This is a genomic window from Bradyrhizobium sp. IC4060, assembly GCF_020193715.1.
Classification (GTDB): domain Bacteria; phylum Pseudomonadota; class Alphaproteobacteria; order Rhizobiales; family Xanthobacteraceae; genus Bradyrhizobium; species Bradyrhizobium yuanmingense.
This window is the reverse complement of the sequence record NZ_JADYVJ010000013.1, coordinates 1-54,261: the sequence shown is the minus strand read 5'-3', so window position 1 is coordinate 54,261 and position 54,261 is coordinate 1. Positions and strand designations below refer to the sequence as shown.

The following is a 54,261-nucleotide window of genomic DNA, read 5'->3' as shown; positions in this document are numbered from 1 at the left end:
CAGCGCATCGTCCTCGCCGGCGCGCCGCTCGACGCGGAGCGAGATCTCGCGCGCTGCACTGTGGCGCAGCGCGTTCGTCAGGCATTCCTGTGCGACTCGATAGGCGGTGGTGGCGGCCGGGCCGCTGATGTCGGTGAGGTCGCCCCTGAGATCGAGCTGGATCGCCGGCCGCGCGGCGCTGTGCGAGCGCCAGCTGTCGACGAGATTGACCAGGCTCGCCTCGAGCCCGAGCTCCTCCGGCAGCGGATTGCGCAGCCGGTTCAGCGCGTCGCGCAGCGAGGCCATCAGATGGTGCGTCGCCTGCGAGATCATGCGCGCGTCCTGCGCGATCCCATCATCCTTGTGCCGCTTCGTACTCGCCGTCTCGATCGTGTTGGCGAAGGCGAGAATGGCGGACAGATTCTGCCCGAACTCGTCGTGCAGCTCGCGGGCGAGCGCGCGGCGCTCGTCGTCGCGGATCTCGATCAGGCGGCGCGTCAGCGCGGCGCGCTGCTCGGTCGCTTCCTCCAGCCGGCCGCCGAGCTCGCCGACGGCGCTGCCGATCATCGCCAGCTCCATCGAGCGGAAGCGCGGCAGCCTGGTGCGATATTGGCCGCGCGCCATGCGCTGAAGCGCGGTGACGATCGCGCGCGCCGGCGCCAGCGCGTGCGCGATGGCGAGCGAAGCAAGCAGGGCGATCGCCGCCGCCATCAGCAGCGCGACGTCGATGACGTTGAGGACGTAGTCCCAGGCGAGCGCGATCGCGGCGGCCGCATGGGGCGTCGCAACGACGGCGCCGGCGGCTGCGGCGCGGGGACTGACGGGCCGCACCACCTCGGCGTGGCTGCCGAGGAAGCTCGGCACGATGGCGGCGAACCAGCGCGGCGGCGTCTTGCCCAGCCCCTCGCTCTGGCCGCAGAGCGGCTTCTCGAAGGCCGCCGCGGGCTGGAACTCGACGCAGACGCCGGGCGAGATCAGCTTCATCGTCTCCAGCGTGCGCCACTCCGGAACCGGCAGGAGATGCTCGCGCGCCCTGCTGCTGCGCAACAACAGCTCGCGCCAATACAGCGCCTGAAGCGCCTGCGCGACCCGCTGCGCCGACGCCGCCGTCGCCCGATCGACGCTGCGATAGGCATCGAACGTGGCCCATACGGTCGCGGCTCCCAGGCACAGCGCTACGATTAGAAGCAGGCGAGCTACAAGCTGAAGCACGAGGCGCATGCGATCACCCCCGACGTTTGCTAAGGTCAGCCTAACAACGCCGCCGTGCCTTGCCAATCGCAGAACGCTAGGGATTGCAGCTCGGGCAAATTTCCCAAGCCGGATTGGGCATGGGTCTTTGGACCTGAAACGGCGGCTTTGATCTAATCGGTGAGGACACGTTGCAGGCCGGCGCCTGCAAGCCAGGAGCGGTGCAGCATGAGTTCGATGACGATTGGACCAATCGCAAGCCAGGCTGCCGATCCATCCGAGCGCAGCGCGCTGCTGTTCTGGATGATCTTCACCGGGCTGTCGATCTTCGCTGTCGTGCTGCTGTGGCGCTTCGGCCTGATTCACCTGATGCTGACCTCGGATCGCACCTACATTTCAGCGGTGATCGCGGCGCTCTACGTCCTCACCTGCGGCCACTGCTTCCTGCGGACCCGGGCCATCGCGCGGGAAGGGGCGGCGACGCGGCGCTGCCGCGCGGTGCTGTCGGCAGCGGGCGGCAGCAAGGCGCTCGATGCGAGCGCCGTGGCGCTGCCGCGCGGTCTGGTGCGCGACCACATCGAAAGCCTGGTGACCAAGGCCGCGGCGCAGGATTACCGGCCGGTCGACCAGACGCTGCTGCTACGTAATCTCGCCGATCGCTTGCGCGGCTCCAACGGGTTCGGCGCCTTCGTCTCCGATACGCTGATGAAGCTCGGTCTGCTCGGCACCATCATCGGCTTCATCATCATGCTGGCGCCGATCGCGGGGCTGGACGCCGCCGACAAGGTCGCGATGCGCTCCTCGATGGGCTTGATGAGCGACGGCATGGCGATCGCGATGTACACGACGCTGGCCGGCCTTGTCGGCTCGATCCTGATCCGCATCCAGTACTACATGCTCGACGCCGCGACCCAGCGGGTGTTCTCGGACGCGGTGGTGCTGACCGAGACCTATGTGACGCCGGTGCTGGAGCGCAAGGGTTCGGGAACGCCGTCATGATGGATGATTTCGGTCTCTATCCGCGCGAGGAGCCGTTCGACCCGCTGGGCGTGATGCTGTTCAAGGCGCTCCAGGTGATCGCCTTCCTGTTCTTCCTGGCGCTGCTGGCGGTCTCCCCCGACGCCAAGGACGGCAAGATCGATTCCAAGGCGGAGTTCATGATCACGCTGGACTGGCCGGACAACCACCCCGACGATCTCGACCTGTTCGTGCAGGATCCCGCCGGCAACATCGCCTGGTATCGCCACCGCGAGGCCGGCTTCCTCACGCTCGACCGCGACGACCGCGGCGGGGCCAACAATTTCATCATCGTCAACGGCAAGAAGATCGCCTCGCCGATCCGCGAGGAGATCGTCACCGTGCGTGGCATCCTCGCCGGCGAGTACGTCGTGAACGTCTCGCATTTCGTCGCCACCACCGGCGAGCCTGTGACGGCCGGTGTGAAGGTGCAGAAGCTCAATCCCACCGCGCAGGTGATCTTCGACAACAAGTTCACGCTCGACCACACCGGCGACGAGAAGACCGCGGTCCGATTCCGGATCGATGCGGAAGGCAAGGTCGTCGATGTCGATCAGCGGCCGAAATCGCTGTTGGAGACGTTCCGCAGCAGCTGGCGCAACGGCGGCGATCTCGATGCCAGGACCGGTGTGAGCAGGAACGCTACGAGGGTACGCCGTGAGTAACCTGCAAACGGTCATCCTGACGCTATCGGTCACGTATGCCGTCATCGGCGCGCTGCTGCTGGTCGTTCTGGTCTATGCGCGGCTGCACTGGTCGCTGAAGGCGGTCGCCGTGGTCGTGACCAGCACCTTCTACATCGTCAGCTTCACCGAAATGCGCGGCCTGCTCGGTTGGGCCAGCACGGAGCGGCTGCCGACCACCTTCAAGCTGCTGAAGGCCCGCATCGTCGAGCCGCATTCGCTTGAGGGCGATCCCGGCTCGATCTATCTCTGGGTCGAGGCGCTGGACGAGGACAATCGCCCGAGCGGCATCCCGCGCGCTTTTCGTGTGCCGTACAATGACCGGCTGGCCGACAAGACCCACGCCGCCGAGAACGAGATCGCGGCCGGACATCCGCAAGGAGGGCGCGCGGCGGATTTCGGCGGCGGCGACGGCAGCCTGATCGACTTGGTTCGAGAATATGTGACGCCGAAGACCATCCTGGAGACCAGCGGCGGCGATTCCTCGACCGGCGAGTTCACTGCGCCGCCGGCCGGTGCCCAGGACGCGGTGTTCACGCCGATTCCGCCGCCCCGGATGCCGCCCAAGGACGAGCAATAGGCCCATCACCATCACCGCAGAGCAGCGCTGGCAAACGGCCCAGTGCTGGCGCATCCTGTTGACCTCCCTCAATTTGGCCTCATCGGCCCCGAATAAGAATTTGAGGGGTGGAGGGTGCGTGCTTCTCGCTGTCTTCTCGGATATCCATGGCAACAGGCAGGCGTTCGAGGCCTGCCTGAAGATCGCGCGTGCGAAGGGCGCGGAGGGCTTCGTCCTGCTCGGCGACCTCGTCGGCTATGGCGCCGATCCGGAATGGGTGGTGGACACCGCGATGGAGCTGGTCGCGCAGGGCGCCGTCGCGGTGCGCGGCAATCATGACCAGGCGATCAATTCCACCGCCGAGACGATGAACGCCGAGGCGCAGATCGCAATCGAATGGACCCGCGGCCGCCTCGACACGGCGCAGCGGCGGTTTCTGGCCGAACTGCCGATGCAGGTGGAGGACGATGGCCGCCTGTTCGTGCATGCGGAAGCCTCGCATCCCCAGCGCTGGCACTATGTCCGCTCGACCGTGGACGCCGCCAAGAGCCTGATTGCGACACGGGCTCACGTCACCTTTTGCGGCCACATCCACAGGCCGGCGCTCTATTCGATGTCGGTGACGGCGAAGATGACGAGCTTCGTGCCGAAGTCCGACGTCCCCGTGCAGCTCCTGCGCGGACGGCAATGGCTCGCCGTGCTAGGTTCAGTCGGCCAGCCCCGCGACGGCGATCCGTCGGCGGCCTTCGCACTGTTCGACACCGAGTCGTGCCAGATCACCTATTGCCGCGCGCCCTATGACGTCGAGACCGCAGCGAGCAGGATCCGCGACAACGGCCTGCCGGCTTGGCTTGCCGACCGCTTGTTGCAGGGGCGCTGACGGATGCCCAAACCCCTGGTCAAGTCAGGCGCGGAGATCGACGGTTTTACGATCGGCGAATGCGTTCATGCCGGCGGCATGGCGACGCTGTGGACCGTCACCCATCCCGGCATCGACGTGCCCTTGCTGATGAAGATCCCGCGGGTGTCGGAGGGCGAAGACGCCGCCGCGATCGTTTCCTTCGAGATGGAGATGATGATCCTGCCGCGGCTCGCGGGGCCGCACGTGCCGGCCTGCTTCGGCACCGGCGATTTCGCCCGCCAAGCCTATGTCGTGATCGAACGCATTCCAGGTGCCACGCTGTACAAGCGGCTCCCCGACCTGCCGCTGCCCTATGACGAGGCGCGGCAGCTCGTCGCCAGGATCGCCACGGCGCTTGCGGATCTGCACCGGCAGAACGTGATCCACCACGACATCAAGCCGAGCAGCATCATGGTCCGCGAGAGCGGCGAGGCGGTGCTGATCGACTACGGCCTGTCGCATCACAACCACCTGCCGGACCTGTTGCAGGAGGAATTCCGCCTGCCTTACGGCACCGCGCCCTATATGGCACCCGAGCGGCTGCTCGGGGTGCGCGACGATCCGCGCAGCGATGTGTTTTCGCTCGGCGTGCTGCTCTATTTCTTCACCACCGGCGAGCGGCCGTTCGGCGAGGGCGAGACGCTGCGGGCGATGCGGCGCCGGCTGTGGCGCGATCCGCATCCGCCGCGGAAGCTTCGTGCGGATTATCCGCCCTGGCTTCAGGAGGTGGTGTTGCGCTGTCTGGAGATCGAGCCGGTGTGGCGCTATCCGACTGCGGCCCAGCTTGCCTTCGATCTCGCTTATCCGGACCAGGTCAAGCTCACCGCGCGCTCGGAGCGGGTGAAGCGCGATTCCCTCGGCATCGTCTGGCGCCGGCGCTTCAACCAGGGCGCAATGGTGCCGCGCGCGAAATCGGATGTCGCAGCCCAGATCGCATCGAGCCCGATCCTCGCCGTTGCGCTCGACACGGCGGAGGGCGCTCCGGAGCTGAACGAGGCGCTGCGCGTGACCACCCAGCGCATCCTCGCCACCTTGCCCTCGGCGCGGCTTGCCTGCGTCAACGTGCTCAAGCTGAACCGGATTGCGATCGATCGGACGTTGGACGAGCAGGGCTCCAACAAGCATATCGATCGTCTGGTCGCGCTCAGGCATTGGGCAACGCCGCTCAAGCTGGACGAGAGCCGGCTGTCGGCTCATGTGCTGGAGGCGGTCGATCCCGCCGCCGCGATCCTGGAGTTTGCCAAGGCCAACCAGGTCGACCACGTCATCATCGGCGCGCGACAGAGCTCGTTCCGGCGCATGCTGCTCGGCAGCGTGTCGGCCAAGGTGGCCTCGGAGGCGAGCTGCACCGTCACCGTGGTGCGGCCGCCGCGATTGGCGGGGGACGGCGGCGGGCCGGATGCCGGCGAAGGTTAGGCCGGCCGGGGCGATTTGCGGGCCGGATCAGGCCGCGTGGACGGCAAATGCGCGCTTGCGGCGGATCGGCCAGGAGAATTGCGGTCCCGGCTCGCCGTGATCGGCGCTGCCGCCGAAATACTGGATGATCTCGCGGCAGGGCTCGCAATTGAACAGGTTACGCGACGCGGACGCCTTTGTCATTTCCTTCAGGCAGTTCGGGCAATGCGGTTTCATGGGCGGTCCGGAAAAGAGGTCTTAGTGTCGGCGCGGCGAGCCGGGCGAACGGAGGTCGAGGTCCGAATTGTCGAGCCCGGCATCGTCGTCCAGCGTGCCATCGCCGCGCTCGAGGCGGCCGAAGAAATAATCGAGGCTCGGATGCGGGCGCCGTGGAATCCGGCACCGGCGCTTCGGCTGACGCCTCACGAGTGCGATCTGCATGGACGTCAGCCCCTGGTGCGGTCGCGACGGATGTTGCGGGCCGGACGTGCCGGGGCCTCGACCGGTCCGGCCGAGGGACCGAACACCACAAACGCACTGAAACCAATCCACAACGCCACGCCAGTCCAAACCAGGGTCGTCGTCATGATGTGCTCCCGCGAAACAGGCAGGAATCACTTGCAGTGATTTGCGCGAATCAGGGAAGTCCGGATGAGTACGGACCAAGGCTACAATTTTAAGCTTGCGCCTTGCAGAACCCGTGGAAGCCGCAGTTCTTCCCGCGTGCGACCGACGTACTTTGCCGGTGCGCGCATGATCGAGGATATCCCGGATGCGCCTTGCGTCTCGAACACAGCGAAACCCATAGCGCCCGGTGTAGTCGGTATCGGGCGAACGGGTCGAGCGCCCTGACGCAAAGTTCAGGTGGCCGACGCCGCCGCCGATGTCGAGGATTTCGAACACTTCATCCATGGCGTCGAACGAAGTAGCGGTCACGCTGCGTCTGCTCCAGGCCGTGCGCACGATCAGCGCGCGGCGGTCGGTGATCACATAAAGCGTCTGCAGGTCTTGCAGCAGCATCACGAACGGAGCTGCAATCATCCCAACTCCAATCATTGCCAGAGGTTGGGTCGCTTGGTCGATCGAATCGTTGCTGACGGCGATGACGGTCAGCAACAACCAGGGAAATCCGATCCACCAGAGAAATCGCCACATTGTCGCGTTGGCGATGGCGTCGGGCTGCCCCTGCCAGACCACTTGCTCTCCATCATGAAGGGACTCGGCGAGAAGACGAAGCAGGCCGGCAGTAAACGGAGTGGCGCGGAGTTTATCCATTCCACTTGGTCGTAGCGGCCGCGGCTCCGGTTCGGATAGCGATGGTCTCAGATCGCCTCGCCGCGTGCCCCAAGTGCCGCGTTGCGGATCGCGGCGATGTTGGTCTTGTAGGCCTCCTGCGTGCCGCCTTTGAACACCGAGGTGCCCGCGACGAAAGCGTTGGCGCCGGCCGCGGCGAGCGCACCCGCGACATCGGGGCCGACGCCGCCGTCGACCTCGATGTCGATCGGGCGGCCCGCAACCATCGCGCGGATGTCCCGGATCTTGTTGATCGCGGAGGGGATGAAGGCCTGGCCGCCGAAGCCGGGATTGACCGACATCACCAGCACGAGGTCGACGAGGTCGAGAACGTATTCGAGCGCGCTGATCGGCGTCGCCGGATTGAGCGAGACGCCGGCCTTCTTGCCGAGCGCGCGGATCGCCTGGAGCGAGCGGTGCAAATGGGGACCTGCCTCCGCGTGCACGGTGACGTGGTCGCAGCCGGCCTTCGCGAAGGCCTCGAGATAGGGATCGCAGGGCGAGATCATCAGATGCGCGTCGAAGATCTTCTTGGTGTGCGGGCGCATCGCCCTGATGACGTCAGGGCCGTAGGAGATGTTCGGAACGAAGTGCCCGTCCATCACGTCGAGATGGATCCAGTCGGCGCCCGCGGCGTCGACGCTGCGCACCTCCTCGCCGAGCTTGGAGAAGTCCGAGGCCAGGATCGAGGGCGCGATGGCCAGGGGGCGGGGGGCGAAAGCTTGGGTCATGGCGCGTTTTCCCGGGGGCGTACGGACGACGAATGGCCTCGCCTAACATGGGCCCTTGTGCCGGGCAATGCAGGAGGGCGGGCTTCCTGTGGGCGGAAATTTCTGCCGCCGGCGGCATGAATTGCCGATGTTCCCGCGGCCTGCACGACCCGACGGATGCGGAATTCGTTGAGATTTTCGCGATGGCACGGCGCTTGCTGACTTGAGCCGCAGAACATTGGTCGCGGCATGCCGCATCCTGTTGGAGTTGTGCAATGTTGTTCGCCCTTGGTGCGGTATCGAGCGCGCTCGACGCGATCCAGTCGCTGACAAACGCGAAATCGTCGTCGGCGGCGCACAAGACCGGCTCCTCGCAGAGCGCGCCGACCAATCCGTTCGCAATCGACAGCGGCAGCAGCAGCACGACCGGCGCGACCTCGTCGGTCAATGCAGGTAAATATCCGCAGATCTCGGCGGAGACGATGAATGCGCTGTTCGCGGCGCAGGGCCAGTCGGCCAACGGCACATCCTCGTCGTCGAAGGGCCGGGAGGCTGCGCTGAAGGATCTGTTCTCGCAGATCGACGCTGACGCCGACGGCAAGATCACCAAGTCCGAGTTCGAGGACGCGCTCGGCGCGGGCGGCACCAACCTGGCCCAGGCCGACGACGTGTTCTCGAAGATGGACGCGAATGCGGATGGCAGCGTCAATCTCGGCGAGATGACGAAGGCGCTGAGGGGCGGTCACGGCCGTGATCACGCGGAAGGCGCGGGCGATGGCTCGGATTCCTCGTCGCAATCCAGCCGCGGCTCGACGTCGACCACGACGACCAATGCCGACGGCTCGACCACCACCATCGTCACCTATGCCGACGGCTTCAAGATGTCGACCACGGTGCCGGGCGCCGCCGGCTCGTCGAATGCGAAAAGTGGCGGCAATTCGCCTTATGATTGGTTCGGGCAGATGATGCAGCGCCAGGCGCAGGCCACTGCGGGATCAGCAGCTTCATCGATGTCGATCAGCGTGTGAGCGCGTCCCGAAGTTACCCGGCAAGTTCGTGCGTGATGTCACGACAGGCATAGCGGTCGCGGATCTCGCGATTGAAGAACGTTCCTTTTGCGCGCGCATCCCTGAACGCAGCAGCGATCTCGGGCGGAACATCCTCATAGACATAGAGGCGCCCGCTGACGAACGTCACCTTCAGTTCGCGTCTCTCTGGCGCATAGCGAAAAAAGCGGATCACGGAAGAGGGCATGGCCGCACACCTTGTCCGCCGGGTAACGCTTGGGTGACGGTTTCGTTTCTAGCCGAACCGGTCCTTCCAAGCCGCCTGCGCGCCCGGAAACGGTAGGGCCGTCGCGCTGTAGACGCCGCGGGCGATCGCGCGGGCGACCACGTTGGCGGCGATCGTGCCGAGCTCGGTGAGGCCAACCAGCGGCTCGATCGGCGTTTCGCAGGTGGCGGCGGCGAACAGCACGTCGCCGTCGGTCGGCGCATGCACCGGATAGATCGCGCGGGCGAAGCCGGTATGCGCGATCATCGCCAGCCGCTTGGCCTGGGGCTTGGTCAGCGCCGCGTTGGTCACGACGGCGCCGATGGTGGTGTTCTCGCGCGCGCTCGCGGCAGGACCGCCCTTGATGCGCATGCGGAGCATGTCCTCGGTGAACTTGTCCGGCAGGCCGCGTCCACCGAATTCGCCGTCCACTTCGAACGGCGCCGCCCAGAACCACGGGCCATTGCCGACGGTGACGCTGCCCACGGCGTTGACGGCGACGATCGCCGCGACCTTGATTCCGCTCGGCGTCACGGCCGATGCCGAGCCAAGCCCGCCCTTGAACGTCGCGGTGGTGGCGCCGAAGCCGGCGCCGGCGCTGCCAAGCGCGAAATCCGCGGTGGTGGCGGCAGTCGCCGCGGCATAGCCGAGGTCGCGATACGGCGAGAAGCGTCCCCAGGCCTTGTCGCCGCCATTGAGCAGGTCGAACAGGATCGCCCCCGGCACGATCGGGATCAGCGCTTCGCGAACCCGGTGGCCGCGGCCCTGCTCGGCGAGCCAGGCCTGCACGCCGCCGCCGGTGTCGAGGCCGAAGGCCGAGCCGCCCGACAGCGCGATAGCGTCGACGCGCTCGACCGTGTTGGCGAGATCGAGCAGTGCATCCTCGCGCGTGCCGGGGCCGCCGCCGCGCACGTCGATCGCGGCGATCGCAGGAGAATCGAAGATGATCGCGGTCGCGCCGGAACCGACTTTCGGATCTTCGGCGTGGCCGACCCGGACGCCGGCGATATCGGTGAGAAGGTTCTTCAAGGCGGCCTCGTGTTTGAGAATTCACGATCTGCGATAGCGCAGCAATGCCGCAGGCTCAACCGGCGAGCGCGGTCCTCAGCATCTTGGCGAGCTCGGACTTGCGGTAGGGCTTGGCCAGCAGCAGCACGCCGGAATCGAGCCGGCCGTGATGGACGATGGCGTTCTCGGTGTAGCCCGAGGTGAACAGCGTCTTCAGGTCGGGGCGGCGCTTGTGGGCTTCGTCGGCCAGCTGGCGGCCATTCATGTTGCCGGGCATGATGATGTCGGTGAACAGCAGGTCGATGGTCTCGTCGCTGTCGATGATATTGAGCGCCTCGGCGCCGTTGGCGGCCTCGAGCGCGGTATAGCCGAGGCTCTTGACCTGCGTCACGACATACTGCCGCACCAAGGCATCGTCCTCGACGATCAGGATCTTCTCGTTACCGCCGGTGATTGGCGCATTCTGGAGCGATTCGAACTCGGTCTCCTGCACACCGGTCGAGCGCGGCAGGTAGATCTTCACGCTCGTGCCGTGGCCTTCCTCACTGTAGATCTTGATGTGCCCGCCCGATTGCTTGACGAAGCCAAACACCATGCTGAGGCCGAGGCCAGTGCCCTTGCCAACCTCCTTGGTCGTGAAGAAGGGATCGAACACCCGGTCGATCAGCTCGGCAGGAATTCCGGTGCCGGTGTCGCTGACCGCGATCATGACGTAATTGCCGGCAACGACGTCGGGGTTCATGCTGGCATAGCCGTCGTCGAGGAAGATGTTGCGCGTCTCCAGCACCAGGGTACCGCCCTCGGGCATGGCGTCGCGCGCGTTCAGTGCGAGATTGAGGATCGCGGTGGAGAGCTGGCCCGGGTCGACCAGTGTCGGCCAGGCATCCTCGGTGAGCTGCGGCATGATGGTGATCTGCTCGCCGAGCGTCGGATGCAAGAGCTTGGCGGCTTCGAGCGCCAGTGCGTTGACGTCGATCTCGCGCGGCTGCAGCGGCTGCTTGCGGGCGAAGGCGAGCAGGTGCTTGGTCAGCTGCGCGCCGCGCTCGGCGGCGTCGTCGATCAGCTTGGTGATCGCGGCAAGATCGGGCCGGTCGGCGACCGCGTCGCTGAGAATGCCGATCGTGCCCGTGATCACGGTCAGCACGTTGTTGAAGTCGTGGGCGACGCCGCCGGTCAATTGGCCGATCGAGTCCATTTTCTGGACCTGCCGGAGCTGGGCTTCGGCGGCCTGCTTGTCGGTGAGGTCGCGGCCGATGAAGAAGTGGCGTTTCACCGGCTCGGACCAGGTGCCCATCCAGTTCAGCGTGACCTCGTGACCGTCGTAATGGTAGTAGCGCGCCTCGAAGCTGCGCTTGACCGCGCCGCGACGGGCCGCGCGCATCTCGCTCCGCGTCTTCTCGAGATCGTCGGGATGGATGAACTCGATCGCGCTGTGCCCGACCATGTCCTCGGGGCTGTAGCCGAGAATGTTCTGCACGCTCGGGCTGACCTGGACGAAATTGCCGTAGCCGTCGGTGACCAGGATCAGGTCCTGCGATGTCTCGAAAATCCGCTGGCGTTCCTCGGTCTCGCGGCGCAGCTTCTCTCTAGCCTGCTTTTCTTCCGTGATGTCGTGGGCGATCTTGGAAGCGCCGATGATCTCTCCATCGTCGGTCCGCAGCGGCGAGACGTTCAGGACGACGTCGAGCGGGCGGCCGTCTTTGCGGATTCGGACCGTCTCGTGCTGGGCGATCGATTCATTGCTGGCGATCTGGTTGAGGGTGCTTCTGATCTCGCCCTTGCGATCCGGCGGCACGATGATGTCGATCGGCTTGCCGACGGCCTCGGCGGCGGAGTAGCCGAATAGGTTTTCGGCGGCCTTGTTCCAGCTGGTGATGATGCCGTCGAGCGACTTGGTGATGATCGCGTCATTGGAGGATTCGACCACGGCGCCGTACAGCGCGAGGCGCTTGCCGAAATAGTCGCGTTGCGAGGCCGATTGCTGGCGCAGCTTTCCGACGAGGCCCACTGTATGCGCCTGGAGGCGGACATTCTCGATCAGAAGCACCGCGAGCACGAAGGTCGCCGCGGCGAGGCCGTAGAGCCGGCCGGCATAGAATCCGAGATCGAAGCGCGCGACGTTGACGATCGCCGACAGGGCGATGTCGAACAGCCAGGCGCACATGACCACCATGAGCCAGATGTCGATTACCGTATGCGGCCTGCGGAACCAGAGCGAGACCAGCGCGGCAAAGCTCAGCGACCACACGAAGGACACGACGCCGATCATGGTCGCCGTGTAGCGGCCCTCGCTCAACAGGACCGGCAACAGATCGTGCTGCGCGGTGACGATCCAGGCGAAGACCGCCATCGCGGCGACGACGCCGAGCCCGCAGGCATAAATCGCGGTGCTTACCGCGCCGCGGATCCGGGGCCCACCGTCTTTCTCCTTCAGCCAGGCATATGCCATCACGCAGAGCGGAAAGCCGGCGTGCCAGATCATGTAGAGCCACACCGTGGTCTGTCGGCCCGCGCCCAGGAGTCCGGTCGGGGTGAACAGCCCTGGGAAGGTGAGGGCATGAACCAGCGCCGCCGCGGCGGTGAAGAGATAGCCGCTGGCGAGCCACAGCAGCGCGCGGGTGCGCAGGATCGCAAATTGCGACAGCAGCAGCACTGCCGTGACGATGTCGCTCACGGCCAGCGCGGATTGATAGCTGGCGACGAAGGCTGGCACCGGCAGGAGCGGGGTACCGGCGAAGGGCACGGCTGCGGCGAACAGGAGCGAGGACACACCGACAATCGTCAATGCTGCAGTGCGGTCGGCCGACGTGGCCGGCAGGGTCGACAGAAATGTGCTTCGGTCGATCGGCGCAGGCACGTCCATTTCGCGCGAGTCGATGGGCTTGAGCATCTCCGCTAGTCTCATTCGCCGACAGTCCGTTCATCGTAGCGGGTTCTGGGCGCAGGTGGTCACGGAACCGGTTTACGACTCAACCGAGGGTTACAGCTTACCTAATTTCGGTGAGAGCACGGAACAGGGATTGGTAAGGGGCACTTTACTGGGCGGTGTCATAATGCCCTGCCGCTGCGGCCGGTTCCAGGCTTGAAACAGGCGATTTTGATTTCGAGATCGGGAGTTTGCCCCCATGCCCCGCGTTCTCATCATCGACGACCAGAAGGACGTCCGCGCGATGGTGGCGATCGTGCTTCGGGTCAACCATTTCGAGGTCGTGGAGGCCGAAAGCGGCGCGTCGGGGCTGAAGGCCTTTACGGAAGGGCGCTTTGACGCGGCGATTGTGGACATCTTCCTCGGTGATACCGGCGGCGTCGACGTCATCACCGCCTTGCGCGAACGCGCGCCGGCGCTGCCGGTGATTGCGGTATCCGGGATGACGGCACTCGATTTCATGGACCAATCGCCCCACCTCGCCAACGTGGTCGGCCTGCAAAAGCCGTTTCGGCCGAACGATCTGCTGCAGGCCCTACGGAAGGCCCAGGCCGCGGCCGGCGACGAGATTTCGGCCGCGGTCTGACCGGCAAAAGAACGCCCCGGCAAGCCGGGGCGTGGTCGCGATGGCGGGAGCCTTCGGGGGATCGCTGATCGGGATCCCCGAAGAGCATTCTCGATCAAGAGCCCTTGGCGCCGAGTTCGGCGTAATTGCCCTTGGCGTCCCACTTGTAGACGACATAGTCGATCTGCTTGAGGTCGCCCTTGGCGTCAATTTCGATCGGGCCGAGCACCGTGTCCCACTTGCCGGCCTTGATGGTCTCCATGACCTTCTTGGCGTCGGTGGTGCCGGCCTTCTTGACCGCCTGCGTCCAGACCTGCAGCGCAGCGTAGGTATAGAGCGTATAGCCTTCCGGATCGATGCCCTTGGCCTTGAACGCCTCGACGATCTTCTTCGCGGTCGGCTTGTTGCGCGGGTCGGGACCGAAGGTGAACAGCGTGCCTTCGCCGGCGGGACCGGTGATGGAGGCGTACTCCTTGTCGGCGAGCGCGTCGCCCGACATCAGGACCGTCTTCATGCCCTGATCGCGCATCTGGCGGAGGATGAGGCCGGCTTCCTGATGGTAACCGCCGACATAGACGAGCTCGACATTGTCCTTCTTCAGGCGCGAGACGATCGCGTTGAAGTCCTTGTCGCCCTTGTTGTAGGATTCGTACATCTTCTCGGTGATGCCGGCCTTGTTGAGCGCCTTCTTGGTCTCGTCGGCAAGACCCTTGCCGTAAGTGGTCTTGTCGTTGAGGATCGCGATGTTCTTGCCCTTGTAGTTCTTGGCGATGTACTGCGCGGCGATCAGGCCCTGCTGGTCGTCGCGGCCGCAGACTCGCGCCACGTTCCACAGCTTGCGCTCGGTGAAGAGCGGGTTGGTCGAAGCCGGGGTGATTTGCAGGACGTTGCCGTCCGCATAGGCTTCAGAGGCCGGGATCGAAGACGACGAGCAGAAATGGCCGGCGACGAACGGGATCTTGGCGCCGGCGATCTTTTCCGCGATCGAGCGGGCCTGTTTCGGATCGCAGGCGTCGTCCTCGGCGTTGAGCGCGAGCTTCTTGCCGTTGACGCCACCGGCGGCGTTGATGTCGGCGACGGCCATCTCGGCGCCGTTCTTCATCTGGCGGCCGAAGGCGGACTCGCCGCCGGTCATCGGGCCTGCGACTGCGACGGTGACATCCTGCGCGAATGCCGCGCTCGATAGCGCGAGCGATGCGCCGAATGCCAGACCGATGAGCTTCAGTGATTTCATGAGATACCTCGCGGGTGGTCGCCTGTGGAAGTTGCCGGGCATGCCCGGTTCAAACCGGCGCCATTCTTGAATGAATTCGAGGAGAAGTCACCGGCAAAATACGGGCATACGCCAAGATATCTAGCCGCATTCTCGCGCAGGGCGGGGCCGGTCAGTGCCGGCCGCCTTCCAGATAAGCGGCGCGGATTTCGGGGCGCTGCAGCAATTCGGCGCCGCTGCCGGCCAGCGTGATCAGGCCGTTGACCATGACATAGCCGCGATGGGCCAGCTTGAGGGCGTGGTTGGCGTTCTGCTCGACGATCAGCACGGTCAGGCCGTCCTGCCGGTTCAGCGTGCGGATGGCGTCGAAAATCTGCCGCGCGATCAGCGGGGCGAGCCCCAGCGAGGGTTCATCGAGCAGGAGCAGGCGAGGGCGGCTCATCAAGGCGCGGCCGATGGCCAGCATCTGCTGCTCGCCGCCGGACAGGGTTCCGCCGCGCTGGGCGAAACGTTCCTTCAGGCGGGGAAACAGGGCGAACACGCGCTCGAGTGTGCTCTCCCGTTCCGCCGGCGTGCTCTCGGTGACGTCGGCCCCCATCTGGAGGTTCTCGGCGACGCTCATGCGCGGGAAGATGCGGCGGCCTTCGGGCGACTGCGCGATGCGCAAATGGGCGATCTCGTGGGTCGGGACGGCCGTGATGTCCTTGCCCTCGTACAGGATCTGCCCGGCGCGGGCGCGCGGCTTGCCGAAGATCGTCATCATCAGCGTCGACTTGCCGGCGCCGTTGGCGCCGATCAGCGCCACGATCTCGCCGGAATTGATGTCGACGTCGACGCCCTTCAAGGCCTCGATCTTGCCGTAGGCCGCGCGCAGGCCCCGGATCGCGAGCAGGGGGGATGCCGCCGTCACGATCCGCTCTCCATGACGGCCATGGCCTCTTCCTCGTCGGCGCCGAGATAGGCGGCGATCACCTTGGGATCGTCGCGCACCTCGCGCGGCGTGCCTTGTGCGATCTTCACCCCGTGATCCATCACCACGATGTGGTCGGAGATCTCCATCACCACCGACATGTCATGCTCGATCAGGAGGATCGACGTTCCCAGGTCGTTGCGGATCGAAAGCAGGAGCTCGTTCAACGCGGCGCTCTCTCGCGCATTGAGGCCGGCAGCCGGTTCGTCAAGGCACAGCAGTGCGGGCTCGGTGCACATCGCGCGCGCGATCTCGAGGCGGCGCTGATCGCCATAGGCGAGATTGCCGGCCGCGTCGTCGGCGCGGTCCAGCAGGTTGACCCGCTTCAGCCAGTCGGAGGCGAGATCAATCGCGCGCTTTTCTGCGTCGCGATAGGCGGGCGCGCCGACAAGGCCGAGCAAGGTGAAGCCCGAGGCGCGCATCAGCATGTTGTGCTGCGCCACCATCAGGTTTTCGAGCACGGTCATCCCGGGAAACAGGCGGATGTTCTGGAACGTGCGCGCGACCTTGGCCTGTTTGGCGATACAGAAGTCGTTGAGCCGCTGGAGCGCGATTTCCTTGCCGTCATCGTGGGTGAGGCGGATGGCGCCGCCGGTCGGCTTGTAGAAGCCGGTGATGCAGTTGAACACCGTGGTCTTGCCGGCGCCGTTCGGCCCGATCAGCGCGGTGATCTTCTTCCGCTCGGCGGCGAACGAGAGATCCTGCACGGCGACGATGCCGCCGAAGCGCATCGTCAGCCGGTCGACGCTGAGGATCTTGTCGCCGCTCATCCGTGTCCTTCCTTGACGAGGTCGGAGGAGATGGCCTGCGCCTTCTTCAGATAAACGGTCGGCGCGCGATGGCCGACCAGGCCGCGTGGCCGCCAGATCATGATCAGCACCATGGCCCAGCCGAACACCAGCATACGATAGGTCTCGAGGCCGCGGAACAGCTCGAAGCCGCCGATCATCGCCAGCGCGGCGAGCGCGACGCCCAGCTGCGAGCCCATGCCGCCGAGCACGACGATGGCGAGCACCAGCGCCGATTCCTGGAAGGTAAAGGATTCCGGGCTGATGAAGCCTTGGCGGGTGGCGAAGAACGCACCGGCGAAGCCGCCGAACATGGCGCCGGTCGCAAATGCCGTGAGCTTGGTCGTCGTGGTGTTGATGCCGAGCGCGCGGCAGGCGACCTCGTCCTCGCGCAAGGCTTCCCAGGCACGCCCGATCGGCAGCCGGCGCAGGCGGATCGTCGCCCAATTGGTGAGCAGCGCCAGCGCCAGGATCAGATAGAACAGGAAGACGATACGGTGGGTCGCCGAGTACTCGATGCCGAGCTTGTTGGCCAGCCCATCGTCAGTGTTGCTCAGCGGAATGCCGAACAGGGTCGGACGCGGAATACCGGACACGCCGTTCGGTCCCCCGGTCAGATCCTGCCAGTTGATCAGGACGAGGCGGATGATCTCGCCGAAGGCGAGCGTCACGATGGCGAGGTAGTCGCCGCGCAGGCGCAGCACGGGGAACCCGAGCAGCACGCCCCAGAATGCGGCGAGGATGCCGGCGAGCGGCAGGCAAATCCAGAACGACCAGCCGAAATTGGTGGCGAGCAGCGCGTAGGAATAGGCGCCGACGGCATAGAACGCGACGTAGCCGAGATCGAGCAGGCCGGCGAGCCCGACCACGACGTTGAGGCCCCAGCCGAGCATCACATAAGTGAGCACGAGAATGGCGAGGTCGAGGATGTAGCGCTGGTTATAGAAGATCACGGGCACCAGCAGCGTGAAGATCAGCAGCGCGGGCGCAAGGTAGCGGCCGACCAGCGACACGCCCTTCTGCAACGCTGGCGGCACCAGCTGCTCGGTGCCGGCCGGGCCGATCCATTGCCTGAGCAGCTCGATCACGATCGAGCCGCCGAACACCGCGGCGACGAGGGAGGCGAGCTCGCCGAATCGCGTCCAATAGGTGAGCTGGCCGTCGGAGCCCGCCTCGGTGCGGACGCCCACCATCAGCGAGAACAGCACCAGCGCGATCACTGCGTTGATGAAGGCGGTCTTGAGGAGAGCGGGGATGCCCGTTGCAGGTTTGGTCGTGTGGGTGGAGGGAGCTGTCACGCGCGTCAGACTTTTTCGACTTCGGGACGGCCGAGCAGGCCGGTCGGCATGAAGATCAGCACGACGATCAGGATCGAGAAAGCCGCAACGTCCTTGTACTCGACCGAGAAATAGGCCGACCAGAACGTCTCGATCAGGCCGATCGCAAGGCCGCCGAGCATGGCGCCGGGCAGCGAGCCGATGCCGCCGAGCACCGCGGCGGTGAAGGCCTTGATCCCGGCGACGAAGCCCATGAAGAAGTCGACCAGGCCATAATAGAGCAGGTACATCAGACCCGCAACGGCGGCAAGCGCCGCGCCGATCACGAAGGTCATGGAGATGGTGCGGTCGACGTTGACGCCGAGCAGCGCTGCCATGGTCTGATCCTGCTCGCAGGCGCGCATGTCGCGCCCGAGCCGGGTGTTCGACACCAGCCAGGTGAAGATCGCCAGCAGCACGATGGTGGTGATGACGACGATGATCTGGATGTTGGAAAGCTGGATGACGAAGCCGTCCGCGCTTTCATGCAGCGTATAGCCGCCGGTGATGACCGGCGGGATCGGCTTGACCCGGGCGCCTTGCGCCACTTGCGAATAATTCGTCAGCACGAAAGACATGCCGATGGCCGACAGCATCGGGGCGAGGCGGAAGGAATGGCGCAGCGGCCGGTAGGCGATGCGCTCGATGGTCCAGCCATAGAGCGCCGTGATCGCCATCGAGACCAGCAGCACCACGAGCAGGATCAGGGGAATGGCCGTGAGGCCGAGCGAGATCAGGATCAGGAAGGTGATGAGGGCGATGAAGCCGCCGATCATGAAGACGTCGCCATGGGCGAAGTTGATCATGCCGACGATGCCGTAGACCATCGTGTAGCCGATCGCGATCAGGCCGTAGATCGAGCCGAGCACGAGGCCGTTGATGAGCTGCTGGGCGAAATAATCCATAAGCTGCCGTACCCAAACTTGACGCGGCTCAAAGGGAGCTCTTGCAGAGAGTTCTTGGGCCCCGGCAGCCCTTGAGCGTTTGGGTTTTGTAACAGGAGGGAACTGGCGGCTGCAACTGGCCCGGTCTCCACCTTAAGGCTTGTACAGAGATCATTTCGGCGCCGGGTTCCCTGAGGTCCTGCGAGGAACCCGGTTCCCGAGGCAACCAAAGTGGATGCCGGCCGTTGTCTCCCCTCTGACGTCCAACAAGGGAGTTTCCCCGAATGACGAAGCAGCAGAACCAGAATCCGGGTCAGCAGAATCAGAATCCCGGCCAGCGCAATCCGCAGCAGGGTGGTGGCCAGAAACCCGGACAGCAGCAGCAGGACCCGCGCCAGGGCGATCGCCCGGGCCAGCAGCAGGGCGGCCAGCGCGACCAGGAATAGCGAGTTTGGGAGCCCAGGAGTGAGGAGAGGCCCCGCCGGAAGGCGGGGCCTTTTTTCTTGGGGCAATCGTTTGCCCGTCATTCCGGGATGGTGCGTCAGCAGCAGGCCCGGAATCTCGAGATTCTCAGATGCGCAATTGCGCACCATAGTTCGGCTCCTGCGAGCCGCCCCGGAATGACGAAAGCGGGCGGGCAGTTAAGGTAAACAAAGGGTTTAAATTGCCGCCACAGTCTGATGCGAGTTAGCTCCGGCATGGCCGCCGCCTTCCATCGAAGGCTCGGCAACCAGGCGGGAAGCGGCATGTTCAGGAATTGGCGGATCGGCTCGGTCAACGGCGCGCTGCTGGCGGCCTATTTCATTCCTGTCTGGAGCCTCATAGCCTTCAGCATCATCGTCGCGCCCGTGCGCGGCCTCTACGAGCGGCCGAGCGTCGCGGTGGCGCTGTATCTGAGCGACCATCTGCAGATGGCGGGCATGGACACGGTGCGTGCCGCCTGGCTGCTGGCGCTCGGAAGGCTGACCGTGGTGGCGTTCTTTGCGATCTACCTCGTGCTGCTCTGCATTCCCCGCACCCGCAAGGGCGGCGGCAGCGACGAGGCGCTCGGTATTGCGCTCGCGATCGGCAGCCTGATCTCCTTTGCCAGCATGGTGATGGCCTCGAAGGTCGGCGAGATGGCCGCGCTTCGGCTCCACGCCACCGAGCTCCTGATGCTGCTCGGTGCCGCCGTCGTGCTCGTGATCGAGAAGCCGGAGGCAGCGTCGAAGGCGGCCAAGGTCGCCGCGCCGCCGAATCTTCAGCCTCTAGGTCTTGAGCAGGCCGAGCTCCTGCACAATCGCTGAGGCTTCCTTGACGGCGTGGTTCGCCGCCGGCACGCCGCAATAGATCGCCTGCTGCAGCAGGATCTCCTTGATGTCGTCGGGCGTGAAGCCGCCCTCGGCCAGCGCCGCACGCACGTGCAGGCGGAATTCGTCCCATTGCCCGAGCGCGACCATGGTGCCGATCACCAGCACGCGCCGCGTGCGCTCGTCGAAATGCGGCCGCGTCCAGATCTCGCCCCAGGCGTAGCGGGTGATCAGGTCCTGGAAGTCGGTGTTGAAGGCATTGCGGTTCGCGATCGACTTGTCGACCCAGGCATTGCCCAGCACCTTGCGGCGCACATTCATGCCGGCATCGCGGCGCTTCTGGTCGTCCATTCTGTTCCTCCTCTTTCGTCATTGCGAGCGCAGCGAAGCAATCCAGAAATGTGTCCGCGGAGACGGACTGGATTGCTTCGTCGCTACGCTCCTCGCAATGACGGTTGTTGCTAGCGCTGCGTCAGGAACCCCACCACCGCATCCGTGAACGCATGCGGCTGCTCGACGTTCGAAATGTGCGCGGCGTCGATGATCGTCATGCTGGCGCCGGGAATGCTGGAGCGGATCAATTCGGCCGCCGAGATCGGCGTCGCCACGTCGTGGCGGCCGGCGATCACCAGCGTCGGGCTCTTGATTTTCGGCAGCAGCGCGCGCTGGTCGAGCGTCGACAGCGCCTCGCAGCAGGCGAGATAGCCCTCGACAGGCGAGGCGAGCAGCATCGACTTCATCTTCGCGGTGATCGCAGGCTCGCGCTCGCGGAAATCCTGGGTGAGCCAGCCCGCGATCACGGTATTGGCGACGGCGGCGATGCCGCCCTCCTTTACCGCCTTGATGCGGTTGTGCCAGTTAGTTGGATCGGGGTAGTAGCAGGACGTGTTGGCGAGGATCAGCTTGCCGAACCGTTCGGGCGCATTGGCGCCGAGCCATTGCCCGACCATGCCGCCCATCGACAGGCCGCACCAATGCACCTTCTCGATGTTGAGATCGTCGAGGATCGCGAGCACGTCGCGGCCGAACCGCTCCATCGTGTAGGGGCCAGGCGGGACGTTCGACTTGCCGTGGCCGCGGCGATCGTAGCGGATGACACGGAACACCTGCGTCAGCGCCTTCATCTGCGGCTCCCACATCTGCAGCGTGCAGCCGAGCGAGTTCGACAGCATCAAGGTCGGCCCGCCGTCGCGGCCCTCGACGGAGACGTTGAGCAGGCATCCGTCGGCATCGATCATGGGCATGCGGCGTCTCCGTTCTTAATCTTGATCGAGGTTGTCGAGCAGCCGGTCGATCAGCGCCTGTGACGTCCCTTGATAGGCCATCGGCTCGAACAATGCCGCAATTTTTTCCGGCGAAAGGTGCGCGATGACTTGCGAATCGGCCGACAGCACCTCGCGCAGATGCTTCTTCTCGGCGACGGCACGCTTGCTCGCGGCCTCGACGAGATGATGCGCGTTGCTCTTGCCGATGGCTTCGGCGAGCGCGAAGGTGACGGCCTCGGCCATGATCAAGCCATGCGTCGCATCGAGATTGCTGCGCATGCGCGCCGCATCGACCTCGAGACCCTCGGCGATGTCGACGACGGCCGCCAACGCGCCTGATGTGACCAGCATCAATTGCGGCAGCGTCGGCCATTCCGCGTGCCAGGGACCGGCACTGCGTTCGTGGTCCTGCACCTGGGCGGCGAAGATCGTCGCGGCGAGCTGCGGGGCCATGGTGGCAGCGCCCAGCGCGCTCGCGGCGGCGACCGGGTTGCGCTTGTGCGGCATGGTCGAGGAGCCGCCGCGGCCTTCGCCGGCGGGCTCGAACGCTTCGGCGACGTCGGTCTGCATCAGCAGCGAGACGTCGCGCGCGATCTTGCCGCAGCTGCCGGCGAGAATGGCGAAGCAGGATGCGGCCTCGGCGATGCGGTCGCGATGGGTATGCCAGGGCGCCTCGGGCAGCGGCAGGTCGAGCTCCTGCGCCAGCCGTTCGGCCACCGCGAGCCCGTTATCGCCGAGCGCAGCGAGCGTGCCGGCGGCGCCGCCGAATTGCAGCGCGAGGCCCTCGCGGGAGAGCCGCCGCAGGCGGCAGCGGGCTCGGGCAAGGCTCGAGGCGTATTCGGCGGCCTTCAGCCCGAACGGCATCGGCAGCGCATGCTGGAGCCAGGTCCGCGCCACCATCGGGGTGTTGCGATAGCTGCGCGCCAGCGCGGCAAAGCCCTTGATGGCACGGCTGAGGTCGGCATCCAGCGCCGCGATGCCGGCGCGAAGCATCAGCATGGTCGCGGTGTCGATGACGTCCTGGCTGGTCGCGCCCCAATGCACGTAGCGCGCGGCCTCCGCGTCATTCTTGCCAACATTGGCGGTCAGCATCTTGACGAGGGGAATCGCGAGATTGCCCGACCGCGTCGCGGCCTCGGCCAGTGCGGCCATGTCGAAGCCATCGGCCTTGCACGCCGCCTCGATCGGTCCGACTGCGGATGCGGGAATCACCGCACTGGCCGCCTCGGCCCGTGCCAAGGCTGCCTCGAAATCGAGCATGTTCTGCAAGGTCGACCGATCGTCGCAGACCACGCGCATGGCGGCGCTCGACAGCATCGGTGCGAGCAGGGGGGAGAGGGATGTGCTCATGTTGCGCGCGACCTAATCATCATGGCCCGGCCGTGCCAATCCCCCACCGCCCGCACACGTCATTTTGCAGTTGCGAATATGCATTGCACGTGACCGGGCGCCGGCCTTTTCTTTGCCGCGCCGCTGCGTTACTTGATCAGCACTATAGTTACGCGATCCGGGAGGCACCCTCATGGCCATGACGATGAACGGCGAAGTCCAGCTTGCAGCGCCGCGCGAGGCCGTGTGGGCCAAGCTCAACGATCCCGAGGTGCTGAAGGCCTGCATCCCCGGCTGCGAGGAGCTGGAGAAGACCGACGACGGCGGCTTCCGCGCGACGGCGAAGATGAAGGTCGGCCCGGTGTCGGCGCGCTTCAAGGGCAAGGTCACGCTGTCCGATCTCGATCCGCCGAACGGCTACAAGATCTCCGGTGAGGGCGAAGGCGGGGTGGCCGGATTCGCCAAGGGCGGTGCGGCCGTCAAGCTCGCCGAGAAGGACGGCGGCACGCTGCTCTCCTACGACGTCGAGGCGCAGATCGGCGGCAAGTTGGCGCAGCTCGGCCAGCGCCTCATCAACGGCGCCGCCAAGAAGCTTGCCGATGAGTTTTTCGCGAACTTCGCCAAGGCCGTACAGGGCTGAAGGTCCAATACCTTTAGGGTAGCGCCTTCGGCATGGCGCCTTGCGCCCGGGGCGATGTTGCCCCGGGGCATAATGGCCCATATGATGGGTTGGAATAATTATAAGAACCGCTTCGACGGGACCCGTCGGGGTGCTGACAGAGAGTGCTTATGGCAAAAATCTCCCTCATCGTGAACGGCAATCCAGTCACCGCCAATGTCGATCCCCGCACGCTCCTGGTGCAATTCCTGCGCGAGAATCTGCGGCTGACCGGCACCCATGTCGGCTGCGACACCTCGCAGTGCGGCGCCTGCGTCGTGCATCTCGACGGCAAGGCCGTGAAGTCCTGCACCACGCTTGCGGTGATGGCCGATGGCCACGAGGTCAAGACGATCGAGGGGCTGGCTGCGGACGGCGCGCCGCTGCATCCGATGCAGGAGGCCTTCCGCGAGCACCATGGCCTGCAGTGCGGCTTCTGCACGCCCGGCATGATCATGACTGCGATCGACATCGTGCACCGCAAGGGCCACGAGCTCGACGACCACACCATTCGCGAGGAGCTCGAAGGCAATCTCTGCCGCTGCACGGGCTACCAGAACATCGTCGCCTCGATCTCTGCCGGCGCGAAGGCGATGGCCAAATCCGACCTCGCGTAACGCGCCTCCCGCGATCAGGACATACAGATGTACGAATTCAAATATCATCGCCCTGGGACCGTTCGCCAGGCGGCCAACCTCCTGGTGAAGAACGAGGACGCCAAGGTGATCGCCGGCGGCCACACGCTGATTCCCGTCATGAAGCAGCGCCTCGCCAGTCCCCCGCATCTGGTCGACCTCTCCCACATCGAGGGGCTCAATGCGATCGAGATGAAGGGCCGCTCGCTCGTGATCGGCGCCACCGCCAAGCATGCCGAGGTCGCGACCTCCGCCATCGTCGGTGAAGCCATTCCGGCGCTGGCGAACCTTGCCGGCGGCATTGGCGATCCCGCCGTGCGTCACAAGGGCACGATCGGCGGCTCGCTCGCCAACAACGATCCGACTGCCGATTATCCGGCCGCGGTGCTCGCGCTCGGGGCCACCATCGTCACCAACAAGCGCCGCCTCAAGGCGGAAGAGTTCTTCCAGGGCCTGTTCACGACCGCGCTCGAAGCGGATGAGATCATCACCAAGGTGATGTTCCCGCTGCCGAAGAAGGCCGCCTATGTCAAGTTCCGCAACCAGGCCTCGCGCTATGCGCTTGTCGGGGTGTTCGTGGCGCGGCGTCCTTCGGACGTGCGCGTTGCCGTCACCGGTGCGGGCTCCGAAGGCGTGTTCCGCGTCACCGCATTCGAGGAAGCCTTGAAGAAGCGCTTCGCCTCGAAGGCGCTGGAGGGCATCGCGGTACCGGCAGAAGGCCTCAACAGCGACATCCACGGCAGCGCCGAATACCGCGCGCATCTCATCGGCGTGCTGACGCGGCGCGCCGTCGACGCCGCCAATGCCAAGGAATGAGCTGACCTCATTCCTCGGTCCAGACCTGTCCCCGGTGAGGGCGTAGCGAGACTGGCTTTTTCATGACTTCAGCGGCCACTTCTTCCGGTGCTTTGCCGGCATCGGTCGATGCGATGCTCGAACTCCTGACGTCGCGCGGCTATCTCGCTGAGCGCTCACTGGCGACGGTGGCGTATCTATCGCTGCGTATGGGCCGACCGCTGTTCCTGGAAGGCGAGGCCGGCGTCGGCAAGACCGAGATCGCTAAGGTGCTCTCGGCGGCGCTGGGGCGGAAGCTGATCCGCCTGCAGTGCTATGAAGGCCTCGACGTCTCCTCCGCGGTGTATGAGTGGAACAGCGCGTCGCAGATGATCGCGATCCGGATGGCGGAAGCCGCCGGCGACACCGATCGCGATCAGCTTTCGAGCGACATCTTCGCCGACCGCTACCTGATCAAGCGGCCGCTGCTCCAGGCGCTGGAGCCTGATGTCGCCGGTCCGCCGGTGCTGCTGATCGACGAGCTCGACCGTGCCGACGAGGCGTTCGAAGCCTACCTGCTCGAGATCCTCAGTGACTTCCAGGTGACCATCCCCGAATTCGGCACCGTGAAGGCGCCGCACCCGCCGATCGTCATCATCACCTCCAACCGCACCCGCGAGATCCACGACGCGCTGAAACGGCGCTGCCTCTATCACTGGGTCGATTATCCCGCCGCCGAGCGCGAGCTCGCGATCGTCAAGACACGTGTGCCCGGCATCTCCGCCAAGCTTTCGCAGCAGGTCGTGCGCTTCGTGCAGGCGCTGCGCAACCAGGACTTCTACAAGTCGCCGGGCGTTGCCGAGACCATCGACTGGGCCACGGCGCTGTCGGAGCTCGATGCCCGCTCGCTGACCCCGCAAGTGGTCGGCGACACGCTGGGCGCGCTGCTCAAGTACCAGGACGACATCACCCGGATGCAGGGCGACACGCTGCAGAAGGTGCTGAAGGACGCGACGAGCGAGAATTGACGCGTCGTAACTAGCTCGTCATTCCGGGGCGCGACGAAGTCGCGAGCCCGGAATCCATCGGGCAGCGGCGACGGTGGATGAATGGATTCCGGGCTCGCGCCAAGTGGCGCGCCCCGGAATGACGGTGCGAGGATAGACCATGGCCATCAACCACCTTGCCCCCGAAAAGAGCGAGCAATTCGCCGACAACATCGTCGGCTTCGCCCGCGCGCTGCGTGCGGCCGGCCTGCCGGTCGGGCCGGGCGCTGTCATCGATGCCATGAGCGCGCTGCAAGTGATCGACATCGGCAGCCGATCCGACGTCTTCACCACGCTGGAGGCGATCTTCGTCAAGCGCCATGAGCATGCGCTGATCTTCAAGCAGGCTTTCAACCTGTTCTTCCGCGCCTCGGAAGAATGGAAGCACATGCTGGATTCGGTGCCGCTGCCGGACGAGGCCAAGAAGAAGCCCCAGGCCGGCGCCCGCCGCGTCCAGGAGGCGATGGCGCAGCCTCGCATGACCGAGACGCCGCAGCACCAGGAGCAGGATCTGCGCCTGTCGGTCTCCGACAAGGAGATCCTGCAGAAGAAGGATTTTGCGCAGATGAGCGCGGCGGAGATCGCCGAGGCGCTCCGTGCCATCGAGCGGATGAGGTTGCCGCAGGCCGAGCTCTTGACGCGCCGGCGCCGGCCCGATGCGCGCGGCCTGCGCCTCGACCTCCGCCGCACGCTGCGCGCCTCCTTGCGCACCGGCGGTGACATCATCGACATTCATCGCCTCGGACGGATCGAGAAGCCGGCGCCGATCGTGGCACTGCTCGACATCTCGGGCTCGATGAGCGAATACACCCGCCTGTTCCTGCATTTCCTGCATGCCATCACGGATGCCCGCAAGCGCGTCTCGGTGTTCCTGTTCGGCACGCGCCTCACCAATGTCAGCCGCGCGCTGCGCCAGCGCGACCCGGACGAGGCGCTGGCGAGCTGCTCGGCCTCGGTCGAGGACTGGGCCGGCGGCACCCGTATCTCGGCCTCGCTGCACAACTTCAACAAATTGTGGGCGCGCCGGGTGCTGAGCCAGGGCGCCATCGTGCTCCTGATCTCCGACGGGCTGGAGCGGGAGGCCGATTCCAAGCTCGCCTTCGAGATGGACCGGCTGCACCGGTCCTGCCGGCGGCTGATCTGGCTGAACCCGCTGCTGCGGTTTGGCGGCTTCGAGGCCAAGGCGCAGGGCATCAAAATGATGCTCCCCCACGTTGACGAATTCCGCCCGGTACATAATTTGAGTTCGATCCAGGAGCTGATCACGACGCTCTCCCAGCCGCTGCCGCCGCATCACCGCAGCCTGATCCGCTCCGCAGCTTGAGAGGCCAGCCATGCTCGATCGCGACGAGGACATCCTGAAGGCGGCGGAGGACTGGCAGAAGGCCGGCCGTGGCGTTGCGCTCGCGACGGTTGTCGAAACCTGGGGCTCGGCGCCGCGCCCGGCGGGCTCCAGCCTCGTCATCAACGACGAAGGCACGTTCCTGGGGTCCGTCTCCGGCGGCTGCGTCGAGGGCGCAGTGGTTACGGAGGCCATGGATGTGATCCAGAGCGGCAAGCCGAAGATGCTGGAATTCGGCGTCGCCGACGAGACCGCCTGGAACGTGGGGCTGTCCTGCGGCGGCACCATCCGCGTCTTCGTCGAGAAGGTCGGCTAGCCGTGAAGCTCCAGATCCTGCACGAACTCAATGCCGAGCGCGCCGCGCGCCGGCCGGTCATTCTGGTGACGGACACCGAGAGCGGCGAGCAGCGGCTGGTGAAGGCGAAGGATTTCGCCGGGGATCCGCTGCGCTCCGAGCTGGAGAAGCAGCTTCGCATGGGCAAGAGCGCCAGCGTCGAGGCCGGCGGCAAGAAGCTGTTTCTCAACGTCTACGCCCCGACGGCAAAGCTCGTCATCATCGGCGCGGTCCATATCAGCCAGGCGCTCGCGCCGCTGGCGCGCTCGCTCGGCTATGACGTCACCGTGGTCGATCCGCGCACGGCCTTTGCAAGCCCCGAGCGCTTCCCCGACATTCCGCTGATCGCCGAATGGCCCGATACTGCGCTGCCGCCGCTCAATGTCGATGCCTACACCGCGTTCGTGGCGGTGACGCACGATCCCAAGATCGACGACCCCGCGCTGCTGCACGCCTTCGAGCGCAACTGCTTCTATATCGGCGCGCTCGGCTCGCGAAAGACGCATGCCAAGCGTGGCGACCGGTTGCGGGCGCAGGGCGCCAAGGAAAGCGACATCGCGCGCATCCACGCGCCCATCGGGCTAGCGATCGGCGCGGTCTCGCCGTCCGAGATCGCGGTGGCGATCATGGCCGAGATCACGGCCGTGCTTCGGCTGCCTCCCAAGGAAAAAGAAGAAGCGGCATGAAGTTCGGCCCGGCGAGCCCCAGGGATGCAATTGGCGGGGTGACCGTCCACACCCTGCGCCAGGGATCGCTGGTGCTGAAGAAGGGCACGACGATCGGACCTGCCGAGGTCGAGGCGCTGGAGCGCGCCGGCATCAAGGACATCGTCGTGGTGCGCATGGAGGCGGGCGACGTCTCCGAGGACGTTGCCGCCGCCAGCATCGCGCTCGCCATCGGCGGCGAGGGCATCCATGTCGAGCGCGCTTTCACCGGCCGTGCCAATCTGTTCGCCGCGCGAGCGGGCGTGCTGGTGATCGATCGCGCCGCGGTCGACCGCATCAACAACATCGACGAAGCCATCACCTTTGCCACGCTCGCCGCCTACAAGCCGGTGGTCGAGGGCGAGATGGTCGGAACCGTCAAGATCATCCCGTTCGGCGTCGAGGCGAGTTTGCGCGATGCCGCGGTGAAGGCGGCGGGCAAGGACGTGCTGAAGGTCGCGCCTTACGTGATCAAGCGCGTCGGCGTGGTCTCGACGCTGCTGCCGGGCCTGTCCACCAAGGTGATCGACAAGACCCTGCGCGTCACTGCCGAACGGCTGGCGCCAGCCGGCGCCAGCATCATCGCCGAGCGCCGGGTCCCGCACGAGGAGCAGGCGCTGTCGGCTGCGATCAAGGAATTGCTCGGCCTGGGCGCCGAGCTCGTGATCGTGTTCGGTGCATCCGCGATCGCTGACCGCCGCGACGTGATTCCGGCGGCCGTCACCGGAATCGGCGGCGAGATCGAGCATTTCGGCATGCCGGTCGACCCCGGAAATCTCCTGCTGATCGCCCGCGCCGGCGAGGTGCCGGTGCTGGGCGCGCCGGGCTGCGCGCGCTCGCCGGTCGAGAACGGTTTTGACTGGGTCGTAATGCGGCTTCTCGCCGGCATCAAGGTGACCCGCTCCGAGCTGATGGGCATGGGCGTCGGCGGCCTCTTGATGGAGATCGTGACGCGGCCGCAGCCGCGCGCCAAGCCGGAGACCGAGGGCAACCGCCAGGTCGCGGCCATCGTGCTCGCGGCGGGACGCTCGACCCGGATGGGCGGGCCGAACAAGCTGCTCGCCGAGCTCGACGGCAAGAAGCTGGTGCGCCTCGCGACCGAGCAGGCGCTGGCCTCTAGGGCATCCGAGGTGATCGTCGTCACCGGCCATCAGGCCGAGCTCGTCGAGCAGGCGCTACAAGGCCTGAAGGTGACATTCGTCCGCAATCCGGACTTCGCCGGCGGCATCGCCAGTTCGGTGAAGGCCGGCATCGCCGCCGTTCCCGAGACCTGCGATGGCGCCGTCGTGTGTCTCGGCGACATGCCGCTGATCGACGCCGGCCTGATCGACAGGCTGATCGACAGTTTCGCGCCCGACCGCGGCAATCTCATCGTCGTTCCCGTCAGCGAGGGCCGCCGCGGCAACCCGGTGCTGTGGTCGCGCCGCTTCTTCAAGGAGTTGATGACGCTCGACGGCGACATCGGCGCGCGGCATCTGATCGCCAAGCACACCGAGGCGGTCGCCGAAGTGCCCGTCGACGGCGAGAGCGCCTTCCTCGACATCGACACGCCGCAGGCGCTGGAGGCGGCACGGCGGGGCTGAAGGTGCGTAGGGCGGATTAGCCGAAGGCGTAATCCGCCGCTGTGTTTCTCCGCGGAAACAAAAGAGGCGGATTACGCTTCGCTAATCCGCCCTACGGGACTACGGCATCCTCCAAGCCTGCCGATTTCAACCACCCGTTCACCATCTGGAAACGACCGCCGCTTAGACTCGCCTCCACCTGCCTTGGGGGGAGGGGTTTTCCATGGCTTCGAACATCGTCGCGCGCCGTTGCGCGATGTTTTTCCTTGCGCTGTCCGTCTTTGCATCCGGCGCGCGCCATACGACAGAAGCCGAGGCCGCCGGCGCCATCGCGGTCGGCAAATGCGGCGCTTATGGCCAGGCCTATGATTATGGCCACGAGCACGAGGCCCGCGCCGCCGCGCAGAAGCAGTGCAAGGGCGATTGCACCACCGTGACGATGAAGCGCGCCTGTGCCGCGATGTCGGTCGATATGACAAATCCCTGCGGCGCCTACGGCTATGCCGTCAAGCCGAACATTTCCGCCTCGCTCAACGCCGCCACGCGTGAATGCTACAAATACGGCGGCAAGGAATGCGTGATCCGCGCCTGGGCCTGTGACGCCAAGGGGTGATTTTCTCTTGCTGTCGTGATCGGGCGTTGCGTAGCATCGCCTCGGGAATGACAGCGGAAGGCATACATGCAGTTCGACACCAAGATCGCGGTCGTGATCCGTACCGATCTTCAGGCCTGGCAGAAGCTGAACGTAGCCTCCTTCCTCACCAGCGGCATCGCCGCGGCCTTTCCGGAATGCATCGGCGAAGCCTATGAGGACGCCTCGGGCACGAAGTATCATGCACTGATCGGCCAACCGATCCTGATCTATGGCGCCGACGGTCCGGCGCTGTCGCGCGCGCTGGACCGCGCGCTCGCCCGCAACGTCAAGGCGGCGGTCTATACCGAAGACATGTTCAAGACGACACATGATGGCGCCAACCGCGAGGCGGTGAGGGCGGTTGCGCGTAGCGACCTCAATCTCGTCGGCATTGCGATGCGCGCCGAGCGGAAGGTGATCGACAAGATCGTCGACGGTCTCAAGTTCCATAGCTGACAGATCGAGAGCACCGCGCGGCGTCATCGGGGTGTCATGATGGACCCGCCATTGCGCAAACATTGTGCTTTTTGACTCTCCTCAAGGGTGCGCCAGGCGGCGTCGCTATTCTGCTTCACAAAGCACAAGGAGCAGACCGATGCCGACCATGAAAGCCGCAATCGTCAAGCAATTCGGCAAGCCGCTGGTGATCGAGGACGTGCCGGTGCCGCAGCCCGGTCCGGGCGAGGTTCTGGTCAAGGTCAAGGCCTGCGGCGTCTGTCACACCGATCTGCACGCCGCCTCCGGCGACTGGCCGGTGAAGCCGGTGCCGCCCTTCATCCCCGGCCATGAAGCCGCCGGCATCGTCGCCGCGCTCGGGCCCGGCGTGAAGAATCTGAAAGTCGGCGATGCCGTCGGCGTCGCCTGGCTGCACGACGCCTGCATGTCGTGCGAATATTGCGAGACCGGCTGGGAGACGCTGTGCGAGCACCAGCACAACACCGGCTACAGCGTCAACGGCGGCTTTGCCGAATATGTCATCGCTTCGGCCGCGTTCGCCGCCAAGCTGCCGGCGACGATCGATTTCGCGGCCATCGCGCCGATCCTCTGCGCTGGGGTCACCACCTACAAGGGATTGAAGGAAACCGAGGCCAAGCCCGGCGAGTGGGTCGTGATCTCCGGAATCGGCGGGCTCGGCCATGTCGCGATCCAATACGCCAAGGCGATGGGGCTGAAGGTCGCCGCGGTTGATATCGCCGAGGACAAGTTGGAGCTGGCGCGTGAAACCGGTGCCGATCTCGCGGTCAACGCGCTGGCGGATGGTGCAGTGGAGAAGGTGCTGACGGCGAGTGGGGGAGGCGCGCATGGCGTGCTGGTGACGGCGGTGTCGACTGCTGCATTCGCTCAGGCGCTCAAGATGGTGCGTCGCAAGGGCACTGTCAGCCTCGTCGGCCTGCCGCCGGGCGAATTCCCGACACCGATCTTCGACGTCGTGCTCAAGCGCATCACCGTGCGCGGCTCCATCGTCGGCACGAGGCGTGACCTCGACGAAGCCATCGCGTTCGCCGCCGACGGCAAGGTCAAGGCCGAGGTGACCAAGGTGCCGCTCGCAGCGATCAACGACGTCTTCGACCGGATGAGGGCCGGCAAGATCGACGGTCGCATGGTGCTGGATTTTGGCTAAAGCGTTTTCGAGCGAAGTGGACACCGGTTCGCGTTAAGAAAACGCGTCAAAACAAGAATCTGGCGCTTTACCCTGGCGGCATGCCGTCGAACTTCACCAGGCCAGGGTCGAGAGGATCCCACTCATGGCCGCGCGCGGCGAAGGTCACCGCCTGCGGCCTGTAACGGGCGGGCTCGTCGAGGCTTGCCGCCCGGATCGTGAACACGTCAGGCTGCGCCGCGAAGGTCATGTAGACAGCTACGCCGCATTGTGTGCAGAAGCCGCGGGTCTTCACCTTGCCGTTGTCGGCGACCATGTCCCAGTGCCTGGCATCGCCCGTCAGCGTGACGCCGGCGCGCGCGAAGGTCGCGTACGAGCCATGGCCGCTGCCGCTTTCCCGCTGGCAGTCGCGGCATTGGCAGTGATTGCTGAAGAGGGGCTCCCCTTCAATCGAATAGCGGATCGCGCCGCAGGCGCAGCCGCCGGTATAGGGCTTCTCCATCGCAATATCTCCCACTCAACCTTCGCCGCTGATCTCGTCGAGCTTGCGAACGACCTTCTTCCAGCCGCCGCTCATCACCGTGTAGGCCGACTCGTTCCTGGGCAGGACGAAGCCCGCATGCACGAGGCGGATCCGCGTGCCGGCTTCGACCGGGGTGAGGGACCAGGTCACGACGGTGTCGAGCGGGGCGCCATAGCCGGTGTTGCGCTCGTCGCCGCCTTTCCAGGCGTAGACGAGGCGGCTGAAAGCCACGACCTCCAGAACCCGGCAATGGATCACGCCGTCCCAGTTGCCCCCCGGGGTGGTCTGGAAGGTGAAGGCCTTGCCTTCGACGGCTTCGAAGCCGGTCGGCTGCATCAGCCAGCGCCCGATCAGCTGTCCGCTGGTCAGCGCCTTCCAGATCGTCTGGGCTGTGTGAGGGAAGACCTCGTCGATGACGATGTCTCTTGTGTCGGCTTTCAACGCGGCAGCACTCACGGGTCGATCTCCTTCAAGAGGTCACGCAGGTTCCGGAAACGCTCGCGCCAGAAGACGCCGTAATGGTCCATCCAGGTGACCAGCGGCTCGAGTCCCTGCGGCGCGGCGCGGTAATAGACGTTGCGGCCCTCGGCGCGCTCGGCGACGAGGCCCGCTTGCTTCAACGATTTCAGGTGTTGCGAGACGGCTCCTTGCGTGACGCCGCTGCCGCGCGTCAGCTCGGCGACGCTGATCTCTTTGCTCTCGAACACACGCTCGAACACGGCGCGGCGGGTCGGATCGGCAAGGGCGCGCATCACGGTGGTGACGGGGTTTGGGGTGGCTTCGATCATGCCATCAAATTAGCGGATACTAATGCATTAGTCAACACTAATCCGTCTGGACAGTCGCCGCCCCCGCGCGCTCTTGACTATGACTGACCAGTCAGTCATATATATCGAATGACGAAGAAGCCGACCAAAGCCGCCTTGCCCTCCGCCGCTCCCACCGGAGCGAACGACCCTGGGACTGCTGGCCCCGATGCAGCGCCTGCCTCGAACCGCGCCTCGCGTGCGGCGGAGCGGCGTGCGGCGATCGTGGAGGCGGCGATGGAGGAGTTCATCGCGCGCGGCTTTGCCGCCACCAGGCTCGACGACATCGCCAAGCGCGCCGGCGTCGCCAAGGGCACGATCTACCTGCACTTCAAGGACAAGGAATCGATGTTCGAGGAGCTGGTGCGCATCGTCATCGTTCCCGTGGTCGCACGGCTGACCACGCTGCCGCCGCCGGCAGGCTCGGTGCGCGACCTCATCGAGACGTTCGCCGGCAACTTCCTGAAGGAGGTGATCGGCACGACACGGGGCGATCTGGTGCGTCTGATCGTGGCGGAGGGGCCGCGCTTTCCGTCCGTCGCCGACTTCTACTACCGCGAGGTGGTCTCGCGCGGGATCACTGCCATGCGCGCGCTGATCGAGCTCGGCATCGCCCGCGGCGAGATCCGGCAGAAGGACCTCGCGCGCTATCCACAGATCCTGGTCGCGCCCGCGATGATCGCCGTGATCTGGCAGAGCCTGTTTGCGCGGCATGCGCCGCTCGACGCGCAGGAGATGCTGCGCGTTCATCTCGATTTGATTTTTGGCGAACGGAGGACGACATGAGGTCGTCGCAAGTGATTTCTTTCTTGGCATTGGTCCTTGTGCTCGCAACCGGGCTTGCCGGGTGCAAGGAGAAGCGCGATCCCGGCTTCCAGGGCTGGGTCGAGGCCGACATGATCTTCGTCAGTCCGGACGAAGCCGGGCGCGTCACCAAGCTCAATGTCCGCGAAGGCGACGAGGTCAAGGTCGGCGATCACCTCTATTCCGTCGATGACGATCTCCAGCTTGCCGACCTCAACCAGCAGAAGGCGACGCTTGCGAATGCGCAGCAGACCTATGACCGTGCGGCCTCGCTGAACAAGACCGGTTCGGGCACGCAGGCCAATCTCGATTCCGCCGTGTCCGCCTTGCGCGTCGCGGAGGCGCGGGTGGCGACCTCGGAGACGCGGATGGCGCGGCGCAAGGGCTTTGCGCCAGTCGCCGGCACCATCCAGCAGATCTATTTCCGCGAAGGCGAGATGGTGGCGGCGCAGCGGCCGGTGCTCTCGATCATGCCGCCCGGCAACATGAAGCTGCGCTTCTTCGTGCCGGAGACCGAGCTGCCGAAGCTCGCGATTGGCGACACGGTGCGTGTCTCCTGTGACAATTGCGCCGCCGACCTCACCGCGAAGATCTACTTCATCGCGACCTCGGCCGAATACACGCCGCCCGTCATCTACAGCCTCGAAGAGCGCAACAAGCTGGTCTATCTGATCCAGGCGCGACCCTCGCGGCCCGATGCCTTGCGCGTCGGACAGCCGATCGACATCCACCTCAATCCCAAAACTCCTGAGACCAAGACACCGGTGGCGGACAAGCGATGAGCAACGGCAACGGCATCGCAATCGACGTCAAGGGCCTGACCAAGTCATTCGGCGGCCGCGAGGTCGTGCACGATCTGTCGATGCAGGTGAAGCGCGGCTCGATCTACGGCTTCCTCGGTCCCAACGGCTCGGGCAAGACCACCACCATCCGCATCCTCTGCGGCCTGCTGACGCCCGACAGCGGCGAGGGCACCTGCCTCGGCTACGACATCCGCCGCGATGCCGAGAAGATCAAGCGCCAGGTCGGCTACATGACCCAGCGCTTCAGCCTGTACCAGGACCTCTCGGTGCGCGAGAACCTCGAATTCGTGGCGCGGCTCTATGGCCTCGCTGACGCGCGCGGCGCCGCGCGCGACATGATCAAGCGGCTCGGGCTCTCGGGGCGGGAGGAGCAGCTCGCCGGCGAGCTCTCGGGCGGCTGGAAGCAGCGGCTGGCGCTCGGGGCCTGCACGCTGCCCAATCCACAATTGTTGCTGCTGGACGAGCCGACCGCCGGCGTCGATCCCAAGGCGCGGCGCGATTTCTGGAACGAGATCCATGCGCTGGCCGCCGAGGGCCTCACGGTGCTGGTCTCGACCCATTACATGGACGAGGCCGAGCGCTGCCACGAGATCGCCTACATCGCATACGGCTATCTGCTGGCGCACGGCACGGTGGAGGAGGTCATCGCGAAATCCGCGCTGACGACCTACACCGTCACGGGCGACGACCTGAACGAGCTTGGCGCGGCGCTCACGGGCAAGCCCGGCATCGACATGGTGGCGCCGTTCGGCACCTCGCTGCATGTTTCCGGCCGCGACGTCCCGGCGCTCGAAGCCAGCATCGCGCCCTGGCGCGAGAGAGGCGGCCTGCACTGGCAGAAGTCCAAGCCCTCGCTCGAAGACGTGTTCATCGAGCTGATGGGACGCTCCAAGGACAATTTCCAATGAGCGCGGTAGAACATCCCGAACCACGGCGCGAAATCCGCGAGCGTTTCGGTTTCCTGCGGCGCTCCTACGCGATGCTGGTCAAGGAGTTCATCCAGCTGAGGCGCGACCGCGTCTCGTTCGCGATGATCGTGATGCTGCCGGTGATGCAGCTGATGCTGTTCGGCTATGCCATCAACACCACGCCGCGTCATCTGCCGAGCGCGGTGCTGCTCCAGGAGGATTCCGATCTCGCCCGCTCGGTGCTGAAGGCGCTGGAGAACACCAAATATTTCCGCTTCCTCTACGAGGTTCACGACGTCGACGATTTCGACAACCTCCTGAAGTCCGGCAAGGTGCTGTTCGGGGTCGAGATCCCGCGCGGCTTCGAGCGGGCGGTGCGGCGCGGCGACAGGCCGGCGCTGCTGGTCGCGGCCGACGCCACCGATCCGGTCGCCGCAAGCGCTGCGCTCGGCTCGCTCGGCATGATCGTGCAGACCGCGCTCGCGCACGATCTCTATATCGGCGAGCCCCCGGAGATGCCGTTCGAGATCCGCGCCCACGCCCGCTACAATCCGGCCGCGAATTCCAGCCTCAATATCGTGCCAGGCCTCGTCGGCACGATCCTCACCATGACCATGCTGATCTTCACCGCGCTCTCGGTCACGCGCGAGGTCGAACGCGGCACCATGGAGAGCCTGTTGTCGATGCCGATCAAGCCGATCGAGGTGATGTTCGGCAAGATCGTGCCCTACGTGCTGGTCGGCTTCGTCCAGGCCTTCCTGATCATCAGCATCGGTGTCGGCCTGTTCGGCGTGCCCGTGCTCGGCAATCTCGTCCTGCTGGCGCTGCTGTCGACGCTGTTCATCACCACCAATCTGGCGGTCGGCTACACCATCTCGACGCTGGTTCAGAACCAGCTCCAGGCCATGCAGATGTCGATGATGTTCTTCCTGCCGAGCATTCTGCTCTCCGGCTTCATGTTCCCGTTCGCAGGCATGCCGGCCTGGGCGCAATATCTCGGCGAATGCCTGCCGCTGACCCATTATTTGCGGATCGTCCGCGCCATCATGCTGAAGGGCGCGACCATGGAGAATTTGCGCTTCGATACGCTGGCTCTGGCGGCCCTGATGCTGCTCGCCATGACCGTCGCGGTGACGCGCTTCCGCCGCACGCTGGATTGAGGCACAATACCCCGGAATCGAGGGGCGGAATGGCCAAGTTTGCGAGCAGGAAGACGCGGCAGCATGCCGTCTTGTCGGAGGACTTCGAGCGCGAGCTGACGCGGGAGGTGCTGCGCACCGAGCTGTTGCGGGTCCGGGCGCTGATCGCGACCGGCTGCGTCATGACGCTGTTCCTCACCGCGATCTATCTGATCGACCCCGCCGTGGTGAACCGGGTCTGGCGCGGCACCGAAGGGTTCGCCGAAGTCTACGGCCTGCTCGTCGGATTCATTTTGTTCGAGGTCTGGGTCCACACCCAGATCAGGAAGAACCTCCGCCTCGATCGCGACGTGCCGGTGGCCAGGCGCTATATCGGCACGCTGATCGAGACGTCGCTGCCAACCGTGATCCTCATCCTGCAGATCCGGACCATGGGCGCGACCCAGGCCCTCGGCTTTGCCGTGCCGCTGATGTATTTCATTTTCGTCATCCTCTCGACGCTGCGGCTCGATTTCTGGCTCTCGACCTTCACCGGCTTCGTCGCTGCTGCCGAGCTGTTCGTGGTCGCACTGGTCTACGATCCCTCGAGCAGCGTCGGCGAGCCCCAGCTCTATTTTCACGCGGTCCGCAGCACCATCATCCTGATCTGCGGCGTGCTCGCCGGCGCCGTCGGCGCGCAATTGCGCCGGCAGTTCGCCGCGAGCATCGCGGCCGCCACCGCGCGTGACCGGGTCACCAATCTGTTCGGCCAGCATGTCTCGCCGCAGGTGGTGGAGCGGCTGATGACGGCGGGAACGGGCGCTAGCGGCGACGTCCGCCGCGTCGCGGTGATGTTCGTCGATTTCCGCGGCTTCACGGCCGGTGCGCAGTCGCGCAGTCCGCAGGAGGTGGTCGACCGGCTCGACGGCGCCTTCGCCGTCCTGGTCGACATTCTCGACCGCCAAGGCGGTATTGTGAACAAGTTTCTCGGTGACGGTTTCCTCGCGCTGTTCGGCGCGCCGCTGGAAGCATCCGATGCCGCGTACCGCGCGGTCGCCGCCGGCCGCGAGATGCTCCGGGCAATGGACCGCATCAACGCAGAGAGCAGCTGGCCGCTGCGGATCGGCATTGGCATCCATTTCGGCGAGGTCGTCGCCGGCAATATCGGCTCGCCCCGGCGCAAGGAATACACGGTCATCGGCGATACCGTGAACTTCGCCTCGCGACTCGAGGCGCTGAACAAGGATTTCGGCTCGCAGCTCTTGATCTCGGCGTCCGTGCGCGAGGCGCTGGGAGCCGACGGCAGCGATGCCGTCGCGCTCGGCGAGGTCGAGGTGCGCGGCTACGAGCAGAAAGTACCGGTGTTTCAGCTGGGGTAATGTGCATCACACATCGGCGCGCGCAGTTCACTTTCATCCAAGCGATTGCTCCGATTGCACTCGATTTTGGGGCATGACGAGCGATGTTTTCGGCTTGTAGAGTGCTGCGCGATGCGGCCGGTCGCGGCCGCGACTTGCATGCGGAAGTGACGATGCAGCGCCGCTACATCACCGTCGACGTGTTCACCGACCGCACCTTCGGCGGCAACCAGCTCGCTGTGGTGCTCGATGCCGGCGGGCTGACGACGCAGCAGATGCAGGCGATCGCGACCGAGTTCAATTATTCCGAGACCACTTTCGTGCTGCCGCCGCGCGACAGGGCCAACGACGCCGAGGTGCGCATCTTCACGCCGGTGCAGGAGATCGCCTTTGCGGGCCATCCCAATGTCGGCACCGCCTTCGTGCTGGCCTCGATGGCGAAGGAGCCGAAGCCACGCCTGCTGTTCGAGGAGAAGGCCGGGTTGGTCCCGGTCGAGATCGTGCGAGAGCAGGGCAGGGTGATCAGAACCGAGCTCACCGCGCCGCAGCCGCTGCAGCGGCTCTCAACGCTGTCAACAGCGGAAGCCGCGAGCTGCATCTCGCTCGTTGCCGACGACATCAAGACCGACAATCACGAGCCGCAGATTGTCACCGTCGGAAACGCGTTTCTGGTGATGGAGCTGCATTCGCGCGAGGCGCTGAAGCGGGCCCGGCCCGATGCTGCGGCCTTTGGCAAGGTCCTGCCGCGCGATGGTGCCCGCGCGGTGTGGTTCTATACGCGCGATGTGCCGGCGGCGGAGGCGCCTTGCGAGCGACAGGCGCGCATGTTCATGCGCGGTGCCAGCGGCCTCGTCGAGGATCCCGCCACCGGCAGCGCCACGGTTGCCGCCGCCGCGCTGTTCGCCGATCTCGATCCCGCGCGCGATTGTGAGCTCAAGCTCACACTCGGCCAGGGTTTTGACATGGGTCGTCCAAGCATCCTCTCGACCCGCGTACGCAAGCAGGACGGCAAAATTGTATCCGCTCACATCGGCGGCGCTTGCGTGCAGATGATGGAGGGGACGTTCCGGCTGGCGGGGGAGGGGTAACTTGTCATTCCGGGGCGCGCGTAGCGCGAACCCGGAATCCATCTAGCCGCAGTGTTGGTGGAGGAATGGATTCTCAGGTGCGCAATTGCGCACCATAGTTCGCGCCAAGAGGCGCGCCCCGGAATGACGGCTGTGGCTACACCTGCCGCCCCGCCAAATTCTTCACCGCAACCCCATCGCGCTCCTCGATGATCTCCGCGATCATCTGGCGGTGGCAGTGGGTGTGGTCGCGCTCGTAGCAGAGCAGGCACACCGGGCCGGCCTTTTTCACCAGCGCAGAAAGCTCGTCCATCTCTTCTTTCGCCTGCGGCGTCTTCAGGTGCTTGGAGAAGATCATCTCCAGCACGTCGTATTGACCGCTGCGGGCGGCGAGGCGGCCTTCCTTCGGCGTGCCGAGCGCGGCGAGATGGACATAGCCGATGCCGCGCTCGTCGAGGCCCGCCGCAAGCTGCTTCTTGGAAAAGCCCGGCCGACGCGACGACGTCACCGCGCGCACGTCGACCACGAGCTTGACGCCGGCCTGTTCCAGCTCGTCCAGCACGGCCTTCGGCGGCGTCTGCTCATAGCCGATGGTGAAGAGCTTCTTCGCCTTTGCCATGGGACCCTCAACTCACCCGTGCGATCAGTTCCATGGCGCCGTGCGGTGCGCGCACCTTGCCCTCGTGGATGACGTAAGCGAACACGTCGCGCGGCTCCTTCTTCGGCTTGGCCTTGTCAACCTTCGGGAGATCGTCGGGTTCGCCGCCCGAAGCCCAGGCTTGAAAGCGCTGGGCCCAGGCATCGAGCTGCTTCGGCGGATAGCAGGTCTTGATCTCGTCATTGCCCTTCTGCAGCCGCGCATAGACGAAATCGCCGGCGACATCTGCGATGGCGGGATATTTGCCGTGCTCGGCGAAAACCACGGGCGTCTCGAACTCGCGGATCAGCGCCACGAAGTCCGGCGTGCAGAAGCTGTCATGGCGCACTTCCACGACATGGCGCAGCGCGCGCCCCTCGAGCTTGCGCGGCAACAGCTCCAGGAACTTGCCGAAATCGGCGCCATCGAACTTCTTCGTCGGCGCAAACTGCCACAGCACCGGCCCGAGATGATCGCCGAGTTCCAGCACGCCGGAATCGTAGAACCGCTTGATGGAATCGCCGGCCTCCGCGAGCACGCGGCGATTGGTCGCGAAGCGCGGTCCCTTCACCGAGAACACGAAACCGTCGGGCACCTCGCTCGCCCATTTGCGAAAGCTCTCCGGCTTCTGCGAGCCGTAATAGGTGCCGTTGATTTCGATCGAGGTCAGCTTCGAGGCGGCATAGGACAGCTCCTTCGCCTGCGCGAGCTTCTCCGGATAGAACACGCCGCGCCAGGGCTCGAAGGTCCAGCCGCCGATACCGATGAAGATGTTGCCGGATTTTTTGGACGCAGTTTTTGCTTTGGCCACGGGAGGATCTCGCATCGACGGGGAGGGATCTCATCCTAATCAAACCAGATGTGATTGGCCAGTTGGCCGGTCCGGTCTAAGCTCGCGACGGGCCCGCGAAGAAGGAGAACAAGATGCGGATGCTGCTGGTGGGGGGCGCGCTCGTCATGATGACATCTGCTGCCATGACAAGTTCTGCCGTGGCGGATGACGACGACACGAAGGGCGCGCAGAAGCTCGCTCAGCAGGGCCGCGACGACTATTGGCATTGCCTCGCGCGGGAATATTCGCGCGAGTCCAATCAGGGCCTGTCGGAGCAGGATTTCGGCCGCTCGGTTGCCGGAGCCTGTCCGTCGGAGCGGCAATATTACCGGGTCACGCTGCTCGATTATCTCACCACGCAATATCCTGATATCGATGCCGGCGCTCATCTCGCCACCGCGAACAGAGCGGTGGAGGCGGCGCAGAAGGACATCGTGATGGCCTTCGTCAAGCACCGGCCGCCCCAGAAGTAGGGGAGTGGCGAATCGCGAATAGGGCGACAAGGCAGGCCATGCTCATTCGCCACTCGCCATTCGCGGTTCGCCCTGGGCCTTCCAGTCGCGCGCTCATCCATGGTATCAGTGAGCCCGTCTGGAGCAGGAACTTGCATGTCGTCTGAGTCGGTGGGTGGCATTCTGGGGGCGATCGTCGCGGCGGTCGTCCTTGCGGTTGCCGTCGTGTTCGGGCCGATCGGCCAGTACGGCAAGCCGCCCAAGCCGGCGAAGGCCGAGCCGGCGGCGGCGGCACCCGCAGCCCCGGTCGCGCCCGCGCCGCGCGGGCCGGTCATCCGGGAAGTGCCCAACCAATAGGGTTTGAAAATCGGATTTCCGCCCCCTTGCGGAACGCTTTTGCCATTCCCATCTAGCTTCTAACGGCGACGTTGAGCGTAAAGACCTCCGTCGCTGGAACGACCTTGGAATAGCTTAAGGCTTGCGCCGGATGTACGCGCGGCCCGCCGTTCCGGGGTCGTTGGCATTTTAGGCCCCTTTTCGGCCCTTCCCCAGACCCCCGGCTTGGCAGCGCAGGATGCGGCGGATATACGCTGCCGTCATGAACGAAGCGATCAGACCGGGCATCGACAACCAAGCCCACGAGGGGCCGGAACTGTCGGTCATCGTCCCAACTTTCAACGAGCGCGACAACGTCACCGTGCTGTACCGGCGCCTCGAGGCGACGCTCGCCAACGTCGTCTGGGAAGTCGTGTTCGTCGACGACAATTCGCCCGACGGCACCTGGGATGTCGTGCGCGAGCTGGCGCAGCGCGACAGCCGGGTGCGCTGCGTCCGCCGCATCGGCCGCCGCGGCCTGTCGGGCGCCTGCATCGAGGGCATCCTTGCCTCCAGCGCGCCCTATGTGGCCGTGATCGATGCCGACCTCCAGCACGACGAGACGCAGTTGACCAAGATGCTGCTCTTGCTCGCGAGCGATCAGGCCGACCTCGTCGTCGGCAGCCGCTACATCGAGGGCTACAAGAGCGAAGGCTTCAACAGGCAGCGCGCCGGCGCCAGCGCGCTCGCGACCGAGGTCGCCAAGAAGATGCTGCGGGTCGAGATTGCCGATCCCATGAGCGGCTTCTTCATGATCCGCCGCGACCGCTTCGAGCAGCTCGCGCCAAGACTCTCCGTGCACGGCTTCAAGATCCTGCTCGACATCGTCGCGACCGCGCATGGCAGCTTGCGGGCGGTCGAGATTCCCTACACCTTCGGCGCCCGCCAGCACGGCGAGAGCAAGCTCGATTCCATGGTCGCGCTCGACTTCCTTGGTCTCGTCTTCGCCAAGCTGACCAACGACATCGTCTCGCTGCGCTTCATCCTGTTCGCGATGGTTGGCGGCATCGGCCTCGTCGTGCACCTGACCACGCTGTTCATCGCGCTTCGCCTGTTCAACGCGCCGTTCCCGGAGGCGCAGGCCGCGGGCGCCATCGTCGCCATGACCAGCAATTTCGTCCTCAACAACTTCCTCACCTATCGCGACCAGCGGCTGAAGGGCTTTGCGCTGCTGCGCGGCCTGATCGCCTTCTACATCGTGTGCAGCGTCGGCCTGCTCGCCAATGTCGGCGTCGCCTTCTCGGTCTACGACCAGGAGCCGATCTGGTGGCTGGCCGGCCTGGCCGGCGCGTTGATGGGCGTGGTGTGGAACTACGCGATGTCCGGACTGTTCGTCTGGCGCAAGAAATAGCGCGTGATGGGCGGGGCCGACGCGCGGATCGTCCGCAACACCGCGCTGCTGATTGTCGCGCTGGTGGGATTGCGGCTCGTCGCAGCCGCCTTCACGCCGATCACGTTCGACGAAGCCTATTACTGGATGTGGTCGAAGAGCCTCGCCGGGGGCTATTACGACCACCCGCCCATGGTCGCCTATGTGATCCGCGCCGGCACCATGATCGCGGGCGATACCGAGCTCGGCGTCCGCCTCGTCTCGATCCTGCTCGCGCTGCCGATGAGCTATGCGGTCTATCGCTCCGCCGCAATTCTGTTCGGCGGGGTGCGTGTGGCCGCGACCAGCGCCATCCTGCTCAACGTGACGCTGCTGGCTTCCGTCGGCACGCTGATCGTCACGCCCGATGCGCCGCTGCTGGTCGCCTCCAGCTTCGTGCTGTTCTTTCTCGCCAAGGTGCTGGAGACCGGACGCGGCGCCTGGTGGCTCGCGGTCGGCGCCGCCGTCGGCGCGGCGCTATTGTCGAAATACACCGCGATGTTCTTTGGCGCCGCGATCCTGATCTGGCTCGCTTGCGTGCCGAAGCTGCGGCGCTGGTTCCTCTCGCCCTGGCCCTATCTCGGCGGCCTCGTGGCGCTGGCACTGTTCTCGCCGGTGATCCTCTGGAACGCCGACCATCAATGGGTCTCGTTCGCAAAGCAGCTCGGCCGCGCCAAGATCGAGGACTTCCGCCCCGTCTTCATCGCCGAGCTGATCCCGACCCAGATCGCGTTCGCAACCCCGCTGGTCTTCATCCTCGGCGCCATGGGCCTGCATGCGCTGACCTGGCAGCGCGCCGGCGCGCTGGCCTCGCGCGTGCTGATCGAGACGATGTTCTGGACCATCGTCGCCTATTTCGTCTGGCATTCGCTGCATGCGCGCGTCGAGGCCAACTGGTTCGCGCCGGTGTATCCGCCGTTCGTCATTGCCGCGGCCGCCGCGGCCAATCTTGCGCAATGGAAGCCGCGTCAGCGGCGCCTCGTCGACGTTTGCCTGCGCTGGGCCGCGCCTGTGGGCATCGCGATGTTTGCAGCCTTGATCGTGCAGGCCAATACCGGCTGGTTGTCCGGATATCGCCGCGATGCCACCGTGCGCAGTGTCGGTGTCGGCTGGCGCGAGCTGGCGGCCGGAATCGAAGCGGTGCGCGTGCGCAGTGGCGCCACCTGCGTGCTGGCGCAGGATTACGGCACCACGAGCTGGCTCGCATTCTATCTGCCGCGCGGCACCTGCGTCGCGCAGCAAAGCCAGCGCATCCGCTGGATCAACATGGCCGAGCCCGATCCCAAGCTGCTCGCCGGCAAGCTGCTCTATGTCGACGAGCTGCGCGCCGACGGTCATCCTGCCCTCAATGCTCTCTTTGCAAAGGTGACGCAGGTGGCGCAATTGCAGCGCAAGCGCGGGCCGCTCGTGATCGAGACCTACGGCATCGACCTGCTGGAAGGCGCCAAGGGCGAGGTGCTGGACCGCTCGCCGCCGCCGGAAGCGCGGTAGCGGCTTAATCGATCATCTCGGCCTTGTCAGCATCCTGTCCCGGCCCATCGCGATCGCGCCAGAACCATACGGTGACGACGCCGGAACGGCCGCGGACCCGGGCGAGCAGGGGGCCGGACAGAACGCCGTCGGGCGCGCCCTGGAAGTCGGCCGCATCCAGCAGCGTGTCGCTCAGCGCAAGGCGCGCATCGTTCTGGGCGGCAATCTCCATCAGCCGGCTTGCGACGTTGACGGTGTCGCCCGTCGCCGTGATGTGCTGATGGCTTTCGCCGAGTCGCGAGGCGACGATCGGGCCGCAATGCGCGCCGATCTTGTAGCCGAGCTGACCCGCGATCGCCGGCGGAAGCGAGGCGATCCAGCGTGCGAGGCCGCGATGCAGATCGACCGCGCATTTCAGCGCGCGCGCCGAATCGTCGGGCATCGCGCGCGGCAGCCCGAACAGGATCATGGCGCCGTCGCCGAGAAAGCCCGTGATCATGCCGCCGCAATCGATCGCGATCCGGTCGATCAGCGCATGAAACGCCTTCAGAATATCCGTGAGCTCGTCCGGATCGATCCGCTCGCTCAAACCGGTGAAGCCGGAGAGATCGACGAACACCACGGCTGCATCCTGCCGCACCGGCTTCGAGAGGAAGTTCGGATCTCGCGAGAGCCAATCCCGCAGCGCCGGAGCCTGGAATTGCGCAAGCGACCTGCTCTTAGCGGCGAAATATTGCGTGCGGCGGCCTCCGGCCCACAGCTGCACGCCGGCAAAGACCGCAACCGGCGGCACGGCGGCGGCGAGCGTGGTCGCGGCGTTCAGCCAGACGCCGTGCGTGAACGCGAACAGGTTGAGCCCGGCCCAGGCGATCATCACCGCGGCCGCCGCCATGGTGCCGAGCGCGATGCGCCGCCAGGCGAGCAGGCCGACCAGCAGCACCGGCAGCAGGATCGCCGTGAGCGCGTCGGCAATGCGGACCCGGTGGTCACGCAGGATGGCGTCGCCGGCGACGAGATGCGTGATTGCGGTCGAGACCACCTCGACGCCGGGCATCAGGGAATCGAACGGCGTCGGATAGAAGTCGCCGCCGCCGGCGACGGAGGCGCCGATTACGACGATCCGGTTCTCGATGGCCGCGCGATCGAGCGTGCCGTCGAAGATGCTCTGTGCGCTGACGGTACGGATGGTGCGGCGCGGGCCGTAATAGGTGATCGGCAATGCCAGATTGCTGTCGGTCGGCACCACGCGATCGCCGAGCATGAGATGGCCCGGCGCGACGGTCAGCGGCTCGTCGAGCGCGCGCGCCGCAACGCGCAACGGAAACGACAGCTCGACCTTGTCGCGGGTCCGGAACAGCATCGGCACCGAGAGCGGCGAGCCCGATTGCCCGGTCGCGACGTTGACGATGCCGACCTCGGCGTGATCGGCGAATGCGGGCAATGGCTGCAGGAAGCGCTCGGCCTCCGGCAGCACGGCCAGCGGACCTTCGCTGCTGGGTGACACGGTTTCGCTGGCCGAGGGGAAGATCGCGGCGGCGGCGAGCACCATGCGGCCGGTGGCCAATGTGTTGGCCAGCGTCGCATCGCCGATCGCGGCGCTGCGGTCGACCAGCAGCAGGTCGATCGCCACGACCTTCGGCTTGAACTGCACGATGGTATCGACCACGCGGGCAAGATCGGCGCGCGGCAGTGGATAGGTGCCGCCGCGCTTCACCACCGTGTCGTCGATCGCAACGATGGTGACGAAATCCGGCGGACGCCGCACGCCGCGCGCCTGCGTCCGCCAATCCGTCAACGTGGCTTCGAGGCGGTCCAGGAAGCGCAGATGGCCGTGGGCATGCGTGGCATAGATGCCCGCGCCCCACAGCGCGGTGAGGACGAGTGCCACCAGGATCTGAACGCGTCGGCTGCGCATGCGGTCTTGCAATCGTATAATCCAAATCTCATGGGCCGGGCCTTGCCGGCCCCGGCTCATTGCCCGAGTCTGGCCATGAGCGCGTCGACGCGCGGCTGGCCCCAGGTCTTGACGGTCAACGGACCGGTTGGCTCGACATCGACGCCTTCGCCGGGGCCGAGCACGACGCCGCGTCCACGAGCCCTGCGGCTCACGCCGACCCGGCCGTCTGCGACGAACACGGAAGTCTTGGCGTCGGCGGCATCGACCGCCCATTTCGTGCCGCGCACTGCGGCGATCGCTTGCGGCGTCAGCACCTTGAAGGGATTGCCGCGCGGCTTCTTGGGCACCTCGATCAGCAGCGCTTTGCTGCTCAACTCCACGGAGTCTATATGTCCGTCGCGGTTGGCGTCCTTAAGTTCAAATCTGGCGCCGTTTTCCGCAACGATGGTGATGCCGTTGTCGCAGCGCCAGGTCTGCGTCCCGGCAGCCGACGGCGATGCCGTGCAGCCCGCATGCGCCGCAGGCTGCGCAGTCGCAGATCCGATCAACAGAAACGACCCCGCCAGGGCGAAAAACCCCGCGCGCGCAATCCCTCTCATGCCAGCCTCCGTTTGCGTGCTCGGCACAGCTCAGGGCAGGATGATACGGTACCGTATCACGCGCAGAGGCTGCTGAAAAGTGCCGAAGTGGGAGCTATTTTCTCGCACCCGCGATGTCCAGAACCGAGGCGATCAACTTTCAATCACGGCGCCGTGCCGCGGTGCCCGGCGCGTCATGAGCATGCACCGTTGTCGCGCGGCCGACGAGGCCCAATCCGACGCGTCGTCCACCAGCCTCGCGCAACGCTGGCGCGTTACGTTCGGGGGCAGTGGAGGGCCACGAAAATGACGTTCTCAAGTGCGTCATGGATGTGGCCGCAGACGTCCGCAGAGCCTGCTGAACCGGCCGAGAATTATAGTTAACAGACCCGACTAAGTCCGTAGTTCTGCGGGCGTTTTTCTCAAAACGGGACAGCGTTAACGAGTCGCCGCAGATCCGCCCGAACTTAATCCGCATTTAACTAAAAGTCGCCTTAATGACGCTCCGACCCTCTGCGAGATGCTGTTCTCGGATCGTGACCAGCGGCACTTCGAAGGGGGACAGAGTGACACCGTCCTGGACGCAAGGCGAATGAGTACGAGTATCGCTGCGCAGAGTAACGCGGCACGGAAGTCCAAGAATTTCTCGAAGACCAATTCGCGGAAATCTTCCCGGAAAATGACCACGACCAATTGGCTTGGCGCCGCGGCGATCGGCTGCGCCGTGATGGGCGCCGGCTGGACCATCCACAGCAACATCTTCGGCGCGAGCGTCTATCCCTCAGTCGGCAGCGTCGGCTACGACGAGCCGGTGATCAAGCGCGCGCCCAGGGTGGCGCTGCGCGAGGCCGGCGAGGCCATCAAGGATACCTTCGCGCTGCTGCCCGACCGCCTCCAGGTCGCAGCTCCGATCTCGCGCGAGATGTTCAACGAGCGCTTTGCCGCGGCCGCAACGCAGGGCGTGCCGTCGAATGCCACAAGCGCCGCACCCCCGGCGCAGGTCGTTGCGGTGGCCAAAGACGCCCCGAAGCAGGGCGTGATCGCGAAGGTCGCGGAGGCGCTGAAGCCGGCGGCCAAGGGCGCCGACAACGCCGCGGACAAGACCAAGCGCGCGCCGGCTGCCCAGCTGCAACTCGCCTCGGCCGACCCGGCCGAGATCGTGCCGGCGCCCGAAGCCAAGCAAAAATCCTTCGCCGACCGTGCCAAGGCCGCGGTGATGTCGATCACCGCTCCGCGCCAGGCGATGGTGGAAAAGCTGTGGGGCAAGCGCGAAGCGTCCGGCGGGCTGCTCGCCTACGCCTCGGCCGATGCCAGCATCACTGCGTCCATCGCCCCGAAGGAGCAGAACCCGATGTTCGGCGGCGCTCCGCCTTATGAGCGGGACACCGCGGTCTACGACATCACGGCCAAGATGGTGTATCTGCCTGACGGCACCAGGCTCGAGGCGCATTCCGGCCTTGGCGCCAACCGCGACGATCCGGACTCGCGCCGCCTGCGCATGCGCGGCGTGACGCCGCCGCACATCTATACGCTGAAACCGCGCGAGGCGCTGTTCCACGGCGTGCCGGCGCTGCGCCTCACCCCGATCGGCGGCGAGAGCGCGATCTACGGCCGCGACGGCCTGCTCGCCCACACCTTCATGCTCGGGCCGGGCGGCGATTCCAACGGCTGCGTGTCGTTCAAGGATTACTACGCGTTCCTCGACGCCTACCGCAACAAGGGCATCCGCAAGCTCGCGGTGCTGGCGCGGGTGGAGTGAGGCGAGCTTAGGCCGCAACGGTCTTGCGCAGCGCCATCTCGGTCGCGATCGCGCGCCGGACCGCGGGGCGGGCCTGCATGCGTTCGAGATAGGCCGCGAGCGGTGGCCATTGCCCGATGTCGATCCCTGCCGGACGGAGCAGAAGCAAGGTCCAGGTGAGATGGGCATCGGCCACGGTGAAGGCGTCGCCGACGAGGAATTCGCGGCCCGCCAGATGCGCTGCCGGCACCGACAATGTCTGCATGATCCTCGCGCGCGGCTTGGCCAGCGAGCCGTCGTCCTTGTACCAGAAGGTTGGAAACAGGAACGCCTTGTGGATCTCGGCGCCGACGAAGCTCAGCCATTCCTGCAGGCGATAACGATCGATGTCGCCGGGCCGCGGCGCAAGGCGTGCCTCCGGCTTCACATCGGCGATGTATTGCAGCACCGCTGCGCTTTCCGTCAGCCGCTCGCCGTTCTCCAGCACCAGGACCGGCACCGCGCCCTTCGGTGACACCTCACGGAAGTCGCGGCCGTCGTCCACGAGCCGCTTGGTCCAGATATGGGCGAGGTGATACTGCGCCTCGATTCCGGCCTCCAGCAGCGCGATGTGGCTCGAGAGCGAGCAGGCCATCGGAAAGAAGTAGAGCTGCAGCATCGGGAAGGTCTCCTCAGGTCAGCACGTCGCTCTGCGCGATGATCGCGAAGCGGTCGGACAATTCGGCCAGAGCGACCTCGTGAATCATTCTCGCCGGCAGTGCGCCGCCGCGCCCATCGGGAAGATCGCGGGTGGCGCAGGCGTCGGCCGCGATCGTCGTGCGCAGGCCGAGATCGAGCGCGGCGCGCGCGGTCGAAGACACGCACATATGCGTCATGAACCCCGCGAGCACGATGTTCTTGCGTCCGGTCGCGGCCAGGCGGGCCTGCAGGTCGGTGCCGGCGAAGGCATTCGGCAGCGCCTTCTCGATCACGGGCTCGGTCGCGAGCGGCGTCAGGCGTTCGACGATCGCGCCGCGCGCCGCCTAGCGGTCGAACAGGCCGCCGGCGCGACCCTTGTGCGCGACGTGGAAGATCGCAGCTCCGCTCTCCCGTGCGCGCGCGAGCAGGCGCGCAGCCGCGGCGATCGCTGCTTGCGCATCGGGCAGGGCGAGTGGGCCGGCGCAATATTCGTTCTGGATGTCGATCAGAACGAGGCATGTCTCGTTGAGCTTGGGCGGTTCGAGATCGGCGCCGGCGAGTTCGAGCAGCGTCTTTGGAGCGGTCATGCCGTCAGGCTTTCGTGAATTCGGATGCTTCGACACTAGCGCAGCAGCAGCCTGCCATTGTGCAGGACTATTGCAGCTGACGGCTGCAAATTTGCAGGCAGCGGCGCCGCCTGCTAGGCTCGCCCCGATGAATTGGGACGATCTGCGCATCATCGCCGCGGTCAGGGACGAGGGCACCTATGCCGGCGCCAGCGCGCGGCTGCGCATCGACGAGACCACCGTTGGCCGCAGGCTTGCGCGCATCCAGCGCGATCTCGGCGTGAAGCTGTTCGATGCGGTGGACGGCGTGCGGCGGCCGACGCGCCAGTGCGAGGCGGTGCTCGCGCATGTCGGTGCGATGGCCGCGCATGCGGCGGCGATCGACCGCATCAAGGAGGGCCAGGCCGGCCCGGTCGGGCGGCTGCGCATCGCCTCGACAAATGCGGTCGCCGAGGAGCTGCTGGCGCCGCATGCGAGCAGCTTCCTGCGCGATCATCCGGGGCTGACGCTGCAATTCCTCACCGCGAGCGGCAACGTCAAGTTCTCGCGCTGGCAGGCCGATCTCGCCATCCGCCTGCGCAAGCCGGAGAAGGGCGATTTCACTATCTCCAAGCTCGGCGACGTCAGGCTGTACTTCTTCGAGCCCGCGGACCGCGGCGGCCGCGAGCCCGTTGCGTGCGTCTATCCGGACGAGCTCGACGCGATCCCGGAAGCGCAGTTCTTACGTGCGAAGCGGCTGACCAACATGCGCTGCGTCACCGACAATATCCGCATCATCCGCACCATGATCCAGTCGCATCAGGCCATCGGCGTGCTGCCCGAGCACAGCTGCTTAGCCCTGCTCGCCGACCGCAGCCTGCGCGCCACCCTGCTGCCGAAGCGCCGCGACGTCTGGCTGCTCGTGCAGAACCACCTCAAGCGCGATCCCGCGACACGCGTGACGATCGCGTGGGTGAGGGCGTGCTTCCAGGACATCTCGCGCAATTGACGTCGCATATCGCCGCAATCATCGCGCCACGCAGCGCACGCTGCGACGAAAAAACTTCAGCCGCCCCCTTGCAACCCGAACGTGCCTGGTCTATTAGCGCCGTCCTTCGCTAGGCCATGGGTTCGGGCTCGCTGAGATCCCGACTGGCGCGGGCCGCGCTTGCCGGTTTCGTGTTCCGCCGAATGAAGGAGAAACGCAGGACGTAGCTCATGGAGAGCGTCGGGCTGAACACCCGAAGGCATCGGTTCGATTCCGGTCTCTTGCACAAAGGATAGCTCAGTTTGGTAGAGCAGATGATTGTGACTCATCCTGTCGCGGGTTCGAATCCCGCTCCAGCGCTCCGTTTCAGCCTGAAACGCTGATACCTCTGACGAGGACCGGACGCGCGCTTCAGTCGCGGTCCGGCCGTTTTGCCGCAAGGCTTTCCGTCCGAACCTAGACACTGTGAGACCGGCTTTGCGCCGCGGGTAGATACCGCTTGCGCTGATGCCGGGTGGCTCCGCACGGCCGCGCGACACGTCTCGCGCGATCGCGCGCGTGCGCCCGTCGTCATGCAAGCTCAAGCCCCGGCCCGCCGATTTCGCGGGAAGCGTCGTCCGCGTCCTCACGTCCTTTGCAGGTGTAACCCGCTATCCGGCCGCGCTCGGCAGGAGGCAACTGAAGGAGGCGTGCCATGACTTTGAACAAGACTTGGCATTTGCTGATGCTGAACGTGACGGTGAAGGATGGCGAGCGTGCGTTGCTGACGCGCAACGGGCAGCTCGTGCGCGTGCTCGCGCCCGGCAAGCATCGCCTGTTCGATCCCCTGCACGAGCTGAAGGCCGAGGTGCTCGACGTGGTCCGCAGCGAATTTCCTGCGGAGCGCTACGCAGTGCTGAAGGCCGCGCGGCCTGATCTTGCCGCCGAGCTGTTCGAGGCGGTCGAGACCAAGGCGGACGAGATCGCCATCGTCAGCCTCGACGGCCGGCCCGTGCATCTGATGACGCCTTGGCAGGTGCGCGTCTACTGGAAGGTCGCAACGCGCATCGATGTCGAGCGCATCGATGTGTCCAGCGACGTCAGGGTCGACGCGCGGCACCTCACCATGATCGAGCGCAGCCGCTCGACCGTCATGAGCGAGACTGTGGTCGAGAACCACGAAGCGGGCCTGCTCTATGTCGAGGGCCGGCTCGTGGAGCGGCTCGCGCCCGGCCGGCACGCCTTCTGGACCGTCGGCCGCAAGATCGAGGTGAAGCGCCTCGATCTGCGGCCCCAGGCGGTCGAGATCACCGCGCAGGAGATGCTGACCAAGGATCGCATCGCGCTGCGGGTGACGCTGACGGCGTTCCGCCGCATCGTCGATCCCGAGCGCACGGTGGCGACCGTGCCCGACGTGGATGCGTGGCTGTACCGCCTGGTGCAGTTCGCGATCCGCGAGGCGGTGGCGGGCCGGACGCTGGACGAGGTGCTGTCTGCGAAGGCGGCGCTGGATGCGGAGCTGCGCGACTATGTGCGTGCACGCGTCGCGGTATCAGGCGTGGAGGTGACCGAGCTCGGCGTCAAGGACGTGATCCTGCCCGGCGAGATCCGGGAGCTGGTGAACAAGGTGGTGGAGGCGGAGCGGGTCGCGAAGGCGAACCTGATCCGCCGGCAGGAGGAGACCGCGGCGACGCGTTCGCTCCTGAACACTGCCCGCCTGATGGAGGAGAACCCCCTGCTGCTTCGGCTCAAGGAGCTGGAGTCGCTGGAGCGGCTGGTCGAGAAGGTCGGCCGCATCGACCTCCATGCCGGTGAAGGCCAGGGCCTCGATGCCCTCCTGACCCGGCTCGTGCGTCTGAAGGCGCCCGAGAGCGCATGAACCGAAGGGCCGCCCACGGGCGGCCCTTCACATCGGCGTTGCTGCCGTCTGCGATGAACGCGATCGGCGCGAGGCGCGACCAAATTTGAGCTCGTCGGGGATTGAGCGCGCTCGCAGGTTGCGTCATCTTGGGGCCGCAACGTCTTGATCAGGGAAGGCCCATGACCGTTCTTCAGGAATCGATCCGCCCCGCGGCACGATCCAGCGACTGGAAGGCGATCGTCGTCCTGATCCTCATGATCCCGGTGCTGTGGTCGCCGGTGATCCTGTTTCGCTTCGTCCTGTATCAGCCGTTCAACATTCCGTCCGGTTCGATGACACCGGCGCTGATGGTCGGCGACTACGTCTTCGCCGCGAAATATCCCTACGGGTATGGCCGCTATTCACTCCCATTCGCGTCGTCCTGGATCTCGGGCCGCGTCCTCGCCGCCGATCCCGAATACGGGGATATCGTGGTATTCCGGACGGCGAAGGACAGTTCTGCCGACTACGTCAAGCGCGTCGTCGGCCTGCCCGGAGACCGCATCCAGATGCGGCAGGGCCGGCTCAGCCTCAACGGCCGCCCGGTGACCCGCGTCGCCCTGGAGGCGACATTTGCCGGCGACGCCTGCGGTGTCGACGACCGCGCGGCCGTCAAGCGCTGGCGCGAGACGCTGCCGAGCGGTGCGTCCTATGTGACCTACGACTGCCTCGACAACGGCTATCTCGACAACACAGACGTCTTCACGGTGCCGCCGGGCCACATCTTCGTGCTCGGCGACAACCGCGACAATTCCACCGACAGCCGCATGTCGACATTCGGCTTCGTGCCGATGGACAATCTCATCGGCAAGGTGACGCGGATCTTCTGGTCGCTCGACGAAGACGGCGAGCCGCGCTTCGAGCGGCTCGGGAAGGTGGAGTAAGGCTTGCTCCGTCATTCCGGGGCGGCGCGCAGCGCCGAGCCCGGAATCCATAATCACAGCCAGATGGAGTGGGCCCGCTATGCCCGTCGCCCGTGAGTTTCGTGGTTATGGATTCCGGGCTCGCGCCCAAGAGGGGCGCGCCCCGGAATGACGTGCTCCCCAAAAAACAAAAACCCCGGCATCGCTGCCGGGGTTTCGCATTCGTATCGTGCCTGATCGGCTGGATCAGAAATCCATGCCGCCCATGCCGCCGCCCGGAGGCATCGCCGGGCCGGCGCCGCCCTTCTTCGGCAGCTCGGCGACCATGGCTTCCGTGGTGATCAGGAGCGCGGCCACGGAGGCAGCGTTCTGGATCGCGGTGCGGACCACCTTGGTCGGGTCGATGATGCCCTTCTTGACGAGGTCGGCATATTCGCCGGTCTGGGAGTCGAAGCCGTAATTGTAGGCCTTGTTCTCCAGGATCTTGCCGACGATCACCGAGCCGTCTTCACCGGCGTTGATCGCGATCTGGCGAGCGGGGGCCGACAGCGCCTTGCGCACGATCTCGACGCCGGTCTTCTGGTCGTCGTTCTTGGTGCGCAGACCCTTGAGCTGCTCGGAGGCACGGAGCAGGGCGACGCCGCCGCCCGGAACGATGCCTTCTTCCACGGCCGCGCGGGTCGCATGCATCGCGTCATCAACGCGATCCTTGCGCTCCTTCACCTCGACCT

58 protein-coding genes, 2 tRNA genes and 1 pseudogene (1 of these 61 only partly in view) are annotated in these 54,261 nt (G+C 65.7%); 36 read left to right on the top strand and 25 right to left on the bottom strand.

Annotated elements, in window-relative coordinates:
- Positions 1–1,200, bottom strand: partial view of a histidine kinase gene (locus I6F16_RS30865; RefSeq protein WP_036027819.1) — the 5' portion only. It extends 171 nt beyond the left edge of the window; the window shows 1,200 of its 1,371 coding nt (coding positions 1–1,200); its start codon is at positions 1,198–1,200; the stop codon falls past the left edge of the window.
- Between the two features lie 198 nt (positions 1,201–1,398).
- Here I6F16_RS30865 and I6F16_RS30860 point away from each other — a divergent pair, with 198 nt between their 5' ends.
- The 5 genes from I6F16_RS30860 to I6F16_RS30840 all read left to right on the top strand — a co-directional run bounded on the left by I6F16_RS30860 (position 1,399) and on the right by I6F16_RS30840 (position 5,746).
- Complete coding sequence (locus I6F16_RS30860) at positions 1,399–2,169, top strand: MotA/TolQ/ExbB proton channel family protein (protein ID WP_057029496.1); 771 nt, start codon at positions 1,399–1,401, stop codon at positions 2,167–2,169.
- Complete coding sequence (locus tag I6F16_RS30855; protein ID WP_036012886.1) at positions 2,166–2,852, top strand: hypothetical protein; 687 nt, start codon at positions 2,166–2,168, stop codon at positions 2,850–2,852. Before I6F16_RS30860 ends, I6F16_RS30855 begins: the two co-directional genes overlap by 4 nt.
- Positions 2,845–3,450 carry a hypothetical protein gene (locus I6F16_RS30850; RefSeq protein ID WP_225174268.1) on the top strand — a complete coding sequence of 202 codons (606 nt, stop codon included), beginning with the start codon at positions 2,845–2,847 and terminating at the stop codon, positions 3,448–3,450. Before I6F16_RS30855 ends, I6F16_RS30850 begins: the two co-directional genes overlap by 8 nt.
- A gap of 118 nt (positions 3,451–3,568) precedes the next feature.
- A complete protein-coding gene (locus tag I6F16_RS30845) occupies positions 3,569–4,309 on the top strand; it encodes a metallophosphoesterase family protein (protein WP_225174267.1) in 741 nt (246 codons plus the stop codon).
- A 3-nt stretch (positions 4,310–4,312) separates the two neighbouring features.
- The gene (locus I6F16_RS30840; RefSeq protein WP_225174266.1) at positions 4,313–5,746 is read left to right on the top strand and encodes a bifunctional serine/threonine-protein kinase/universal stress protein; all 1,434 of its coding nucleotides are present in this window, start codon (positions 4,313–4,315) and stop codon (positions 5,744–5,746) included.
- Between the two features lie 27 nt (positions 5,747–5,773).
- Here the strand turns inward: I6F16_RS30840 and I6F16_RS30835 are convergent, their stop codons facing one another.
- Genes I6F16_RS30835 through rpe form a run of 3 tightly spaced genes read right to left on the bottom strand, consistent with a single transcriptional unit; the run spans position 5,774 to position 7,749 of the window.
- Positions 5,774–5,929, bottom strand: coding sequence for a hypothetical protein (locus I6F16_RS30835; protein WP_225130793.1), 156 nt, complete (start codon positions 5,927–5,929; stop codon positions 5,774–5,776).
- Positions 5,930–5,983: 54 nt separating this feature from the next.
- Positions 5,984–7,000, bottom strand: coding sequence for a hypothetical protein (locus tag I6F16_RS30830; protein ID WP_225174265.1), 1,017 nt, complete (start codon positions 6,998–7,000; stop codon positions 5,984–5,986).
- Between the two features lie 47 nt (positions 7,001–7,047).
- A complete protein-coding gene (gene rpe / locus I6F16_RS30825) occupies positions 7,048–7,749 on the bottom strand; it encodes a ribulose-phosphate 3-epimerase (protein WP_036012875.1) in 702 nt (233 codons plus the stop codon).
- Positions 7,750–8,003: 254 nt separating this feature from the next.
- On the opposite strand from rpe, the gene I6F16_RS30820 reads away from it, so the two are divergent.
- Positions 8,004–8,756, top strand: coding sequence for an EF-hand domain-containing protein (locus I6F16_RS30820; protein WP_225174264.1), 753 nt, complete (start codon positions 8,004–8,006; stop codon positions 8,754–8,756).
- Positions 8,757–8,769: 13 nt separating this feature from the next.
- Here I6F16_RS30820 and I6F16_RS30815 read toward each other — a convergent pair whose 3' ends face one another.
- From I6F16_RS30815 to I6F16_RS30805, 3 genes are read right to left on the bottom strand one after another with little or no spacing between them, the layout of a single operon-like run.
- On the bottom strand, positions 8,770–8,982 hold the full coding sequence (locus I6F16_RS30815) for a KTSC domain-containing protein (protein ID WP_036027804.1): 213 nt from the start codon (positions 8,980–8,982) through the stop codon (positions 8,770–8,772).
- 48 nt (positions 8,983–9,030) lie between these two features.
- Positions 9,031–10,029, bottom strand: coding sequence for a P1 family peptidase (locus I6F16_RS30810; RefSeq protein ID WP_225174263.1), 999 nt, complete (start codon positions 10,027–10,029; stop codon positions 9,031–9,033).
- A 55-nt stretch (positions 10,030–10,084) separates the two neighbouring features.
- Positions 10,085–12,898 (bottom strand): PAS domain S-box protein, encoded by a 2,814-nt coding sequence (locus I6F16_RS30805; protein ID WP_036043571.1) that lies wholly within the window; start codon positions 12,896–12,898, stop codon positions 10,085–10,087.
- A 235-nt stretch (positions 12,899–13,133) separates the two neighbouring features.
- On the opposite strand from I6F16_RS30805, the gene I6F16_RS30800 reads away from it, so the two are divergent.
- Positions 13,134–13,520 carry a response regulator gene (locus I6F16_RS30800; RefSeq protein ID WP_225174262.1) on the top strand — a complete coding sequence of 129 codons (387 nt, stop codon included), beginning with the start codon at positions 13,134–13,136 and terminating at the stop codon, positions 13,518–13,520.
- Between the two features lie 94 nt (positions 13,521–13,614).
- On the opposite strand, the gene I6F16_RS30795 is transcribed toward I6F16_RS30800, so the two are convergent.
- The 5 genes from I6F16_RS30795 to I6F16_RS30775 form a co-directional block, all read right to left on the bottom strand.
- Positions 13,615–14,733, bottom strand: a complete 1,119-nt coding sequence (locus I6F16_RS30795; RefSeq protein ID WP_036012868.1) for a branched-chain amino acid ABC transporter substrate-binding protein — start codon at positions 14,731–14,733, stop codon at positions 13,615–13,617.
- Between the two features lie 151 nt (positions 14,734–14,884).
- On the bottom strand, positions 14,885–15,622 hold the full coding sequence (locus I6F16_RS30790) for an ABC transporter ATP-binding protein (protein ID WP_025037253.1): 738 nt from the start codon (positions 15,620–15,622) through the stop codon (positions 14,885–14,887).
- A complete protein-coding gene (locus tag I6F16_RS30785) occupies positions 15,619–16,452 on the bottom strand; it encodes an ATP-binding cassette domain-containing protein (RefSeq protein WP_225114384.1) in 834 nt (277 codons plus the stop codon). The genes I6F16_RS30790 and I6F16_RS30785 overlap by 4 nt, the downstream gene beginning before the upstream one ends.
- On the bottom strand, positions 16,449–17,768 hold the full coding sequence (gene livM / locus I6F16_RS30780; RefSeq protein ID WP_225114385.1) for a high-affinity branched-chain amino acid ABC transporter permease LivM: 1,320 nt from the start codon (positions 17,766–17,768) through the stop codon (positions 16,449–16,451). Before livM ends, I6F16_RS30785 begins: the two co-directional genes overlap by 4 nt.
- 5 nt (positions 17,769–17,773) lie before the next feature.
- On the bottom strand, positions 17,774–18,691 hold the full coding sequence (locus tag I6F16_RS30775; RefSeq protein ID WP_057029507.1) for a branched-chain amino acid ABC transporter permease: 918 nt from the start codon (positions 18,689–18,691) through the stop codon (positions 17,774–17,776).
- 263 nt (positions 18,692–18,954) lie between these two features.
- On the opposite strand from I6F16_RS30775, the gene I6F16_RS30770 reads away from it, so the two are divergent.
- Positions 18,955–19,116, top strand: a complete 162-nt coding sequence (locus I6F16_RS30770) for a hypothetical protein (protein ID WP_192893160.1) — start codon at positions 18,955–18,957, stop codon at positions 19,114–19,116.
- 300 nt (positions 19,117–19,416) lie between these two features.
- Positions 19,417–19,956, top strand: a complete 540-nt coding sequence (locus tag I6F16_RS30765) for a hypothetical protein (protein ID WP_225114410.1) — start codon at positions 19,417–19,419, stop codon at positions 19,954–19,956.
- On the opposite strand, the gene I6F16_RS30760 is transcribed toward I6F16_RS30765, so the two are convergent.
- The 3 genes from I6F16_RS30760 to I6F16_RS30750 all read right to left on the bottom strand — a co-directional run bounded on the left by I6F16_RS30760 (position 19,918) and on the right by I6F16_RS30750 (position 22,574).
- A complete protein-coding gene (locus I6F16_RS30760) occupies positions 19,918–20,310 on the bottom strand; it encodes a carboxymuconolactone decarboxylase family protein (protein ID WP_024340834.1) in 393 nt (130 codons plus the stop codon). The genes I6F16_RS30765 and I6F16_RS30760 overlap by 39 nt on opposite strands.
- A gap of 110 nt (positions 20,311–20,420) precedes the next feature.
- A complete protein-coding gene (gene pcaD, locus I6F16_RS30755) occupies positions 20,421–21,203 on the bottom strand; it encodes a 3-oxoadipate enol-lactonase (protein ID WP_225114386.1) in 783 nt (260 codons plus the stop codon).
- Between the two features lie 15 nt (positions 21,204–21,218).
- Positions 21,219–22,574, bottom strand: a complete 1,356-nt coding sequence (locus tag I6F16_RS30750) for a 3-carboxy-cis,cis-muconate cycloisomerase (protein WP_225114387.1) — start codon at positions 22,572–22,574, stop codon at positions 21,219–21,221.
- A gap of 172 nt (positions 22,575–22,746) precedes the next feature.
- Here I6F16_RS30750 and I6F16_RS30745 point away from each other — a divergent pair, with 172 nt between their 5' ends.
- From I6F16_RS30745 to adhP, 11 genes are all read left to right on the top strand, one after another.
- Positions 22,747–23,193 carry a carbon monoxide dehydrogenase subunit G gene (locus I6F16_RS30745; protein ID WP_036012850.1) on the top strand — a complete coding sequence of 149 codons (447 nt, stop codon included), beginning with the start codon at positions 22,747–22,749 and terminating at the stop codon, positions 23,191–23,193.
- A 149-nt stretch (positions 23,194–23,342) separates the two neighbouring features.
- The gene (locus I6F16_RS30740) at positions 23,343–23,828 is read left to right on the top strand and encodes a (2Fe-2S)-binding protein (RefSeq protein WP_014494194.1); all 486 of its coding nucleotides are present in this window, start codon (positions 23,343–23,345) and stop codon (positions 23,826–23,828) included.
- A gap of 27 nt (positions 23,829–23,855) precedes the next feature.
- On the top strand, positions 23,856–24,662 hold the full coding sequence (locus I6F16_RS30735) for a xanthine dehydrogenase family protein subunit M (protein WP_036012847.1): 807 nt from the start codon (positions 23,856–23,858) through the stop codon (positions 24,660–24,662).
- Positions 24,663–24,724: 62 nt separating this feature from the next.
- A complete protein-coding gene (locus I6F16_RS30730; protein WP_036012845.1) occupies positions 24,725–25,648 on the top strand; it encodes a MoxR family ATPase in 924 nt (307 codons plus the stop codon).
- Between the two features lie 139 nt (positions 25,649–25,787).
- Positions 25,788–26,990 carry a VWA domain-containing protein gene (locus tag I6F16_RS30725; protein WP_036012843.1) on the top strand — a complete coding sequence of 401 codons (1,203 nt, stop codon included), beginning with the start codon at positions 25,788–25,790 and terminating at the stop codon, positions 26,988–26,990.
- A gap of 10 nt (positions 26,991–27,000) precedes the next feature.
- Positions 27,001–27,324 carry an XdhC family protein gene (locus I6F16_RS30720; RefSeq protein ID WP_025037240.1) on the top strand — a complete coding sequence of 108 codons (324 nt, stop codon included), beginning with the start codon at positions 27,001–27,003 and terminating at the stop codon, positions 27,322–27,324.
- Positions 27,325–27,326: 2 nt separating this feature from the next.
- Positions 27,327–28,028, top strand: coding sequence for an XdhC family protein (locus I6F16_RS30715; RefSeq protein ID WP_036012841.1), 702 nt, complete (start codon positions 27,327–27,329; stop codon positions 28,026–28,028).
- Positions 28,025–29,629, top strand: coding sequence for a molybdopterin-binding/glycosyltransferase family 2 protein (locus I6F16_RS30710; protein ID WP_036027785.1), 1,605 nt, complete (start codon positions 28,025–28,027; stop codon positions 29,627–29,629). The genes I6F16_RS30715 and I6F16_RS30710 overlap by 4 nt, the downstream gene beginning before the upstream one ends.
- A gap of 202 nt (positions 29,630–29,831) precedes the next feature.
- Entirely contained in the window at positions 29,832–30,221 is a 390-nt protein-coding gene (locus tag I6F16_RS30705; protein ID WP_036012830.1) for a DUF4189 domain-containing protein, read from the top strand.
- A 66-nt stretch (positions 30,222–30,287) separates the two neighbouring features.
- A complete protein-coding gene (locus tag I6F16_RS30700; RefSeq protein WP_036012829.1) occupies positions 30,288–30,698 on the top strand; it encodes a DUF2000 family protein in 411 nt (136 codons plus the stop codon).
- Between the two features lie 139 nt (positions 30,699–30,837).
- Positions 30,838–31,863, top strand: a complete 1,026-nt coding sequence (gene adhP / locus I6F16_RS30695; protein ID WP_036027781.1) for an alcohol dehydrogenase AdhP — start codon at positions 30,838–30,840, stop codon at positions 31,861–31,863.
- Between the two features lie 67 nt (positions 31,864–31,930).
- Here adhP and I6F16_RS30690 read toward each other — a convergent pair whose 3' ends face one another.
- Genes I6F16_RS30690 through I6F16_RS30680 form a run of 3 tightly spaced genes read right to left on the bottom strand, consistent with a single transcriptional unit; the run spans position 31,931 to position 33,153 of the window.
- A complete protein-coding gene (locus tag I6F16_RS30690; RefSeq protein ID WP_036012827.1) occupies positions 31,931–32,344 on the bottom strand; it encodes a GFA family protein in 414 nt (137 codons plus the stop codon).
- A 15-nt stretch (positions 32,345–32,359) separates the two neighbouring features.
- Positions 32,360–32,821 (bottom strand): SRPBCC domain-containing protein, encoded by a 462-nt coding sequence (locus I6F16_RS30685; RefSeq protein WP_036027779.1) that lies wholly within the window; start codon positions 32,819–32,821, stop codon positions 32,360–32,362.
- The gene (locus I6F16_RS30680; RefSeq protein WP_036012825.1) at positions 32,818–33,153 is read right to left on the bottom strand and encodes a metalloregulator ArsR/SmtB family transcription factor; all 336 of its coding nucleotides are present in this window, start codon (positions 33,151–33,153) and stop codon (positions 32,818–32,820) included. Before I6F16_RS30680 ends, I6F16_RS30685 begins: the two co-directional genes overlap by 4 nt.
- Positions 33,154–33,261: 108 nt before the next feature.
- Between I6F16_RS30680 and I6F16_RS30675 the strand changes: the two genes are divergently transcribed.
- The 6 genes from I6F16_RS30675 (at position 33,262) to I6F16_RS30650 (ending at position 39,250) form a co-directional block, all read left to right on the top strand.
- Positions 33,262–33,957 carry a TetR/AcrR family transcriptional regulator gene (locus I6F16_RS30675; protein WP_225174261.1) on the top strand — a complete coding sequence of 232 codons (696 nt, stop codon included), beginning with the start codon at positions 33,262–33,264 and terminating at the stop codon, positions 33,955–33,957.
- A complete protein-coding gene (locus I6F16_RS30670; protein ID WP_036027776.1) occupies positions 33,954–34,757 on the top strand; it encodes an efflux RND transporter periplasmic adaptor subunit in 804 nt (267 codons plus the stop codon). The genes I6F16_RS30675 and I6F16_RS30670 overlap by 4 nt, the downstream gene beginning before the upstream one ends.
- Entirely contained in the window at positions 34,754–35,686 is a 933-nt protein-coding gene (locus I6F16_RS30665) for an ABC transporter ATP-binding protein (RefSeq protein ID WP_036027774.1), read from the top strand. The genes I6F16_RS30670 and I6F16_RS30665 overlap by 4 nt, the downstream gene beginning before the upstream one ends.
- Positions 35,683–36,846 (top strand): ABC transporter permease, encoded by a 1,164-nt coding sequence (locus tag I6F16_RS30660; protein WP_036027772.1) that lies wholly within the window; start codon positions 35,683–35,685, stop codon positions 36,844–36,846. Before I6F16_RS30665 ends, I6F16_RS30660 begins: the two co-directional genes overlap by 4 nt.
- Positions 36,847–36,875: 29 nt before the next feature.
- A complete protein-coding gene (locus tag I6F16_RS30655; protein WP_225174260.1) occupies positions 36,876–38,183 on the top strand; it encodes an adenylate/guanylate cyclase domain-containing protein in 1,308 nt (435 codons plus the stop codon).
- 152 nt (positions 38,184–38,335) lie between these two features.
- Entirely contained in the window at positions 38,336–39,250 is a 915-nt protein-coding gene (locus tag I6F16_RS30650; protein ID WP_225174259.1) for a PhzF family phenazine biosynthesis protein, read from the top strand.
- Between the two features lie 136 nt (positions 39,251–39,386).
- Here the strand turns inward: I6F16_RS30650 and I6F16_RS30645 are convergent, their stop codons facing one another.
- Positions 39,387–39,848 (bottom strand): DUF488 domain-containing protein, encoded by a 462-nt coding sequence (locus tag I6F16_RS30645; protein WP_225174258.1) that lies wholly within the window; start codon positions 39,846–39,848, stop codon positions 39,387–39,389.
- 7 nt (positions 39,849–39,855) lie between these two features.
- Positions 39,856–40,692, bottom strand: a complete 837-nt coding sequence (locus I6F16_RS30640; protein WP_225174257.1) for a DUF72 domain-containing protein — start codon at positions 40,690–40,692, stop codon at positions 39,856–39,858.
- A gap of 98 nt (positions 40,693–40,790) precedes the next feature.
- Here I6F16_RS30640 and I6F16_RS30635 point away from each other — a divergent pair, with 98 nt between their 5' ends.
- The 4 genes from I6F16_RS30635 to I6F16_RS30620 all read left to right on the top strand — a co-directional run bounded on the left by I6F16_RS30635 (position 40,791) and on the right by I6F16_RS30620 (position 44,385).
- Positions 40,791–41,171: a hypothetical protein gene (locus I6F16_RS30635; protein ID WP_036012816.1), complete on the top strand. Its 381-nt coding sequence runs from the start codon at positions 40,791–40,793 to the stop codon at positions 41,169–41,171.
- 135 nt (positions 41,172–41,306) lie between these two features.
- Positions 41,307–41,507, top strand: a complete 201-nt coding sequence (locus tag I6F16_RS30630; protein ID WP_036027765.1) for a hypothetical protein — start codon at positions 41,307–41,309, stop codon at positions 41,505–41,507.
- 241 nt (positions 41,508–41,748) lie between these two features.
- Positions 41,749–42,876 carry a glycosyltransferase family 2 protein gene (locus tag I6F16_RS30625; RefSeq protein ID WP_225174256.1) on the top strand — a complete coding sequence of 376 codons (1,128 nt, stop codon included), beginning with the start codon at positions 41,749–41,751 and terminating at the stop codon, positions 42,874–42,876.
- Positions 42,877–42,882: 6 nt separating this feature from the next.
- Positions 42,883–44,385, top strand: coding sequence for a glycosyltransferase family 39 protein (locus I6F16_RS30620; protein ID WP_225174255.1), 1,503 nt, complete (start codon positions 42,883–42,885; stop codon positions 44,383–44,385).
- Between the two features lie 4 nt (positions 44,386–44,389).
- Here the strand turns inward: I6F16_RS30620 and I6F16_RS30615 are convergent, their stop codons facing one another.
- Together I6F16_RS30615 and I6F16_RS30610 are read right to left on the bottom strand one after the other, a co-directional pair.
- Positions 44,390–46,279, bottom strand: a complete 1,890-nt coding sequence (locus I6F16_RS30615; RefSeq protein WP_225124783.1) for an adenylate/guanylate cyclase domain-containing protein — start codon at positions 46,277–46,279, stop codon at positions 44,390–44,392.
- Between the two features lie 56 nt (positions 46,280–46,335).
- Positions 46,336–46,860: a FecR family protein gene (locus tag I6F16_RS30610; protein WP_225174254.1), complete on the bottom strand. Its 525-nt coding sequence runs from the start codon at positions 46,858–46,860 to the stop codon at positions 46,336–46,338.
- A 658-nt stretch (positions 46,861–47,518) separates the two neighbouring features.
- On the opposite strand from I6F16_RS30610, the gene I6F16_RS30605 reads away from it, so the two are divergent.
- Positions 47,519–48,598: a tlde1 domain-containing protein gene (locus I6F16_RS30605; RefSeq protein ID WP_225142641.1), complete on the top strand. Its 1,080-nt coding sequence runs from the start codon at positions 47,519–47,521 to the stop codon at positions 48,596–48,598.
- 7 nt (positions 48,599–48,605) lie between these two features.
- Here I6F16_RS30605 and I6F16_RS30600 read toward each other — a convergent pair whose 3' ends face one another.
- Positions 48,606–49,235 (bottom strand): glutathione binding-like protein, encoded by a 630-nt coding sequence (locus I6F16_RS30600; RefSeq protein WP_225174253.1) that lies wholly within the window; start codon positions 49,233–49,235, stop codon positions 48,606–48,608.
- Between the two features lie 13 nt (positions 49,236–49,248).
- Positions 49,249–49,842 (bottom strand): annotated as a pseudogene (locus I6F16_RS30595) (cysteine hydrolase family protein).
- A 127-nt stretch (positions 49,843–49,969) separates the two neighbouring features.
- Between I6F16_RS30595 and I6F16_RS30590 the strand changes: the two are divergent.
- From I6F16_RS30590 to lepB, 5 genes are all read left to right on the top strand, one after another.
- The gene (locus I6F16_RS30590; RefSeq protein ID WP_225114396.1) at positions 49,970–50,809 is read left to right on the top strand and encodes a LysR family transcriptional regulator; all 840 of its coding nucleotides are present in this window, start codon (positions 49,970–49,972) and stop codon (positions 50,807–50,809) included.
- Between the two features lie 195 nt (positions 50,810–51,004).
- Positions 51,005–51,074: transfer RNA gene (locus I6F16_RS30585), tRNA-Phe, on the top strand.
- Positions 51,075–51,078: 4 nt separating this feature from the next.
- Positions 51,079–51,144, top strand: a tRNA-His gene (locus I6F16_RS30580).
- Between the two features lie 338 nt (positions 51,145–51,482).
- Positions 51,483–52,646, top strand: coding sequence for a slipin family protein (locus tag I6F16_RS30575; protein ID WP_225114397.1), 1,164 nt, complete (start codon positions 51,483–51,485; stop codon positions 52,644–52,646).
- Positions 52,647–52,807: 161 nt separating this feature from the next.
- Positions 52,808–53,551 (top strand): signal peptidase I, encoded by a 744-nt coding sequence (lepB, locus tag I6F16_RS30570; RefSeq protein WP_225114398.1) that lies wholly within the window; start codon positions 52,808–52,810, stop codon positions 53,549–53,551.
- 225 nt (positions 53,552–53,776) lie between these two features.
- Here lepB and I6F16_RS30565 read toward each other — a convergent pair.
- The coding region (locus I6F16_RS30565) for a TCP-1/cpn60 chaperonin family protein (protein WP_276573567.1) at positions 53,777–54,261 on the bottom strand (485 nt) is incomplete at its 5' end.

Bases quoted from the DNA above. Each gene is read 5' to 3' on its own strand.
- I6F16_RS30785 (WP_225114384.1), bottom strand. From the start codon at position 16,452: ATGAGCGGCGACAAGATCCTCAGCGTCGACCGGCTGACGATGCGCTTC.
- I6F16_RS30800 (WP_225174262.1), top strand. From the start codon at position 13,134: ATGCCCCGCGTTCTCATCATCGACGACCAGAAGGACGTCCGCGCGATG.
- I6F16_RS30805 (WP_036043571.1), bottom strand. From the start codon at position 12,898: ATGCTCAAGCCCATCGACTCGCGCGAAATGGACGTGCCTGCGCCGATC.
- I6F16_RS30655 (WP_225174260.1), top strand. From the start codon at position 36,876: ATGGCCAAGTTTGCGAGCAGGAAGACGCGGCAGCATGCCGTCTTGTCG.
- I6F16_RS30725 (WP_036012843.1), top strand. From the start codon at position 25,788: ATGGCCATCAACCACCTTGCCCCCGAAAAGAGCGAGCAATTCGCCGAC.
- I6F16_RS30820 (WP_225174264.1), top strand. From the start codon at position 8,004: ATGTTGTTCGCCCTTGGTGCGGTATCGAGCGCGCTCGACGCGATCCAG.
- I6F16_RS30605 (WP_225142641.1), top strand. From the start codon at position 47,519: ATGACCACGACCAATTGGCTTGGCGCCGCGGCGATCGGCTGCGCCGTG.
- I6F16_RS30770 (WP_192893160.1), top strand. From the start codon at position 18,955: ATGACGAAGCAGCAGAACCAGAATCCGGGTCAGCAGAATCAGAATCCC.
- I6F16_RS30620 (WP_225174255.1), top strand. From the start codon at position 42,883: ATGGGCGGGGCCGACGCGCGGATCGTCCGCAACACCGCGCTGCTGATT.
- adhP (WP_036027781.1), top strand. From the start codon at position 30,838: ATGCCGACCATGAAAGCCGCAATCGTCAAGCAATTCGGCAAGCCGCTG.
- I6F16_RS30610 (WP_225174254.1), bottom strand. From the start codon at position 46,860: ATGAGAGGGATTGCGCGCGCGGGGTTTTTCGCCCTGGCGGGGTCGTTT.
- I6F16_RS30775 (WP_057029507.1), bottom strand. From the start codon at position 18,691: ATGGATTATTTCGCCCAGCAGCTCATCAACGGCCTCGTGCTCGGCTCG.
- I6F16_RS30700 (WP_036012829.1), top strand. From the start codon at position 30,288: ATGCAGTTCGACACCAAGATCGCGGTCGTGATCCGTACCGATCTTCAG.
- I6F16_RS30640 (WP_225174257.1), bottom strand. From the start codon at position 40,692: ATGCGAGATCCTCCCGTGGCCAAAGCAAAAACTGCGTCCAAAAAATCC.
- I6F16_RS30720 (WP_025037240.1), top strand. From the start codon at position 27,001: ATGCTCGATCGCGACGAGGACATCCTGAAGGCGGCGGAGGACTGGCAG.
- I6F16_RS30735 (WP_036012847.1), top strand. From the start codon at position 23,856: ATGTACGAATTCAAATATCATCGCCCTGGGACCGTTCGCCAGGCGGCC.
- I6F16_RS30680 (WP_036012825.1), bottom strand. From the start codon at position 33,153: ATGATCGAAGCCACCCCAAACCCCGTCACCACCGTGATGCGCGCCCTT.
- rpe (WP_036012875.1), bottom strand. From the start codon at position 7,749: ATGACCCAAGCTTTCGCCCCCCGCCCCCTGGCCATCGCGCCCTCGATC.
- I6F16_RS30745 (WP_036012850.1), top strand. From the start codon at position 22,747: ATGGCCATGACGATGAACGGCGAAGTCCAGCTTGCAGCGCCGCGCGAG.
- I6F16_RS30630 (WP_036027765.1), top strand. From the start codon at position 41,307: ATGTCGTCTGAGTCGGTGGGTGGCATTCTGGGGGCGATCGTCGCGGCG.
- I6F16_RS30650 (WP_225174259.1), top strand. From the start codon at position 38,336: ATGCAGCGCCGCTACATCACCGTCGACGTGTTCACCGACCGCACCTTC.
- I6F16_RS30665 (WP_036027774.1), top strand. From the start codon at position 34,754: ATGAGCAACGGCAACGGCATCGCAATCGACGTCAAGGGCCTGACCAAG.
- I6F16_RS30760 (WP_024340834.1), bottom strand. From the start codon at position 20,310: ATGGACGACCAGAAGCGCCGCGATGCCGGCATGAATGTGCGCCGCAAG.
- I6F16_RS30765 (WP_225114410.1), top strand. From the start codon at position 19,417: ATGTTCAGGAATTGGCGGATCGGCTCGGTCAACGGCGCGCTGCTGGCG.
- I6F16_RS30830 (WP_225174265.1), bottom strand. From the start codon at position 7,000: ATGGATAAACTCCGCGCCACTCCGTTTACTGCCGGCCTGCTTCGTCTT.
- I6F16_RS30840 (WP_225174266.1), top strand. From the start codon at position 4,313: ATGCCCAAACCCCTGGTCAAGTCAGGCGCGGAGATCGACGGTTTTACG.
- I6F16_RS30860 (WP_057029496.1), top strand. From the start codon at position 1,399: ATGAGTTCGATGACGATTGGACCAATCGCAAGCCAGGCTGCCGATCCA.
- I6F16_RS30670 (WP_036027776.1), top strand. From the start codon at position 33,954: ATGAGGTCGTCGCAAGTGATTTCTTTCTTGGCATTGGTCCTTGTGCTC.
- I6F16_RS30600 (WP_225174253.1), bottom strand. From the start codon at position 49,235: ATGCTGCAGCTCTACTTCTTTCCGATGGCCTGCTCGCTCTCGAGCCAC.
- I6F16_RS30690 (WP_036012827.1), bottom strand. From the start codon at position 32,344: ATGGAGAAGCCCTATACCGGCGGCTGCGCCTGCGGCGCGATCCGCTAT.
- pcaD (WP_225114386.1), bottom strand. From the start codon at position 21,203: ATGCCCATGATCGATGCCGACGGATGCCTGCTCAACGTCTCCGTCGAG.
- I6F16_RS30855 (WP_036012886.1), top strand. From the start codon at position 2,166: ATGATGGATGATTTCGGTCTCTATCCGCGCGAGGAGCCGTTCGACCCG.
- I6F16_RS30590 (WP_225114396.1), top strand. From the start codon at position 49,970: ATGAATTGGGACGATCTGCGCATCATCGCCGCGGTCAGGGACGAGGGC.
- I6F16_RS30675 (WP_225174261.1), top strand. From the start codon at position 33,262: ATGACGAAGAAGCCGACCAAAGCCGCCTTGCCCTCCGCCGCTCCCACC.
- I6F16_RS30710 (WP_036027785.1), top strand. From the start codon at position 28,025: ATGAAGTTCGGCCCGGCGAGCCCCAGGGATGCAATTGGCGGGGTGACC.
- I6F16_RS30815 (WP_036027804.1), bottom strand. From the start codon at position 8,982: ATGCCCTCTTCCGTGATCCGCTTTTTTCGCTATGCGCCAGAGAGACGC.
- I6F16_RS30795 (WP_036012868.1), bottom strand. From the start codon at position 14,733: ATGAAATCACTGAAGCTCATCGGTCTGGCATTCGGCGCATCGCTCGCG.
- I6F16_RS30635 (WP_036012816.1), top strand. From the start codon at position 40,791: ATGCGGATGCTGCTGGTGGGGGGCGCGCTCGTCATGATGACATCTGCT.
- lepB (WP_225114398.1), top strand. From the start codon at position 52,808: ATGACCGTTCTTCAGGAATCGATCCGCCCCGCGGCACGATCCAGCGAC.
- I6F16_RS30625 (WP_225174256.1), top strand. From the start codon at position 41,749: ATGAACGAAGCGATCAGACCGGGCATCGACAACCAAGCCCACGAGGGG.
- I6F16_RS30705 (WP_036012830.1), top strand. From the start codon at position 29,832: ATGGCTTCGAACATCGTCGCGCGCCGTTGCGCGATGTTTTTCCTTGCG.
- I6F16_RS30660 (WP_036027772.1), top strand. From the start codon at position 35,683: ATGAGCGCGGTAGAACATCCCGAACCACGGCGCGAAATCCGCGAGCGT.
- I6F16_RS30575 (WP_225114397.1), top strand. From the start codon at position 51,483: ATGACTTTGAACAAGACTTGGCATTTGCTGATGCTGAACGTGACGGTG.
- I6F16_RS30645 (WP_225174258.1), bottom strand. From the start codon at position 39,848: ATGGCAAAGGCGAAGAAGCTCTTCACCATCGGCTATGAGCAGACGCCG.
- I6F16_RS30835 (WP_225130793.1), bottom strand. From the start codon at position 5,929: ATGACAAAGGCGTCCGCGTCGCGTAACCTGTTCAATTGCGAGCCCTGC.
- I6F16_RS30740 (WP_014494194.1), top strand. From the start codon at position 23,343: ATGGCAAAAATCTCCCTCATCGTGAACGGCAATCCAGTCACCGCCAAT.
- I6F16_RS30750 (WP_225114387.1), bottom strand. From the start codon at position 22,574: ATGAGCACATCCCTCTCCCCCCTGCTCGCACCGATGCTGTCGAGCGCC.
- I6F16_RS30730 (WP_036012845.1), top strand. From the start codon at position 24,725: ATGACTTCAGCGGCCACTTCTTCCGGTGCTTTGCCGGCATCGGTCGAT.
- I6F16_RS30615 (WP_225124783.1), bottom strand. From the start codon at position 46,279: ATGCGCAGCCGACGCGTTCAGATCCTGGTGGCACTCGTCCTCACCGCG.